We start from the raw sequence: 55,268 nt of genomic DNA on the forward strand, positions 1-55,268 counted from the left end.
TGCGCGCGCTGTCTCACCAGCCAGGTCATACCGCGACAACGATCACCACAGCAACCCGGCGATCTTCAAACCACCTCACGTGCGGAAAACGGGGCTAGCCGGGGCCGCGCGCGGGGGCGGTGGCTGCTCACGGGTGGCCGCCCCCCTGCCGCGGCTCTCAGTGGCGGGGGCTCCTCTTGCGGACGTCGTGCTCGGCGCGCCACTGACGCAGGTAACGGTCCGCGTCGTCGGCCGAGTAGTGCTTCCTGAGCGCCGCGCTCAGGCCGACGCCGATGGCGCGGCCGTCCGCCGCCTGGCCCAGCGGATCACCAAGGAGAAAGCGGAAGAACGCCTTCATCGTGCACCTCCGATCGGTACGGCTCCATCCTCTACCCGAGGCGTTTCGGAGCATGTGGCCTTCTGTGACAGTCACGTCAACCTGACCCGTCGGCCCAGCCGGCACGCGCAGGCTCGGTTCGATCGGCCCGGTGGCGGTCGTCCGGCGCGCCCGTTCGGGCGCGGTCGTCGGGCGCGGTCGTCGGGTGGTCGGCCCGATCCGGCGCGGCCGTCGGGCGGTCGGCCCGATCCGGCGCGGCCGGCGCGGGCCCGGCCGGTCGGCCCGGCCCGCGTGAAACGGTGGTCAGCCGAGGCGGCGCGGTCTGCGCCTGCGCACCGGGGCGGGAGCCGGTTCTGCCGGCTCGTTCTCCCGCTGCTCCATGTAGGAGGCGCGGGTGTGCTCGGTGTGCTCGCGCATGATCTTCGCCGCCCGGCGCTCGTCACCGGCCTCGATGGCGTCGATCAGCGAGGTGTGCTCGTCCCACGAGGCCATGCCGCGCTGGCGGGCCACCGGCGTGTGATACCAGCGCACCCGCCTGGCCACCTGGGCGGCCAGCTCGGCCAGGACCTTGTTGCCCGACAGGGCCGTCACCAGGGCGTGCAGCTCGGAGTTGGTCGCCACGGCGCCGTCGACGTCGTCGGACTGCACCGCGGCGATCCCGCGGGCGCACAGGTCGCGCAGCCGCCGCACGCCGTCCTCGCCGGCGTGCTTTGCGGCGAGCCTGGCGGACTCGGTCTCCAGCAGGGCGCGGACCGCCAGTAGCTGGTCGGCCTCCTCCACCGTCGGGACGTGCACGAACGCGCCCTGACCGGGGTGGAGGTCGACCCAGCCCTCGCCGCTGAGCTGCTGCAGCGCCTCGCGGACGGGCTGCCTGGAGACGCCGAGCAGCTCGGCCAGCTCGCTCTCGACGAGATGCTGGCCGGGCTTGAGCTGGCCGGAGACGATGAGCTCCTGGATCGCCTCGATCACGCTCTCCCTGAGCGTGGCGGGGCGGGGAATCTTGGGGGCCGCCGTCTGACCGGCCTGATCCGACAGCAACATGGTCACGTCTCCAGGGCTGCGTTATGGTTTTTGGTCGACTGCCTACAGCATACCGTTTGGGTGTTCCGCACGATCGTGAGTCTCATCACAGGAGACCACTCCTAGGGGGTGCGGGGGGCAAGGTAGGGGTTCAAGCGTCTCAAAGCCTGGCCCGGGCTCGCCAAGGGGCCTGCTCCCGAACGACTTCAGAGGGGCGAACGGCGATCTCGGAGGGGACGCCGCTCGGAGGGGACGCGGCTCGGAGGGGACGCGGCTCGGAGGGGACGCGGCTCGGAGGGGACGCGGCTCGGAGGGGACGCGGCTCGGAGGGGTGTTGCTCAGAGGGGGATGGTGGCGGGCAGGCCCGGGATGCGCAGGCGGGGCGTGGCGAGGGCGGGCAGCGCCGCGAGCGCGGCGGCCGTCACGAGGGCGGCGCCGGGGGCGGTGAACGCGGTGACCGCCAGGGCGACGGCCGCCACCCCGGCCACGGCCTTGGCGCTGTAGACGACCGCGTGGATCTCGGTGGCGCGCTCGCCGCCGAACAGCTCGCGTACGAGGCTGGCGAGCAGCGGGTAGAAGGCTCCGCCGCCCAGCCCGGCCGCCACGGCCCCCAGCCACAGCAGGGGACCGCCCACTGTCGCAGCCGGGGCCGCCGCCGGGGCCGCTGCCGGGGCCGCCGGGTTCTGGACGGCGACGGCCAGGAGGAGCTGGCCGAGGGCGAGCGAGCCGAAGACGGCGGCCAGGACGCGGCGGCGGCCGAACAGCTCGGCGGCGCGCATGGCGACCGACCTGCCCGCGCCGTTCAGCGCCACCAGCAGCGCCAGCGCGCCCCACGCGCCGGTGCCCGCCACCACGATCACGTCGAACACGGACACGGCCCCGGCGCAGACCAGCATCAGGGCCAGCGCGGGCAGCGTGCGGGTGCGCAGGGCCTGGGCGAGCCCGTACTGCTTGGCCGCCTCGGGGGAGGTGCGCAGCCGGTCGGCGTCGAGGGCGTGCCTGCGCGGGTCCACGTCGTCGGGCCACCACAGGGGCGGCGGCAGCCGCAGGCGCCGGGCGGCGGTGGCGATGACGGCCGTGGCCAGGACGGCGCAGATCAGGAAGCCGGCCTGCGTGGCGGCCGGGGCGATGCCGGCCCACAGCAGCAGGGGCACGGCTCCGTACCCGAAGGCGCCGGTGATGAGGCCGACGCGGGCGGCCGGGCGTTCGGGGTACCAGGAGGAGACGACCTCGCCGCAGACCCCGTAGACGAGCCCGGCCCCCAGCCCGCCCAGCACGGCGTAACCGGCGAAGACCAGCAGGCCGGTCGCGAGGGACGGCCCGGCGGCGCCGAGCGCCGACGCGGCCAGGGCGTCGGGGGAGAGAGCGGCGGCGGCCAGGCCGAGGCCGGTCAGGAGCGCGCCGATGGCCAGGCAGGCGCGCACGCTCAGCCGGCGCCGCCGCACGAGGTGGAGGGCGGGCAGCGCGCCCGCCGCCTGGCAGGCGATCCAGACCGCCAGCAGGGTCAGGCCGCCGGGCTCGCCGGCGTGCAGGGCGGCGTAGCCGTACTGGAGCGGGCCGATGACCGCCATCGAGGCCAGGGCCAGCCGGAACATGCGGGCGCGGTCGGGCGGGACGGGACCGGGCGCGTACGAGCGCCCCCGCCAATCCTTGATTGCATTCTCCATACTGTATGGAATATCCAGAACACAACCGCCTGTCGAGCTCTAGACGAAGGATACTCCATACGGTATACCGTCTACAAAGGAGGCTCGAATGGACCTGTACGAATACCAGGCGAAGGAGCTCTTCGGGCGTCACGGGATCCCGGTTCCCGCAGGCCGGATCGCGGCCACACCGGCCGAGGCCCGCGCGATCGCGGCCGAGCTGGACACGCCCGTTGTCATCAAGGCCCAGGTGAAGACCGGTGGACGGGGCAAGGCAGGCGGGATCAGACCGGCGGCGGGGCCGGTCGCGGCCGAGGCGGAGGCCGATCGCGTCTTAGGGATGGACATCAAGGGGCACATCGCGCGCCGCGTGCTGGTCGAGGCAGCGACGGTGCCGTTCGAGGAGTACTACGCGGCCTTCCTGGTGGACCGTGCCGAGGGCGGGTTCCTGGCGATGGTGTCGGGCCAGGGCGGCATGGAGATCGAGGAGCTGGCGGCCACCGACCCCGACGCCCTCGTGAAGCTGCCGATCGACCCCGTCACGGGCGTGGACGCCGACGTCGCCCGGCTGCTGGCGGAGAAGGCCGGGCTGCCCGGGCAGGCGGCCGAGGTGCTGGAGCGGCTGTGGCGGGTGCTGGTCGCGGAGGACGCCCTGCTGGTCGAGGTGAACCCGCTGATCTGCACCACCGACCAGCGGATCATGGCACTGGACGGCAAGGTCACCCTCGACGACAACGCGGCCTTCCGCCACGCGTGGGAGGGCTACGCCGAGCGCACGGACAGCCTGGAGGACCGCGCCAGGGCCAAGGGGCTCAACTACGTCAAGCTGGACGGCACGGTCGGCGTGATCGGCAACGGCGCCGGGCTGGTGATGAGCACGCTCGACGTGGTGGCGGGGGCCGGCGCCGACCCCGCGAACTTCCTCGACATCGGGGGCGGCGCCTCCGCGCAGGTCATGGCCGACGGGCTGGAGATCATCCTGGCCGACCCCGACGTGCGCTCGGTGCTGGTCAACGTCTTCGGCGGCATCACGGCCTGCGACGCGGTGGCCAACGGCATCGTCACCGCGCTCGGGCTGCTCGGCGAGCGCGGCCTCGGCAGGCCCATCGTCGTACGGCTGGACGGCAACAACGCCGAGGTGGGCCGGCGCATCCTGAGCGACGCCCGGCACCCGGCGGTCCGCCAGGTCTCCACCATGGACGGCGCCGCCGAGATGGCGGCCAGACTCGCGGCAGGTGCGTAAATGGCGATCTTTCTGACCAAGGACAGCCGGGTCCTCGTCCAGGGCATGACGGGCGCGGAGGGCACCAGGCACACGACGCGCATGCTGGCCGCCGGCACCGACGTGGTGGCCGGCGTGACGCCGGGCAAGGGCGGCCGCTCGGTGGACTTCGGCGAGCGCACGGTGCCCGTGTTCGGCTCGGTGACCGAGGCGGTGGCGGAGACCGGGGCCGACGTGTCGGTCGTCTTCGTGCCGCCGAGGTTCACCGCCGCGGCCGTGGAGGAGGCGGTGGCGGCGGAGGTGCCGCTCTGCGTGGTGATCACGGAGGGCGTGCCGGTGCACGACGCCGTGCGCCTGCGCGCCCTGGCCGGCGGCCGGACCAGGATCATCGGGCCCAACTGCCCCGGCCTGATCAGCCCCGGCCAGTCCTCGGCCGGGATCATCCCCGCCGACATCACCTCGGCCGGGCGCATCGGGCTGGTCTCCAAGTCGGGGACGCTGACGTACCAGCTCATGTACGAGCTGCGCGACCTCGGCTTCTCCACCGCCGTCGGCATCGGCGGCGACCCGGTCGTCGGCACCACGCACATCGACTGCCTGCGGGCCTTCCAGGACGACCCGGGCACCGACGCGATCGTGATGATCGGCGAGATCGGCGGCGACGCCGAGGAGCGGGCCGCCGCCTACATCGAGCGGCACGTCACCAAGCCCGTTGTCGCGTACGTGGCCGGGTTCACCGCCCCCGAGGGCAAGACGATGGGGCACGCGGGCGCGATCGTGTCCGGCTCGTCCGGCACCGCGCAGGCCAAGAAGGAGGCCCTGGAGGCGGCCGGCGTCCGGGTCGGCAGGACGCCCTCGGAGACCGCCCGCCTCATGCGGTCGGCGCTGTCATGAGATTCGACGTCATGAGACTCGACGCCATGAGATCCGGCGCCATGAGATTCGACGTCAACCTCTCCATCCTCTTCACCGGCCTGCCGCTGCTGGAGCGCCCGGCGGCGGCGGCCAAGCACGGGTTCGACGCCGTCGAGCTGTGGTGGCCGTTCGACGGCCCCGACCCGGGCGGCGCGGCGCTGGCGGAGCTGCGCCAGGCCGTCGAGGAGGCCGGGGTGCGCCTGGTGGGGCTCAACTTCGACGCCGGCGACATGGCGGCCGGCGAGCGCGGCCTGCTGGCCAGGCCGGACGGCTCGGCCCGCTTCCGGCGCAACATCGACGTCGCGGTCCAGCTCGCCGGCGAGCTGGGCTGCACGGTGCTGAACGCGTTGTACGGCAACGGCCCCGGCACCGACAGGGACCTGGCCGTGGCGAACCTGCGCAGGGCGGCCGACGCGGCGGCCGGCATCGGCGCGACCGTGGTGGTCGAGGCGCTCAACTCCCACGAGAACCCGATGTACCCGATCACCTCGGCCGGGGCCGCGTTCGAGCTGATCGACCAGGTGGACAGGGAGAACGTGGCCTTCCTGGCCGACCTGTACCACCTGCACCGGATGGGGGAGGACGTGCTCGCCCTCATCGACCGGCACACGGCCAGGTTCGGGCACGTGCAGATCGCCGACGATCCCGGCAGGGGGCGGCCGGGGAGCGGGCGGATGCCGTACCCGGAGATCTTCGCGCGGCTGGAGGCGGCGGGCTACCGCGGCCACGTCGGCCTGGAGTACCGGCACGAGGGGCCGGGCGCGTTCGACTGGAGGCAGTGAATGAACAGCGGGACGACCATCGGGTTCGTCGGCTTGGGGATCATGGGCAGCCCGATGGCGGCCAACCTCCTCAAGGCCGGATATGCCGTGACCGGGTATGACGTGTCCGCCGAGCGGGTCGCGCAGCTCGCCGCGCTCGGCGGCAAGCGCGCCACCGGCGTGGTGGACGCCGTCGCCGGCGCCGACGTGGTGATCACCATGCTCCCCGACTCGCCGCAGGTCGAGGAGGTCGCGCCGCTCGTCATCGAGTACGGCCGGCCGAACCTGCTCTACATCGACATGAGCACGATCAAGCCCGAGACCTCCCGCCGGGTCGCCAGGCAGGCGGCGGCGGCCGGCGTGCGCGCCCTGGACGCCCCCGTCAGCGGCGGCGAGCGCGGCGCGATCGACGGCACCCTGTCGATCATGGTGGGCGGCGCGCCCGAGGACGTCGAGGAGGCCAGGCCGGTCCTGGAGCGCCTGGGGGTCACCATCGTGCACGTCGGCCCCGCCGGGGCCGGCCAGACCGTCAAGGCGGCCAACCAGCTCGTGGTCGGCGGCATCTACGGGCTGGTCTCGGAGGCGATCGTGCTGCTGGAGGCGTCGGGCGTGAACCCCGCCGCCGGGCTCGACGTGCTGGCGGGCGGCCTGGCCGGCTCCCGCATCCTGGAGCTCAAGCGGCACACCATGGTCAAGCGGGAGTTCGTCCCCGGCTTCCGCATCGACCTGCACCACAAGGACATGGGCATCGCCCTGGCCGCCGCGCGCGAGGCCGGCGTCAGCCTGCCGCTCACCGGGCAGGTCGCCCAGCTCGTGGCCGCGGCCAGGGCGCAGGGCCACGGCTCGCTCGACCACTCCGCCCTGCTGAAGGTGATCGAAAGGCTGAACGCGTGAACAGAGTCCCCTGCATGGAGGCCGTGGTCAAGGTGCTGGAGTCGGAGGGCGTCGACACCGTCTTCGGCATCCCCGGCGCGGCCATCCTGCCGCTCTACGCCGCGCTCCGGAACAGCTCGATCCGGCACATCACCGTGCGGCACGAGGAGGGCGGCACCCACGCGGCCGACGGCTGGGCCAGGGTCACCGGCAACGTCGGCGTCTGCATCGGCACCTCGGGGCCGGCCGGCACCAACATGATCACCGGCCTCTACACCGCGCTGGCCGACTCGATCCCGATCATCTGCGTCACCGGCCAGGCCATGACCTCCAAGCTGCACCAGGAGGCCTTCCAGGCGGTGGACATCGTGGAGATCGCCCGCCCGGTGACCAAGTGGGCCGTGCAGCTCAAGGAGCCGGCCCAGGCGCCGTGGGTGTTCAGGGAGGCGTTCCGGATCGCCCGCTCGGGACGGCCGGGGCCGGTCCTCATCGACCTGCCGATCGACGTCCAGCGCGGATCGTGCCGCTACGACCCGGAGCTGGACGCGCCGCTGCCCGTCGAGGTGCCCAGCCCGCTGCCCAGGGCCGTGCGGGCGGCCATGGACCTGCTGGAGGAGGCCAGGCGGCCGATCATCCTGGCCGGCGGCGGCGTGATCATCGCCGACGCGTGCGACGAGCTGCGCGCGCTGGCCGAGCACCTCCAGGTGCCGGTGCAGGTGACGCTCATGGGCAAGGGCGCCTTCCCCGAGGACCACCCCCTCTTCGCCGGGATGGCCGGCATCCAGACGCAGACGCGGTGGGGCAACGCCGCGTTCCTGGCCAGCGACCTGGTCCTGGCCGTGGGCGCGCGCTTCGGCGACCGGCACACCGGCGACCTCGACGTCTACCGGCGCGGCCGCACGTTCGTGCACGTGGACATCGACCCCCTGCAGCTCGGCCGGGTCTTCGAGCCCGACCTCGGCGTCGTCGGCCACGCCCGCGCCGTGCTGGGCGACCTGCGCGACGAGGCGCGCCGCCGCGGCGGGCCGCGGCGGCCCGGCAAGTGGGTGGCCAAGGTGGGCGAGCTGCGCGGCACGATGGCGCGCCGCGACGACTTCGACGACGTGCCGATCAAGCCGCCCAGGGTGTTCAAGGAGATCAACGAGTACTTCCCCAGGGACACGACGTTCGTCACCGCGATCGGGCTCTACCAGATCTGGTCGGGGCAGTTCCAGACGACGTACCTGCCGCGCCGCTACCTGGTGTGCGGGCAGGCGGGACCGCTGGGCTGGGAGGTGCCGGCCGCCATGGGCGTCAAGCTCGCCCACCCCGAGCGGCAGGTCGTGGCCGTGGTCGGCGACTACTCCTTCCAGTTCCTGATGGAGGAGGTGGCGGTGGCGGCGCAGTACCGGGTGCCGTTCGTCATCGTCATGATCAACAACGAGTACCTGGGGCTCATCAGGCAGGCGGAGCTCCCGTACGACATGAACTACGCCGTGGACCTGCACTACGGGGAGGGCGGCATCGACCATGTCAAGGCCATGGAGGCGTTCGGCTGCCCGGCGCGCCGGGTGGAGCTGCCCGGAGACCTGCGCGACGCGCTGGCCTGGGCGAGCGCCGAGGCGGCGGCCAAGCGGCTGCCGGTGCTGGTGGAGGTGATGGTGGAGCGCGAGGCGAACGCCGCCATGGGGTCCTCGCTGGAGGCGATCACCGAGTACGAGCCGCTGCCCGAGCTGATCACCGCCGACTGGTCCGACTGACCCCCCGATGGAGGAGGAGCGTATGCAGCTCAAGCCGGGCACGTCCTGGCGGGACGCCTACCAGCGCTGCTGCGAGGCGGCCCCCGAGGCCTTCCACGACGACCGGGTGCTCAACCACTGGGGCGGCATCTGGCACCGCGACGGGCGACCGGTGCCCGGCTTCTCCCCGCTGGACGGCACCGCCATCGCGGGTCCGCCCCGGCTCGACCGGGCGGGGGCGGGCCGCGCCGTGGCCGGCGCGGTGGAGGAGCACCGGCGCTGGCGCCACACGCCGCTCGCCGAGCGCAAGGCCATGGTCTCGGCGGCCGTGGAGTCGATGGCCGCCCACCGCGACCTGCTGGCCCTGCTGCTGGTCTGGGAGATCGGCAAGCCGTGGAAGACGGCCCGCGCCGACGTGGACCGCTGCCTGGACGGCGTGCGCTGGTACGTGGCGGAGATCGACCGCATGGTCGAGGGCCGGGCGCCGCTGCCCGGCCCGGTCAGCAACATCGCGAGCTGGAACTATCCGATGAGCGTGCTCATGCACGCCATGCTCGTGCAGGCGCTGGCCGGCAACGCGGTGATCGCAAAGACGCCCACCGACGGCGGATTGTGCTGCCTGACCCTGGCCTGCGCCCTGGCGGTGCGGGAAGGGCTGCCGTTCACGCTGGTCAGCGGGGGAGGGGCGGAGCTGTCACCGGTGCTGGTCGGCTCGGGCTCGCTGGGCTGCGTGTCGTTCGTGGGCGGCAGGGACGCCGGCGCGAAGGTGGCCACCTCGCTGGCCGACCTCGGGCGGCGGCACGTGCTGGAACAGGAGGGCCTCAACTGCTGGGGCGTGTGGGAGTACGGCGACTGGGACCTGCTCGCCCGGCAGATCCGCGCCTCCTTCGACTACGGCAAGCAGCGCTGCACCGCCTACCCGCGCTTCGTCGTGCAGCGCTCGCGCTTCCACGACTTCCTGGCGGCCTACCTGGAGGCGGTGGGCTCGCTGCGCTTCGGGCATCCGCTGGCCGTGGCGCGGCCCGGCGATCCGCTGCCGGAGCTGGACTTCGGCCCGCTGATCAACGCCTCGAAGGCCAAGGAGCTGGCCGACCAGGTGGACGAGGCCGTGGCGCGGGGCGGCGTGCCGGTGCACCGGGCGTCCCTCGACTCCGGACACTTCCTGCCCGGTCAGGATATTTCCGCGTACTTTGCTCCGACGGCCCTGCTCAACCCGCCGCCCTCCTCACCCCTGCACCACGCCGAGCCGTTCGGCCCCGTGGACACCATCGTGCTGGTGGACACGGAGGCTGAGCTGCTGGCCGCCATGAACGCCAGCAACGGCGCCCTGGTGGCCACGCTGTCGTGCGAGGAGGAGGAGACCTTCCGCCGGCTGGCCCCGGAGGTGCGGGCGTTCAAGGTGGGCCACAACAGGCCGCGCTCGCGCGGGGACCGCGAGGAGTTGTTCGGCGGGCTCGGCGCGTCGTGGCGCGGCGCGTTCGTCGGCGGCGAGCTGCTGGTGCGCGCCGCCACCACCGGCCCGGACGGCGAACGCCTCCCGGGCAACTTCCCGAGCTACACGCTCCTGCCGTAGCCCCGCCGCGGCGCGCCCCGACCGGGCCGCGCCGCCCTCGCGCGCACCGGCCTTCCGGGCGGGTGCGCCCGGACGGCGTGGAGGCGGATGCGCCTAGAAGGCGCCGAAGCGGGTCGCCGCCAGCAGGACCAGAAAGGTCAGCATGGCGACCCGCAACACCTTGCCCGCCACGCCCAGCGACGGCCACGACAGGTAGGCCAGCCAGCCGACGAACGCCAGCACCGGCAGCACGGCCACGCCGCCCAGCGGGTTGGTCACGGCGAACCCCGCCAGCAGCAGGACCACCAGCACGGCCGGCGCCACCCACCGGGGCACCTGCGTGAACAGGAACGTCATCGGCACCGCGCTGCGCGCCTCGACCGCCTTGCGCAGGCCGGTCGCGCCCGGCGTGAAGAACTGCTCGCCCTGGGGCTGCGGGCGGCGCTTGTTGTCAGGGGCCACGCCCAGAGCCTACGGGAGTTCGGGCCACGCGTGGGGTGCGCGCCTTTAGGCTGGTCGGGTGCTCGCCGTGATCCGATACACCGTTCCAGAGTCCCAGTCCCAAGACTTCGTCAAGCAGGGCCACACCATCCTCGACACGTTCGCGACCCAGCCCGGCTACCTGCGGGGCAGGCTGGCCCGCTCGGTCGACGAGCCCAATCTGTGGGCGCTGGTCACGGAATGGGAGGGCGCCGGGTTCTACCGAAGAGCGTTGTCGGCCGCCCGGATGGTGATGTATCCCCTGATGATCCTGATGCTCAACGAGCCCAGCGCGTACGAGGACGTCTACACGCGGGACGGGGCGTAGCATTACTCGCGCGCGAGAGCGGGGGCCCGTCCCCTAAGCTGGGATCTCACAATTTCCCTCGCCGACCTCCAGCCGGAAAGAGAATCAACCAAAATGGCACGACGCACCGACGTCATGGACACCATCGTCAGCCTCGCCAAGCGCCGCGGGCTCGTTTACCCGTCGAGCGAGATCTACGGCGGACTGCGCGCGTCGTGGGACTACGGTCCACTGGGCGTCGAGCTGAAGAACAACGTCAAGCGGCAGTGGTGGCTGTCGATGGTCCAGTCGCGCGACGACGTGGTGGGCCTCGACTCCTGCGTCATCCTGGCGCCCGAGGTGTGGCGGGCCAGCGGCCACGTCGAGACCTTCACCGACCCGCTGACCGAATGCCTGTCCTGCCACAAGCGCTTCCGCGCCGACCACCTGATCGAGGCCTACGAGGAGAAGAACGGCCGGGCGCCCGAGGCCGGCCTGGCCGACATCACCTGCCCCAACTGCGGCAACAAGGGCACCTTCACCGAGCCGCGGCAGTTCAGCGGCCTGCTGAAGACCTACCTCGGCCCGGTCGAGGACGAGTCGGGCCTGGCCTACCTGCGGCCCGAGACCGCGCAGGGCATCTTCATCAACTACCTCAACGTGCAGCAGTCGGCCCGCAAGAAGATCCCGTTCGGCATCGGCCAGGTCGGCAAGTCGTTCCGCAACGAGATCACCCCGGGCAACTTCATCTTCCGCACCCGCGAGTTCGAGCAGATGGAGATGGAGTTCTTCGTCAAGCCGGGCACCGACGAGGAGTGGCACCAGTACTGGATCGACGAGCGCTTCCGCTGGTACTCCGACCTGGGCATCAACAAGGACAACCTGCGCCTTTACGAGCACCCCCAGGAGAAGCTGTCCCACTACTCCAAGCGCACCGTCGACATCGAATACCGCTTCAACTTCACCGGCTCGGAGTGGGGCGAGCTGGAGGGCATCGCCAACCGCACCGACTACGACCTGTCCTCCCACTCCAAGGCGTCGGGCGCCGACCTGAGCTTCTTCGAGCAGGAGAGCGGCGAGCGCTACATCCCCTACGTCATCGAGCCGGCGGCCGGCGTCGACCGCGCCACGCTGACGTTCCTGATCGACGCCTACACCGAGGACGAGGCGCCCAACGCCAAGGGCGTCATGGAGAAGCGCACGGTCATGCGGCTCGACCACCGGCTCGCGCCGGTCAAGGCCGCGGTGCTGCCGCTCTCGCGCAACGCCGACCTGTCGCCGAAGGCGCGTGACCTGGCCGCCCAGCTCCGCCGCCGCTGGAACGTCGAGTTCGACGACGCCGGGGCGATCGGCCGCCGCTACCGCCGCCAGGACGAGATCGGCACGCCGTTCTGCATCACGGTCGACTTCGACACGCTCGAAGACCAGGCGGTGACCATCCGCGAGCGCGACACGATGGCCCAGGAGCGCATCTCGATCGATGGCGTCGAGTCCTACCTGCGCCAGCACCTGAACGACTGACCGGTCCTGCCGAAGACCTGAACGACTGACCGGTCCTGCCGAAGACGGGCCGCCCCTTCGCGGGCGGCCCGTCTTCTCATGTGCGGGGAACCCGCCGCAGCGCTATCCCGCGCCGGTGGCGGACGCCTCGGGGCCGGCCGGCGCGCTGGGTGAGGCCGTGGCCGCGCTGCTCGACCCGGCATCCGGCGTGCTGCCCTTCGGGGTGCCCGAAGGGGTGCCCGTCGGGGCGCTCGGGCCGATCGACGGCGTCGTCGTGGGCTGGGCCGTGGCCGAGGGCGGCGTCGTCCCGGCGGCCGGCGTGGACGGCCGGCCGACCGACATGTACGCCAGCACCCCGATCGCGACGAACACCACCGACACCACCGCCGCGGCGCCGTAGCCGATCCTGCGTCTGAGACGCCTGCGCTGTTCCCGTCGCAGAGCCTCCTCGCGCCGCATGGCGGCGCGCCTGCGCTTCACCTTTCGCTGTGACATGGCTGCTCCCGAGTACGGTCTCGGGCGTCACCATAAAAGGCGCCGCATAATGTCGATCTAAGGGCATGGAGTCCCGGCGGCGGGCGGCATATCGTCATGGTCTGTATGCCCGGCACGCACCCCCGAAGCGCCTGAAACCCGAAGCGCCTGAAACCCGAAGCGCCTGAAACCCGAAGCGTCTGAGAAACCCGAAGCGCCTGAGAACCCGAAGCGCCTGAGAAAACGCGCCTGAGAAACACCCGGGGCACCCGCGAAGAACCCGGGGCGCCCGACGAAGGACCCGAAGCGCCTGAGAAGAAAGGGCGACCGCCCATGCGTACCCGCCTCCCGGTCGTTCTCGCCGCCGCGCTGTGCGCGATCCTGTCCGTGCCCGCCGCGGCGGCGAGCCCCGACGTGCCCGACGACCAGCCCTTACCGGGCTACACCATCGACAACCCGCCGCTGACCCCCGCCGTCGTGCGCGGCGAGCCGAGCCGGGTGCACCAGGGCGTGCACCGGCACGCCGCCTTCCAGATCGAGGTGCCGCCGCGCTGGAACGGCGACCTGGTCATGTGGGCGCACGGCTACCGCGGCGACAGCCGGGTGCTCACCGTGGACCCGCCCGGCTACGGCCTGCGCCGGCGCCTGCTGGAGCAGGGCTACGCCTGGGCCGCCTCCTCCTACTACGCCAACGGCTACGACGTGCGGGCGGGCGTGCTCAGCACCCACGCGCTCACCGAGCGCTTCGCCGACACCGTGGGCCGGCCGCGCCGGACGTACATCGCGGGCGTGTCCATGGGCGGTCACGTCACGGTCCGCTCGATCGAGCAGTACCCCGGCCGGTACGCCGCCGCGCTGCCGATGTGCGGGGCGATCGGCGACCACGAGCTGTTCGACTTCTTCCTGGACTATCAGCTCCTCGCGCAGGACCTGGCCGACGTGCCCGCCTACCCGATCCCGGCCGACTACGCGACCTCGGTCGTGCCCCGGATCAAGGAGCGGCTGGGGCTGACCGGCGGGCCCGAGCCCACCGGCGAGCCGGGCAGGCAGTTCCGCTCCCTCGTCGTCAACCTCAGCGGCGGCGAGCGCCCGGGGGCCGCGGCGGCGTTCGCGTACTGGCAGGACTTCCTGTTCGGGCTGGCCGAGGCGGACGGCGGCGGCAGCCTGGCGGAGGAGCCCGGCAGGGTGGCGACCAACCGCGGCACCGTCTACCGGCCCGCCACGCCGGTGGACGTCAACGCGAGCGTGCGGCGGGTGCCCCCCGCCGACCCCCGGGCCCGCCACACGCGGCGGCTGACCGAGGTGGCCTCCGTGTCCGGCAGGATCGAGGTGCCCGTCCTGACCCTGCACGACCTGGGCGACAACTTCGTGCCGTTCTCGATGGAGCAGCACTACCGGGCCGACGTGGCCCGGCACGGCCGCTCCCACCTGCTGGTGCAGCGGGTGATCCGGGCGGTCGGGCACTGCGAGTTCAGCCCCGCCGAGGCCGGCGCGGCGTGGGACGACCTCGTCCGCTGGCAGCGCACCGGGAAGCGGCCCGCCGGCGACGACGTGACGCGCCCCTCCGTGCTGGCCGACCCGGCCTACGGCTGCCGCTTCACCGACCCGTCGGCGTACGCGACCGGCACCCGCCCGCTGTTCGCGCGCTGCCCATGAACCGAAAAATCGTGTAAAGGCGACGGTTACGCAGGTTTTCGCGCTCCCTTGATGTCATTCGTGTACGCCAACACGAGGGACGAGGAATCTATGCGTGCATCACGTTTCGCACTAGTACTGCTCGCCGCCGGCGCGCTGCTCATGACCGGGAGCGCGGCGTTCGCCGACCCCGAGCCGAGCGCTCTTGAGCTGCGCGTGGTCGTGGACGACTGCCCGCACGGCAGCGTGCAGCCATGACCGACCCGGCCCTGCTCGAAAGGGCCCTGTTCGAGGTCAAGCGGGTGATCGTCGGGCAGGACCACATGGTCGAGCGGCTGCTCGTGGCGGTGCTCGCCAAGGGGCACTGCCTGCTCGAAGGCGTCCCCGGCATCGCCAAGACGCTGGCCGCCGAGACCATGGCCACGGTCGTCGGGGGCACGTTCTCCCGCATCCAGTTCACGCCGGACCTGGTGCCGTCCGACATCGTCGGCACCAGGATCTACCGGCCCTCCACCGAGTCGTTCGACGTCGAGCTCGGTCCCGTCATGGTCAACCTGCTGCTCGCCGACGAGATCAACAGGGCGCCCGCGAAGGTGCAGTCCGCCCTGCTGGAGATCATGGCCGAGGGCCAGGTCAGCATCGGCGGCGTCACGTACGAGGTGCCGCGGCCCTTCCTGGTGCTGGCCACCCAGAACCCGATCGAGTCGGAGGGCGTCTACCACCTGCCCGAGGCGCAGCGTGACCGCTTCCTGATGAAGATCGACGTGGACTATCCCAGCGAATCGGAGGAGCTGGCGATCGTCTACCGCATGAGCGTGGACCCGCCCGCCCCCCAGAACGTCCTCGGCCCGGAGCAGGTCGTCGCGTTGCAGCGCCGGGCCGAGGAGGTCTTCGTGCACCACGCGGTCGCCGAGTACGCCGTCCGCATCGTCTACGCCACCCGCGACCCCGAGCGGTACGGGGTGCCGGACGTGGGCCGGCTGCTGGCGTTCGGGGCCAGCCCCCGGGCCACGCTCGGCCTGCTGGCGGCCGGCCGGGCGCTGGCGCTCATGCGGGGGCGCGACTACGTGCTGCCGGAGGACGTACGGGACCTGGCGCACGACGTCATGGCCCACCGGCTCGTGCTCTCCTTCGACGCGCTGGCCGACGGGGTGGCGCCCCGGCAGATCGTGGACCGGGTGCTGGCGGCCGTGCCGCTGCCCGTCATCGCCCCCCAGCAGCAGGAAGCGGTGGCATGAAGCCGTACCTGATGGCCGAGCCCGCGCTGCGCAGGCTCGAACTGACGATCACCAGGAGGCTGGATGGGCTGCTCCAGGGTGAACACCTCGGCCTGGTGCCAGGTCCGGGCAGCGAACCGGCGGAGTCGCGGCCGTACCAGGCGGGGGACGACGTGCGGCGGATGGACTGGAACGTCACCGCGCGCACGAACGAGCCCCACGTCCGTGACCTGGTCGCGGACCGGGAGCTGGAGATCTGGGCGCTGCTCGACGCCACCGCCAGCATGGACTTCGGCACCGCGGCGATGGAGAAGCGGGAGCTGGCCGTGGCCGCCCTGGCCGCGGTCGGCTTCCTCACCCAGCGCACCGGCAACCGCATCGGCACCCACCTGCTGCACGGCGGCGGCGTCAGGACGCTGCCCGCCAGGACGGGCCGGCCGCACCTGATGGCGCTGCTGCAGGCGGCCTTCGCGCTGCCGCGCACCCCGCCGGGGGTGGCCGAGCCGCTGCTCGGCGTGGCGGCCGAACAGCTCGGCCGGGTGGTGCGCCGCCGCGGCCTGGTCGTCGTCGTGTCGGACTTCCTCGACACGCCGGAGACCTGGGAGCTGCCGCTGCGCCGGCTCACCGCCCGCCACCAGCTGCTGGCCGTGGAGGTGGTGGACCCGCGCGAGCTGACGCTGCCGGACGTGGGCATCCTCACGCTGATCGACCCGGAGACGGGCCGGCGGCGCGAGGTGGCCACCGGCAACGCGCGGCTGCGGCGCAGGTACGCCGAGGCCGCGGCCGGGCAGCGCGCGGCCATCGAGCAGGCGCTGCGCCGGGCCGGGGCCACCCACCTGCGGCTGCGCACGGACCGCGACTGGGTGCGCGACCTGGTCAAGCACGTCATGCGCCAGCGCCGCCTGGCCACGCTGGCGGCGAGCCCGGCCCTGCGGCGAGGAGGGGCGCCCGCGGGGAACGGCGAAGCCGCGCCGATCCAGGCAGCAGGCCAGGAAGGCCCGGGAGAGCCCGGAAGGCCGCGGGCGGAGGGCCGGACAGGTCCCGGAAAGCCGGGGCCGCCGGCGGGGGGCTGGGGAGGCCCCCCGGGAGGAGGTGGGGCCGCATGACGCTTCTCGCGCCCGTCTGGTTGCTGCTGCTCGTCCCGGTGGCCCTGCTCGCCCTGGCGTACGTGCTCATGGCCCTGCGCAGCAGGACCGCCTACGCCGTCCGCTTCACCAACCTCGACCTGCTCGACAAGGTGGCGCCGCGGCGGCCCGGCTGGCGCAGACACGTGCCGGCGGCGGCGCTGCTGCTCATGTTCGCCCTGCTCGTGGTGGGCTTCGCGCGGCCGACGGCCGAGGTGCGGGTGCCGCGGGAACGGGCGACGATCATGGTGGCGTTCGACGTGTCGGCCTCCATGGGGGCGACCGACGTCTCGCCCAACCGGTTCGAGGCGGCCAAGCAGGCGGCCAGGGAGTTCGTCCGAGGGCTGCCCGAGCGGTTCAACCTGGGCCTGGTGTCGTTCTCGTCGGCGGCGTCCGTCGCCGTGCCGCCCACCACGGACCGGCAGACGGTGCTGGGCGCGATCGACCGGCTCAGCCTCGACTCGGGCACCGCCATCGGCGAGGCCGTCTACTCCTCGCTGGAGGCCATCGCCGCGCTGGACTCGGAGGAGGAGGCGCCGCCCGCGCACATCGTGCTGCTGTCGGACGGCTCCAACACCACCGGCCGCACGGTGAGCGACGCGGCGGGCGAGGCGACCTCGCGGGGCGTCCCGGTCACCACGATCGCGTACGGCACCGCCGACGGCACCATCAGCCTGTCGGGCCGCGAGGTCCCGGTGCCGGTGGACGGGCCCGCGCTGCGCGGCCTGGCCGAGTCGGCGGGCGGCGGCTTCTACGAGGCGGCCAGCGGCAGCGAGCTGCAGGCGGTCTACGAGGACATCGGCACGTCGGTGGGCTACCGCACCGAGCGGCAGGAGGTCTGGCAGTGGTTCGTGGGGGCGGGGCTGATCTTCGCGATGATCGCGGCGCTGACGTCCATGGTGTGGTTCTCGAGGCTCCCATGAGAGGTCTGGGCAGGCCGCGCGGCCCGGAGTTCCGTACGGTGCCGGTGGGCGCGGGGGAGCGGCCCCCGCCCCAGGGCGCGCCCGCGCCGGCCCTGCCGCCGCTGATCGGGCCGCCGCTGATCGGACCGGCGGCCGGGTCGCCGCCGGTCGTGCCGCCGCCGGTCGTGCCGCCGCGTCCGGTGGCGGAGACCGTGCAGAAGGCGCCCAGGACGTCGCCGCCCCGGGGACGCCTCCTGGTGGCCGCCGCGCTCGTCGCGGCGCTCACCGGGGCGGCGGCGGGCGCGGCGGGGGCCCGGCTCTTCGAAGGGTCCGAGCCGGCCCCCGCCGCGGCCCTGCCGAGGGCGGCCCCCGCGCCGCCGGCGAGCCTGACCGGGCTGAGCGCGACGGCGGCCCGCGTGCTGCCCAGCGTGGTCTCCGTGGAGACGCGCCGCTCGGGCGGCTCCGGCTTCGTGGTGGACGACCGCGGCCACATCGTCACCAACGCCCACGTGGTCAGCGGCAGCAGCTCGGTCACCGTCGTGCTCAGCGACGGCCGCCGGCTCTCCGCCGACGTGATCGGCGCGGACGACGACGAGGACCTGGCCGTGCTGGAGGTGGCCTACCCGGCGGAGCTGACGCCGGCCACGCTCGGCAGGTCCGCGGACCTGTCCGTCGGCGACCAGGTGCTGGCCATCGGCTCGCCGCTGGGCCTGTCCGGCACGGTCACCGGCGGCATCGTCAGCGCCCTGGACAGGGAGGTGCGGCTGGGCGGCTCCCGGCGCACGGCCGTGCAGACCGACGCCTCCATCAACCCCGGCAACTCCGGCGGCCCGCTGGTGAACGCCCGGGGCGAGGTCGTCGGGGTGAACACCGCGATCGCGGCGAGCCGGGGAGGCGGCAACATCGGCATCGGTTTCGCCATCCCCATCGACCGGGCGGCGCCCATCGCAGAACGAATCATCCGAAACTAGGGTGCTGCACATGCGACTGCTAGTGGTGGAGGACGAGGAGGACCTGGTCGACGCGCTGCGCGTCGGCCTCGTCCGCGCGGGGTACGCGGTGGACGTCGCCTACGACGCGCCCTCCGCGCACGAGAAACTGCAGGTCAACACGTACGACCTGGTCCTGCTCGACCTGAACCTGCCCGGCGGCGACGGGTTCCAGCTCTGCCGGGGCGTGCGCGCGGCCGGCAAGGGGGTGCGGATCATCATGGTGACCGCCCGCGACCGGCTCGACGACCGGGTCCGCGGCCTCGACGAGGGGGCCGACGACTATCTGGTCAAGCCGTTCGCCTTCCCCGAGCTGCTGGCCCGGGTGCGGGCGCTGCTGCGCCGGGACACCGGCGGCGGCACCTCCGTGCTGGAGGTGGGCGGCCTGCGCATCGACACGGCCCGCCTGGAGGTCTCGCTCGACGGCAGGTCCCTGGCGCTCACCCCCAAGGAGTACGGCGTGCTGCACTACCTGATGACCCGGCCCGGGCACGTCGTGTCCACCGAGGAGCTGCTCGAACACGTCTGGGACGAGCACGCCGACCCGTTCACCAGCACCGTCCGGGTCACGGTCGGCAACCTGCGCCGCAAGCTGCAGGAGGACGGCCTGATCGAGACCGTGATCAGCCGGGGCTACCGGCTGAAGGAGCCCACGTGATCCACACCATCCGCTTCCGGATCACGGTCCTGTACTCGGGGCTGCTGTTCGTGCTGGCCGCGCTCGTGCTCGGCGGCATCTACTTCACCGTGTCCAACACCACCGACCAGCGCCCGGTCACCACCGAGATCGCCAAGACCTACAGCAGGACCAACCAGTATCTCGGCAAGCGCGAGGTGGTCTTCATGGAGGAGGTCGAGAACGCGGTCAACGTCGAGACGATGGCCACCCTGCGCAACTACTCGCTCCTCACCCTGGCCGGACTGTACGTCGCCAGTCTGGGCATCGGCTGGGTGCTGGCCGGCCGGGTGCTGCGCCCGGTCCGGTCGATCACCCACACGGCCGAGGAGATCCAGGCCACCGACCTGAACCGGCGCATCAAGCTGCACGGCCCGCGCGACGAGCTGAAGGACCTGGCCGACACCATCGACACGATGCTCGACCGCCTGGAGGAGGCGTTCAGCGCGCAGCGCCAGCTCATCGATGACGCCTCGCACGAGCTGCGCAGCCCGCTGACCATCATCAGGGCCAACGTGGACGCCGTGCTGGCCGATCCCGGCGCCAGCGAGGAGGAGCGGGCCAGGGCCGTGGCCATCATCGACCGCGCCACGACCCGCATGACCCGGCTCGTGGAGGACCTGCTGGCCACCGCGCGCCGGCAGGGCGCCGCGTTCGCCGACGCCGACCTCGACCTGGCCAGGGTGGTGGGGGAGGCGTGCGAGGAGTACACCGCGCCCGCCGCCGCCCGCGACATCACGATCGGCCGGCGGCTGGGCGCCGGGCTGGAGACGACCGGCGACGCCGACGCGCTGCGCCGCGCCGTGTCCAACCTGCTGTCCAACGCCGTGCGGCTGTCGCCGTCCGGCGGCACGATCCGGGTCGGGGCGGGCCGGGCGGACGGCTGGTTGTGGGCGGCGGTCCGCGACGACGGCCCCGGGCTGCGCGAGGCCGACCAGGCGCGGGTGTTCGACCGCTTCTGGCGCGGCGAGGCCAGCCGCAGGGACCGCCACACGGGCCTGGGCCTGGCGATCGTGCGGCAGATCGTGGAGTCGCACGGCGGGCGCGTGGAGGTGTTCTCGCGGCTGGGCGAGGGCGCGACGTTCGTGCTCTGGCTGCCCCCGCGCGACGGCGCGCCCGGCACGCCACCGCACGGCAACCCCCTGGCCTGACGGGCGCTCAGGGCTCCCGGCCGGCCTGACGGCCGGGAGGCCGCGCCGAGGGCGGATGCCCCTGCGGCCGGTACGCGCCGTGCTCCCGCGCCGGGTTGACCCGGACGAGTGGGCGTGCAGGGCCCGTGGCCGGTAGCGCGATGAACCCCAGCGTGTGGGGCCGCAGCCAGCGCGCGAACGGCAGCCGTTCGTCGAGGTAGATCGCGGAGTCCACGGCCGCCTTGGCGGAACCGGCCACGAAACGAGGGCGGCGCTTGGGCTTGGTAGGAGTGGCCATGGGGGCCTCCTGATGGGGGTGTGATCTGATTCTGCACCCGCTGCCCGGCTTTCTCAAGAATTGGTGTAAACCAATTGGTCTAATCCAATTTTCGGTTGTCTGGTCGTATAATTGGATTAGACCTGTGATGCTGCGTTTAGCAGCGCAAACACTGACTTAACGGAGGAGTGCAGTTTCATCATCAATTTCACCGGTAGAGTCCGGGACAGAAGCGCAGGATTGGAGCTGTGGTGGCCAAGTACGTTTACGACTTCACCGAGGGCAACAGGAATCTCAAGGATCTTCTCGGCGGTAAAGGCGCGAACCTCGCCGAAATGACCAACCTCGGGCTGCCCGTGCCCCATGGATTCACGATCACCACCGACGCGTGCCGCCACTACCTGGCGGAAGGCTCCGTACCGGAAGGGCTGGAGCGGGAGGTCGACGAGCACCTGCGGGCGCTGGAGTCGCGGATGGGCAGGAAGCTCGGCCAGGCCGACGACCCGCTGCTGGTGAGCGTGCGCTCGGGGGCGAAGTTCTCCATGCCGGGCATGATGGAGACGGTGCTCAACATCGGGCTCAACGACGAGTCCGTCCACGGCCTGGCCAAGCAGTCGGGCGGCAACGAACGCTTCGCCTGGGACTCCTATCGCCGGCTGATCCAGATGTTCGGCAAGACCGTGCTCGGCATCGACGGCGACCTGTTCGAGCGGGCGCTCGACGACCTCAAGGGCCGCCGCCAGGACACCGACCTCGACGCCGGCGAGCTGCAGCAGCTCGTGGAGACGTACAAGGGGATCGTGCGCGAGCAGACCGGCAAGGACTTCCCCGCCGACCCGCGCGAGCAGATGCGCCTGGCCGTCATGGCCGTCTTCGACTCCTGGAACGCCCCGCGCGCCATCCTCTACCGCCGCCAGGAACGCATCCCCGCCGACCTCGGCACCGCGGTCAACATCATGGCCATGGTCTTCGGCAACTACGGCGACGACTCCGGCACCGGCGTCGCCTTCACCCGCGACCCCGGCTCCGGGCAGCAGGGCATCTACGGCGACTACCTGCAGAACGCCCAGGGCGAGGACGTGGTGGCCGGCATCCGCAACACCATCCCCCTGCAGGACCTCGAACACCTCGACAAGCCCTCGTACGACCAGCTCGTCGGCATCATGGAGACCCTGGAGAACCACTACCGGGACCTGTGCGACATCGAGTTCACGATCGAGCGCGGCAAGTTGTGGATGTTGCAGACGCGCGTCGGCAAGCGCACGGCGGCGGCCGCGTTCTGCATCGCCACCCAGCTCGTCGACCAGGGCCTGATCACCATGGACGAGGCCGTCACCCGCGTCACCGGCGACCAGCTCGCCCAGCTCATGTTCCCCCGCTTCGACGGCGGCGCCGAGAAGAAGAAGATCGCCAAGGGCATGAACGCCTCCCCGGGCGCCGCCGTCGGCAAGGCCGTCTTCTCCTCCGGGCGCGCCGTCGAGCTGGCGGAGCAGGGCGAGGACGTCATCCTCGTCCGCCGCGAGACCAACCCCGACGACCTGGCCGGCATGATCGCCGCCAGGGGCATCCTGACCAGCCGCGGCGGCAAGACCTCCCACGCCGCCGTGGTCGCCCGCGGCATGGGCAAGACGTGCGTGTGCGGGGCCGAGGAGCTGGAGGTCCTGACGGCCGAGCGCCGCTTCGTCGCCCCCGGCGGCGTGGAGGTCCGCGAAGGCGACGTCATCTCCATCGACGGCACCACCGGCGAGGTCTTCCTCGGCGAGGTCCCGGTCGTGGACTCGGCCGTGGTCGAGTACTTCGAAGGCGCCCAGGAGCCGGCGGACGACCTGGTCAAGGCCGTGGACCGGCTCATGCGCCACGCCGACGCGGCCCGCCGGCTCGGCGTGCGCGCCAACGCCGACACCCCCGAGGACGCGGCCCGCGCCCGCCGCTTCGGCGCCGAGGGCATCGGGCTGTGCCGTACGGAGCACATGTTCCTGGGCGAGCGCCGCCGGCTCGTCGAGGACCTCGTCCTGGCCGCCACGGACGAGGAGCGCCAGGCCGCCCTGGACGCCCTGGAGCCCCTGCAGAAGACCGACTTCATCGGCATCTTCCGGGCCATGGACGGCGCGCCCGTCACCATCCGCCTCATCGACCCGCCCCTGCACGAGTTCCTGCCCGACATCGTGGAGCTGTCGGTCAAGGTCGCCACGGAGGAGGCCACCGACAAGGACCGCAGGCTCCTGGCGGCGGTCAAGCGCCTGCACGAGCAGAACCCCATGCTCGGCCTGCGCGGCGTCCGCCTCGGCCTGGTCATCCCCGGCCTGTTCGCCATGCAGGTCAGGGCCATCGCCCAGGCCGCCGCCGAGGTGCCGGGCGCCCGCCCGGAGATCATGATCCCGCTGGTGGCGGCCGTGCAGGAGCTGGAGTCCGTACGCGAGGAGGCCGTCAAGATCCTCGCGGACGCCGGCGCGGAAGCCCTCATCGGCACCATGATCGAGACCCCCAGGGCGGCCCTCACCGCCGGCCAGATCGCCGAGGCCGCCGAGTTCTTCTCCTTCGGCACCAACGACCTCACCCAGATGGCCTGGGGCTTCTCCCGCGACGACGTCGAGTCCGCCTTCTTCTCCCGCTACCTCGACCTCGGCATCTTCGGCGTCTCCCCCTTCGAGACCGTGGACAGGGAGGGCGTGGGCCGCCTGATGGAGATCGCCGTGAGGGAGGGCAGGGCCGCCCGGCCCGACCTGCACCTGGGCATCTGCGGCGAGCACGGCGGCGACCCGGACTCGGTGCACTTCTGCCACGAGGTGGGCCTGGACTACGTGTCCTGCTCGCCGTTCCGGATCCCGGTGGCGCGGCTGGAAGCAGGCAGAGCCGCCCTCGCCGAAACCGACTCCGACACCCGCTGACCTTTCGGCCGCCCCGGCGAAGGGGCCCCGCCTTCGGCCCGGTGGGCGTCCTGTCCCAGGACGCCCACCCCGATCCCGGGTACCGGCCGGCCGTTCAGGGAGTCGTGGCGGCTCGTTCGGACTCGCTGCGCAGGACGCAGAACTCGTTGCCCTCGGGGTCGGCGAGCACGGCCCAGCCCGTGCCGTCGGCCCGGCGGCGGTCGGCGACGAGGGTGGCGCCCAGGGCCAGCAGGCGCTCCACCTCCTCCTCCCTGGAGCTCCGCGGGCGCAGGCAGAGGTGGAGCCGGTTCTTGGCCGTCTTGGGCTCCGGCACCTGGTTGAAGTGCAGCACCGGCCCCTCGGGCAGCAGGACCTGCGTCTCCTCGTCCCCGGGCCGGTCCTCCGGATGCAGCGGGCCGCCGGTCGCCTCGCTCCAGAAGCGGGCGAGCTCGTAGGCGTTCGCGCAGTCGATCGCCACGTTCTGCACTATGGACACCATGCCTCCGATCATGCCCCACCATGGGAGGCCCGGTACCATCCCGAGATCATGGATGTGCCGCACGACGTGCCCCGAGACCTCGACGTCGCCTTCCGCGCGGTCGGCCTGCCCTGGCCGGACGTCCGGCCGGGCCGCTTCGACGGGGTGCTGGCCGAGCTGGGCGACCGTACCGAGGCGCGGGTGCTGCGGGACCGGGTGCGCGGGCTGCGTACGACCCAGGGGGAGTTCTTCGCGCGGCTGCGGGAGCTGGCCGACCGGCACGGCGGCGACCCCATGCGCCTGCTCAGGCACAAGGACCGCTCCTGCGTGCACGAGGTGCGCGAGGAGTGGGCGGAGGCGGCGGCGCGGGCGGCGCAGCAGCACGCGGCGGCCGAGCGGCTCGCCCGGGCGGCCGTCTCGGGGCTGCGGGCGCGCGGTGAGCTGCCCGTGGTGCCCGACTATCTCGGTGACGACCTGCCCGCCTGGGTGGAGCGGCGGCCCGATCACGGCATCCGGCGCGAGGTCACGGCCGGTCGCGCGCCCGCCGCCGAGGCTCTGCTGCGCTGGTACGAAGATCCCCACGGGCCGCGCCTCTGCGTCGTCACCGGCTCACCCGGCTCGGGTAAGACTCACCTGCTGGCCTGGTTCAGCCACTCCGGCGTGCGGGGATGGGCGGGGTACGAAAGGCAGAGGGAGGCCGCCGTCTGCCTGCGCGGCCTGAGCGTCGAGGAGGCCGCACGCGAGCCGGCCGGCTTCGACCTGAACGGCCCCGGCTCGGGGGAGAGCGGCCGGCCCGCGCTCATCACGATCGCGGACCCGCACCGGGCCGCCGACCCGGAGGGCGTGCTCGCCGCGCTGATCCGGCCCCTGGCCGCCGACAGGCGGGTGCGCCTGCTCGTGGAGTGCCCGGACCCCGCCATCCCGGCGGAGCCGGGGGAGCCGGTCTTCGTGCTGGATCTGGACGATCCGCGCTGCACCGACCGGAGCGCGTTCACCCGCTGGTACGCGGCCGAGCTGACCAGGACCACCCCCGGCGCCGGCGGGCCACACCCGGCCGGGCATCCGGCCTTCGAGGCGGACCAGCTCTACCCCTCCCCGGGGCTCGCCGCCATCGCCGCCCGTGCCAGGGGCGCCGACCCGGGGCCGGCTCTGCCCATCGCCGAGCGCGTGGCCCGGGCGTGGCTGGACGGCGTGTCCCCGCAGGCCCGCGCCGCCGTCGGCACGCTGTCCCTCGTGTTCGCCCCGATCGGCCCGTACACGTGGCGGCTGCTGCACTGTGGCCGCGACCGGGACGACCCGGACGCGGCCGCCCGGGGCGTGGCGGAGGCCGCCGCCCTGCTGCCCCTCGCCGAGCCCGGCCTGCCCGCGTACGACGTGGGCCTGCCCGCCCTGGCCGCGGCCGTGGCCCCGCCTCCCGGCGCGCACCGCGAGCTGGTGGCCGTCGTACGCGGCTGGCCGGTCGCGGCGGAGCTGCCCCCGCCCTCGTACGTGGACAGGCACCTGCCCGCGCACGAGCGGCTGAGCGGCGCAGACCTGGAGGCCGTCGAGCCGCTCCCGCTCCGCCGGCCCCGGGTCGCCGTCACGCGCGAGCTGCTGGAGAGCGTGTACGGCGAGAACGGCGTCATCAGGCCGGCCCCCGGCGACCTGCACCCCGCCATCACCCACGAGCCGACCCGCCGCTTCCTGACCGAGGTCGGCCTGCCGGCGAAGGGCGTGCACGGCGGGCCGAGGGACGTCCGGAACTTCGCCGTGTCCGTCGGCGAGTCGGAGGACCCGGAGGGGGACGCCGTGGAGGAGCTGCGCGCGACCCTGCCCTGCGACCTCGGCGCGGTGTTCGCGCTCGACGACCTGCACACCTGGTACCTCTTCCTGGACGGCGCCACCGGCCTGGTCCACGAGGTGCACGAAGGGCTGGACTCCGCCCGGGTCGCCCATCGGAGCGTCGAGTCGTACGCCTACTTCGCCTACGTGATCCAGCGGGACCGGGAGCTGTGGTGCGGGCACGGCGCGCCGTACGAGGCGGCGGGCTGGTGCGCCGAGGACCTCTCGCTCGAACTGCACACCTACGACCCCGCGGCCATGGCGGACGAGGAGGCCCTGTGGCCGCCGACCCTGCTCGACTACACGCTCATGTGACTGCGGGATCGGGTGATCAGAGGCCGTCGAGGAACTCCTCCAGCACCCGGTTGTAGACCTCCGGCCGCTCCACGTTGGGATAGCCGGCAGCGCCCGCGATCGAGACCGACCGCCCGTCGGCGACGGCCCGGACGAGCCGTTCGGGCGAGCGGAGGTGGTCGGGCGAGGACTCGGCCCCGTGCACGGCCAGCACCGGCACGCCGATCGAGGCGATCCGCTCCCCGGGGTCGGGCGCCGGCACGAGATGGTCGGGCTCTCCGAGGGAGTGCTTGGACATGGTGCTCCTGGCCATCCGCATCAGCCGGCTCACGACCAGGGGGTCGAGATCGTCGAGCGTGCGGTGCGGCCCCGGGAGGAGCCTGGCGTACGTCTCCACCGACGCGTCCAGGTCGCCGGCGGCCATCGCCGCGTGCCAGGCCCCCATGACCTCGATGAGCCACGGGTCCTCGAAACGCGGCGCGCTCGACCCGGCGCCGGTGACCACCAGGGCGCTGACGAGCTCAGGATGCTCCAGCGCGGTGTCGACCGCGGTGCCCGCCCCCATGGACACCCCGGCCAGGACGGCGGGGCCCGTGTCCAGGTGACGCAGCAGGGCGGCGACGTCGTCGGCGAGGCGGTAGGGCGCGGTGGCGTTGGCGGAGCGGCCGTGCCCGCGGGCGTCCGGGGCGATCACGCGGTAGCGGGAGGAGAAGTGCCGGATCTGGTCCTCCCACATCCCGTGGTCGAGAAAGCCGCCGTGCAGCAGGACAAGAGGACGGCCGGTGCCGCGATCAATCCAGAACAGCTCTTTCATGACAACCAAGGTGTCATATTGGCCCGAGAATGACAACCAAGGTGTCATGATGGAGAGGTGAGAGAGACAGATCCCGGCCCGGCCGCCGGGGCGCCGGCCGACCGGCTGGCCGAGGTGTTCGACCTGGTGGGCCCGCTCTACCGCCGCGCCCAGCGCAAGGTGGAGCAGGACGTGCCCCGCGAAGGGCTGTCGGTCGGGGTGCGGGCGGTGCTCAACCTGCTGCGCGAGCAGGGCCCGATGACCGTCCCGCAGATGGGCCGCGCCCAGGCGCTGAGCCGCCAGTTCGTGCAGCGCATGGTCAACGACGCGGCCGAGCGCGGCCTGGTGGAGCTCGCCGCGAACCCGGCGCACAAGAGGTCCTCGCTCATCCGGCTCACTCCGGAGGGGCGGGCGGCGATCGACGCGGTGGTCGAGCGCGAGCGCCGGCTGCTGCGCCAGGCCGGCGGCGACCTGACCGAGGCCGAGATCGACTCCTGCCTCCGCGTCCTCTCGCGCCTCCTCCACTTCCTCGACGACGTCGACATGGACTGACCCCGGCACGCCCCCCGGCCTTCCCTCGCTCGCCGGCCGGGGAGCGCTCGTTCAGGGCAGCGCGGGCTCGTCGTCCCACTCGGGGAGGGTCACGGTGCCGGACTGCCAGTCGCGGCGCAGGATGGCGTACGCGACCGCGTCGTGCACCGTGCCGTCCGGGGCGGGCCAGGCCTCGCGGTAGTGCGCCTCCTTCACGTATCCCGACTTGCGGAACACCGCCCGCATCGCGCGGTTGTCCTGCCGGGTGTGACCCTCGATCCTGCGTACTTCGGGGAACTCGTCGAACAGGTAGTGGGTCAGCCAGGTGACGGCCGTCGTGCCCAGGCCCTGGCCGCGACGGGCGGCGCGGATGCGCAGGTCGAACATGGGGGTGTCGTCGGCGAGGTCCTGCAGCCGGATCAGGCCGGCCCGCTCGCCGTCCGCCAGCACCCAGAACGTCCTGTTCTCCTCGTCGTCATAGACGCCGTCGGCGACGCGCTGCCGGATGGCCCGCGCCTCCTGGACACCGGCGTGGTAGGGCCATTCCTCGCCGGTCAGGAAACCGACCAGCGCGTCCGCCTCGTCGGGCGAGAATCTCGGGAACTCGATCTGCACGACTCCCGATCCTGGCAGACGGCGCCGAACCGCCGCCAACCTATTTAGGGCCGGTCGTTTTCCCGGAAAGGGTCCGGGGCCTTCACCTGAGGTGCCCGTCCATGTGGCCCGCCGTCACCACCAGCCGCACCGCCCGGTCGACCCCCGCCACGATCACCGCCCCCGGCCCCGTCTGATCGACCCAGTAGTCGGGCACCGTGGACGGCGCGAGCACCCGGTCGTACGGCGCCCGCTCGGGGCAGCCGAGCGAGCTGCCCCCGACGACCAGGTGCGGGCGGACCCCGGCGGCGGCCAGGTTTCTGCGGGCCGTCTCCGCCACCACCGGGTCCTCTTCGATCGACGTCACGCGCCCCGACTCGCCGGTCAGCCGGCACAGCAGCGCGGTGATCCACCCGCTGCCCGTGCCGACTTCGAGCACCCGGTTGCCGGGATGCGGGTCGAGGAGTTCGAGCAGGTCGACGACGGCGCTGGGGGCGGGGTTGACGCAGGTGTAGGCGGTGCCGCCGGGGCCGAGCGGCGTGGCGATCGGCTTGCCGGAGTAGACGGCGTCCCACCAGCCGGGCGGATCGACCTCCCGGTCGATCGGCACCGCGCCGCCGTCGTCGTCGAGCGCGAGCCCCAGGGAGGGCACGAACCAGTGGCGTGGCACCTTCCGCAGCGCCTGCATGATGGCACCCGTGGCCGGCGCGCGGCGCTCGGTGATGGTCGCGATCATCGCCTCAAGTCGCCACGCCACATGGGGAAGGGTCGGTGAGCTTCGCCGGGTTCCGCCGTCATGCCTGCTCACAGCGCCTCCTTCGGCCGGGCGAATGCTAAGGGTGACCGTACGGCCACGCATCGCGGCCTGGCAAGGCCGTTGCGGAAAACCGCAGCCGATCGCTCACATTTGCCGGGGCCCGCGCGGCCGGTGGCGCTTGGCCGCGCGCTCGTGGGCCCCTCTCAGCAGGCCACGGACCCGCTCGACGGTCTCCTCGTCGCCCGCCGGGTTCAGGATGGCGATCCACCCCTGGGTGGCGTAGTTCGGGTTGGGGATGATCCGGTTGATCACGGTGTAGTCGTGCTCGGCGCGGTGCTCCCGGTGCGCGGCCGGCGGGTAGCCGACGAGCCGCTCGAACTCCGCCCGCCCGACCGCCACGTTCAGCCGGAACACCCCGGGCCGGTTGAGGTCGGACTCGGTGTCGAACCCCTCGTAGTCCTTGGTCACGATCGTCGCGTACGGCAGGCGGCCGTCGGTCGGCACCCGGCCCTCGGGCGCGTAGAAGATGAACGTGTCCCCCCACGCCAGCTCGGGAGAGCCGTCACCCGGCCCGGCCGTCTGCACGAACGTCTCCGGCAGGCCGCTCACGAACTCGATGATGTCCTTCTCGTTCACCACGACTCCTTCTCACAGGTTTCCTGCCTTCAATCGTCTCATTGAAGTGCTATTTGAGGGTTTGCGGCGACAGTGCCGAGGAAAGCGGGTCGGAACCCTCAAGCCGGGGAGGACGCCCCGGGCCGGCGGGCGCGCCTCCGCGCGCCGCACAGGCGCGCCCGGCCTCCGCGCGCCGGCGGGGACGCCGCCCGTGATCGGCCTCGGGCATGCTGGATCACATGTCCGAGACACCTCTGCCCGGCGGCTTCGTGACCGCCGTGGTCCGCGTCGGCGACACCGTCCGCCGTGCCCCGGGGCCGCGGGCCGCGTACGTGCACGAGCTGCTGCGCCTGTTCGAGCGGCACGGCTGGCCGGGCGCGCCGCGCTTCCTCGGCCTCGACGAGCGCGGGCGCGAGATCCTGGAGTACGTGGACGGCCACGTGGCGTGGGAGGAGGCCCAGCCGGACGGCGTCACCTCCGACGAGAGCCTGGCGCGCGTCGCCGAGCTGGTGCGCCGATTCCACGACCTGACCGCGGGCACCCCGCTGGCCGGGAAGTCGGAGGTGGCCTGCCACAACGACCTCTCCCCGAAGAACACCGTCTACCGGGACGGCGGCGCGGGGCTGCGGCCGGTGGCGTTCATCGACTGGGACCTCGCCGCGCCGGGGCGGCGGCTCCACGACGTGGCGCACGTCTGCTGGCAGTACGCCGCCCTGGGCCCCGGCGCCGAGCCCGGGGCGGCCGCGGGCCGGCTCCGGATGATCTGCGACGCCTACGGCCTGGCCGACCGCGGCGAGGTGGTGGACGGCGTCCTGTGGTGGCAGGACCGGTGCCGGCGCGGCATCGAGGCGGACGGGGCGGCCGGGATGCCGCACGCGGTCAGGCTGCGCGCGGACGGCGTCGTCGAGCAGGTCCGCGCCGCCCGCGACTGGGTCGCCGCACACCGCGCCGACCTGGCCCGCGCCCTCCGCTGACCGGCCCGCACGCGGCCCGGGCCGGCTGAAGGCCGAGCCGGTCGAAGGCCGGGGCCGAAGATCGGGCCGGCCGAAGGTCAGGCTGGGCGAAGGCTGGGGTCGAAGGCCGGGCCGGGCGCGGGCGGGTCAGTCAGGGCGGGCCGGCCGGGCGCGTCCAGCGGCACGTAGTCGTGGCGCATGCCGTGATCGCCGAGCCACCGCCGCAGCCCCGCCACGGCCGCCGGATCGGCCGCCACCTGGGCCGCGTACTCCGACAGCGCCACCTCCTCGCCGTCGTCGAACAGCAGCCGCGCGGGCCCCGACCACGACAGCGTCCACCTGGCCTGGCCGAGCTGGATCAGCACCGCCTCCAGCGCCTGCCCCAGCACCCCCGCCAGCAGCGTCGGGGACGGGTTCCAGCCCTGCTCCAGCAGCCTGGCCTCCAGCTCCGCCTGCCGCCCCCGCGCGATCGCCTCGAACGCCGCGTCCAGGTACGGCCGCGCGGCCCCCATCACCTGCTGCCCGGCCGTCGCCAGGTCGTGGAGGGCGTCGGCGTTGCGCGCGGCGTACATGCCGTGCGCGACCAGCTCCTCCCACGGCACCGGACGCAGCTCGCGCAGCGCGTCGGGCGACCACATCGTCCGCTCCACGGCCTGCACCGCCACGTTGGCGTCCATCAGCAGCGTCAGGGCCGAGCGCGGGTCGGGCACGTGCTGCGGCTCCGGCAGGTGCTCGATGGCGGCCAGGCGCTCGGCCAGGCTCGGGTGGGAGTCGTACGGGGAGACCTCCTCGGGCCGCTCGGCCAGCCTGGCCAGCTCGGCCTGGCGCTCGGGGTCGCTCATCAGCTCGTGGAACCCGCCGAACACCGTCGCCGGCCGGGAGCCGCCCGCGCCCGCCAGGACCAGGTAGTTGTCGACGTACAGGTCCCAGCCGGCCGCGGTGGAGTGGATCTTGCGCAGGGCGCCCGCCATGGCCTGCCGGCCGCCGATCGCCACGGCGAACTGGTCGGCCTCCAGCTCCTGCTTGCGGGAGACGGCCTGCGAGACGCGCAGGTAGAGCTTGGCGTACCAGGTGAACAGGCGCTGCACGAACGGATGGTTGCGCAGGCCCTGGACGGTGGCGATGAGCGAGACCCGGCCGCGGTAGACCGGCGCGCCCAGCCGCGTGTGCGCGCCGCTGTAATGGCCGAGCTCGTGCCCGAGCACCGCGCGCATCTCGTCCACGGTGAGCGTCTGCAGCAGCGGCAGCCCGATGAACATGCGCCGCCGGGTGGCCCGCAGGCCCAGCCACCGCGTGTCCTCCGACACGGCCGCGTTCACCTCCGCGACCAGGCGGATCTCGTCGGGCGGCGCGGTGCGCACCCGCTGGGCGAGCTCCTCGACCGTCTGCCACAGGACCGGCTCGTGCTCGCGCCCGACGGCCACGCCGGGCTCCTCGCCGCCGCGCCGGCGGCTGACCATGATCAGGGCCCGGACGAGGGCGATCGCGGCCAGCGTGAGCACGACCGCGAACTTGACGGTGTTGGCGTGGAAGTCGACGACGAGCATGACGTCGATGAAGATGGCGGCCACCAGGATGAGGCCGACCAGCACGTAGAAGCCGGCGAGCAGGGTAAAGGCCAGCACTGCTCGGAACGCTGTCGTCATGGGGGAGGGCTCCCGGGGAAGGGGTTCTCGCGAGGCTTGACACTAGCGGAGACGGGAAACTGGATAAAATCACTTCACTGATGCCGTATTACGACGAGCATGACCAGGAGCGTTGGGTTCCGGAACTTCCCGGCAATCCGGAACGCTCCGCGTTCGAACGCGACAGAGCGCGGGTGCTGCACAGCGCCGCGCTGCGCAGGCTGGCCGCCAAGACGCAGGTGGTGGGCCCGGGAGAGACGTTCGGCGGCGGGCAGCACATCCCGCGCACCCGGCTGACCCACTCGCTCGAATGCGCCCAGGTGGGCCGGGAGATGGGCGCCACGCTGGGCGTGGACCCCGACCTGGTGGAGACCGCCTGCCTGGCGCACGACCTGGGGCATCCGCCGTTCGGGCACAACGGCGAGGTGGCGCTCAACGCGCTGTCGGAGTCGTGCGGCGGCTTCGAGGGCAACGCGCAGAGCCTGCGCCTGCTCACCCGCCTGGAGGCCAAGGTGCTCACCGAGGACGGCCGCAGCGCCGGGCTCAACCTGACCCGCGCCGCCCTGGACGCCGCCATCAAGTATCCGTGGACGTGCGACAGATCACCCAAGTTCGGCGTGTACGACGACGACCTGCCGGTGTTCGAGTGGATCAGGAAGGGCGCGCCCGAGGGCCGGGTGAGCTTCGAGGCGCAGATCATGGACTGGGCCGACGACGTGGCCTACTCCGTCCACGACCTGGAGGACGCCTTCAACCTCGGTCACGTCACCCCCGAGGCGCTCCAGTCGCCCGTGGAGCGCGCCCAGGTGTGCGAGATCACCCGCACCTGGTACGCCCCCGGCGCCGACCTGAACGAGCTGGAGGAGGTCTTCGCCAAGCTGATCGACGACCCGCTCTGGCCGCGCCGCTTCGAGGCCACGCTCGCCGACCTGGCCGGGCTCAAGGCGCTCACCAGCGGGCTCATCGGCCGCTTCTGCCGCTCGGCGCAGGCCGCCACCAAGGAGGAGGCGGCGTACGGCTCGCGCCACCGCGCCGACCTCGTGGTGCCGCACGCCACCAGGCTGGAGTGCGCGCTGCTCAAGGGCGTCACGGCGCACTACGTCATGACCACCGAGGACCACCACGCCACCCAGGCCAGGCAGCGCGAGCTCATCACCGAGCTGGCCTCCATGATCATGCTGGGCGCGCCCGGCACGCTGGAGCCCGCCTTCCGGCCCGCGTTCCTGGAGGCGGGCGACGACGCCGCCCGCGTGCGGGTGGTGATCGACCAGATCGCCTCGCTCACCGACACCTCGGCGGTCGCCTGGCACCGCCGCCTCTCCCGCTGACCGCCCCTCCCGCCGACAAGGGCGTCGCCGGACCCGCCCGGCGGGCGGCGCTTCGCCGAGACCGGCGTGCGTTCATCGCCTACTGGCTGCGCGGCGGCCGGGTCGTGGCCGGCATGAACGTCAACGTCTGGGACGTCGTGGCCGAGATCCAGGAGCTGATCAGGTCGGGCGTCACCGTTGACCCAAAGGAGCTGTCGTCGGGTTGAGGATGATGACGTCGTCGTCGTCCTTCTTCTTGGTCGTCTTCCGAGGCCGCGGGGTCTGGCTCTGCTGCGGCTCCGGCTGGGACTGGAGCTGCCTGGAGGAGCACTGCACCGTGCAGCCCGGCGTCTCGCCCAGCTCGCCGCGCAGCTTCAGCGTCTCGTCCCTGGGCGAGAGCGTGCGGTTGCCCTTCTGCCAGGCGTCGAGGTAGTCCCACGGCTTGACCATGCCCCTGCGCACCCACCAGAACGCGGGCCCGGTCTTCCACGAGATCGCGAAGTAGAGGTTGGACCCGGTGTCGCGGGCGTTGCCCGACCTGCCCACCTTGCCCAGCGCCTGGCCGGCCTTGACGCGCACGCCCGGCTTGATCCCGTCGGCCACCGAGTCGAGGTGGCCGCCGAGGTAGCGCACGCCGTCCTCGCCGATGATCGTGACGAACCTGCCCTCGCGGTGCTCCCCGGCGTCGGTGGCCGGCGACCACCGGTCCTGGAGGTTCACCTCGTCCACGACGCCGTCGACGGGCGCCACGAACGTGCAGCCCCGCTTGGCCCAGATCGTCGTCTTGGGCAGCACGAGCAGCTTGCGCTGGTAGCTGCTCTTGCAGCCCTTCACCGGGAAGGCGTAGGTGTACTTCGACAGCTTCGGCGGCGGCACCTGCACCGGGTCGTCGCCCTTGGGCGGCCGGCCGGCCGACTGGTGCACCGGGGTCGGGGCGGGGCTGGTGGCCGTCGCCGGGGGAGTGCCCGTGATCGGGGCGGTGGAGGGCGGCTTGGCGCCGACTCCCGCCAGCCCGTTGGCCTGGGTGCAGGCACCGGTCAACAGCACAGCGCCCACGACGGCCGCCCATCGTCCGAAATGCCCCGATCGCATGATCTCCACCCGTGTCACCGTTTCCACCGACAACCTTTACCTTTGTAGCCGACCCGGAGCCCCCGCATAGCCGCTTTCCCCCTTTCGCCGCCGCGAGGTGACCCTCGCCTTCCTCCCCGCTCCCGCCGCCGGGGACACGCGGGGCGCCGAACCGTCGGTGGGGCGGAATAGACTTCCCGGCGTGGCTGGCCGGATCCGTGACGTCGACATCGCGCTCGTACGCGAGCGTTCACCCATCGCCGATGTGATCGGCGAGCACATCCAGTTGCGCAACGCCGGAGGCGGCAACCTCAAGGGGTTGTGCCCGTTCCACGACGAGAAGAGCCCGTCGTTCAACGTCACCCCCGAGCGCGGCATGTTCTTCTGCTTCGGCTGCTCCGAGGGCGGCGACGTGATCACGTTCGTCGAGAAGATCGAGCACCTGTCGTTCGCCGAGGCGGTCGAGCGGCTCGCCCAGCGGGCCGGCATCCAGCTCCAGTACGAACAGGGCGGCTACGTCCCCCGGCGCGACCACGGCGAGCGGGCCCGGCTGATCGAGGCGCACCGGGCGGCGGCCGAGTTCTACGCCGACAAGCTGATGAGCCCCGACGCGGCCCCCGGGCGGCGGTTCCTGTCGGAGCGGGGTTTCGAGCGGGCCGACGCCGAGGCGTTCGGGGTCGGCTACGCGCCGGCCGAGTGGGAGGCGCTGAGCCGCCACCTGATGGGGCGCGGGTTCACCGCCGACGAGCTGGTGAAGGGCGGCCTGGCGAAGGAGGGGCGGCGCGGGCCCATCGACCGCTTCCGCGGGCGGCTCATCTGGCCGATCAGGGACGCCACGGGCGACGTGATCGGCTTCGGCGCGCGAAAGCTGCTCGATTCCGACGAAGGCCCGAAATATCTGAATACTCCTGACTCGCCGCTTTACAAGAAGAGCCAGGTGCTTTATGGCATCGACCTCGCCAAGCGCGAGATCTCCAAGCGCGCGCAGGCCGTGATCGTCGAGGGTTACACCGACGTGATGGCCTGCCACCTCGCCGGCGTGCCCACCGCGGTCGCCACGTGCGGCACCTCGTTCGGCGAGGAGCACATCAAGATCCTGCGCCGTTTCCTGCTCGACCAGGCCGAGTTCCGGGGCGAGGTCATCTTCACCTTCGACGGCGACGCGGCCGGGCAGAAGGCGGCGCTGCGGGCCTTCGCCGACGAGCAGAAGTTCGTCACGCAGACCTACGTCGCGGTGCAGAGCGACGGCCTCGACCCGTGCGACCTGCGCATCAAGCAGGGCGACGCCGCCGTGCGCGACCTGATCGCGAGCAGGGAGCCGCTGTTCCAGTTCGCGATCAGGAGCACGATCTCCCGCTACGACCTGCGCAGCAACGAAGGCAAGATCGCCGCGCTCGACGCCGCCGCGCCGATCGTGGCCGGCATCAAGGACGTCGGCCTGCGCAAGCGCTACGCCATCGACCTGGACCGGTGGCTGGGCTTCATGGACGAGCGCTTCGTCATGCAGCGCATCGCCGAGGTCTCCGGCGCCCAGCAGGGCCGCAGCCGGCGCGCCCCCAAGGCGGCGCCGCTCGACCCCGGCGTGCGCGTGGAGGGCGAGCTGCTCAAGCTGGCCGTGCAGCGCCCGGCCCTGCTCGGCCCCCGCTTCGACGCGCTCGACGCGCAGGCGTTCACCGCCCCCGACCACGTCATGCTGCACAAGATCATCGTCGCGGCCGGCGGGCTCGCGGCGGCCGGGCACGGCGGGCGCGAGTGGGTGGACCTGCTCCTGGAGCACGCCCACGAGGAGGGCGCGCGGGGGCTGGTGACCCGCTTCGCGGTGGAGCCGATCCAGGCCGACGCCCACGCCGAGGAGCGCTACGCCGGGGCGATGCTGGCGGCCATCGAGGCCATCGCCGTCGACCGGGCCATCGCCCAGGTCAAGTCGCGCATCCAGCGGCTCAACCCGGTGGAGGAGCAGCAGGAGTACAACAAGCTGTTCGGGGAGTTGGTGGCGCTGGAGCAGCAGCGCCGCGTGCTCAGAGACCGCGCCGCCGGAAGCTGACGACGCCCTCCCGGCCTCGTCGTGGGAAGCGGAATGCGGGTTGCGGGGGCCGCCGAAACCGGGTGAGGTGACGCCCGCTCCCGCCCGCCGGCCCGAGGACGCCCGGGTCCCGGCGCCCCTCGAATCCCGGGCCCGCCGCCGCCCGGGGAACCGTTCCTGAATTCACGTCCGTCTAAACCGCATACGCCCGCCCGTACGACTTCCGTCGAACAGGAAGAAACGCACGGACACCGGCCGCCCCATAAGTTCGCGATAAAGATCGAAATGAGTGGTCACCCCACCGCGCATCACGATCGAACGCCCCGCCACCCGGGAGGAACGGACGCCCGGCAGGTGTCATCGGTGTTCGGCGATCATCTCCGGCCCCCGAGCCGGGCCCCGGGACCCCGTCCGGCTGACGGGATCGCACACCCGGAGATAACGGTTCGGCGGCGATCCCAAGCGGCAAACCAGGGTGGTTGACCAGGAAACCTGGCGCGGTCCAAGGGGCGACAAAGTGGCAGGATAACGGCATGCGGGCAGCCAAACAGTTGCGTCCGACCAGTCGGTGTCGCCGGGCGCGTGAATCAAGAGCGCGTAATTGACTTTACTATCCTGATCAAACTCCGCCCAAACCTTAATGTGATCTCAATTCGGCAAAGACGATCGTCTTACCTTCGGTGACAAAAATGGGTCTGCCATTTGCTGGAACCAATACTGCAGACTGTCTCCCGTGGGTGCATCGGTGCTGCCAAGTGGTCCGCCATCCGTAGATCAGGTGGCGGACCTCGTCGCGAAGGGAAGGGAGCGCGGGAGCGTAACCGTCGATGACGTCGCAGCCGCGCTTGACCGATCCGAGTTGCCGTCCGACGCGCTGGAACGCGTCGTGCGGATGCTCGCCGAGAACGGCGTGGAGGTCCTCGAGCCCCAGGGCGACGAGGAGTCCACCCGCGCCGATGAGGAAGACGTAGGCAAGCGGGCGCCGACCAGCGATCTGGTCCGTATCTACCTTCGGGAGATCGGCCGCGTGCCGCTGCTGACCGCTGAGGAGGAGGTGGAGCTCGCCAAGTCGATCGAGGCCGGCCTGTTCGCCGAGGACAAGCTGGCCAACGGGGTCTCGCGTCTGGCCTTCCCGGAGTTCAGGGAGCTCGTCTGGCAGGGCACCCGGGCCAAACAGCGGCTGATCGAGGCCAACCTCAGGCTCGTGGTGTCCATCGCCAAGCGGTACGTGGGCCGCGGCATGTTGTTCCTGGACCTCATCCAGGAGGGCAACCTCGGGCTCATCCGGGCGGTCGAGAAGTTCGACTACACAAAGGGCTACAAGTTCTCCACCTACGCCACCTGGTGGATCAGGCAGGCGATCACTCGGGCCATCGCCGACCAGGCGCGGACGATCCGCATCCCCGTGCACATGGTGGAGACCATCAACAAGCTCGTCAGAGTGCAGCGCCAGCTCCACCAGGACCTCGGCCGCGAGCCGATTCCCGAGGAGATCGCCAAGGAGATGGACCTCCCTGTCGATCGCGTGGTGGAGATCCAGCGCATCGCCCAGGAGCCCGTGTCGCTGCAGTCGCCGATCGGCGAGGAGGACTCCGACCTCGGAGACTTCATCGAGGACGCCGACGCCGTCGTGCCCATGGAGGCCGCGGCCTTCATCATGCTGCAGGACCAGCTCGACGACATCCTGGCCACGCTGTCCGACCGCGAGCAGCGCATCATCCAGCTCCGCTTCGGCCTGGCCGACGGGCATCCGCGGACGCTGGAGGAGGTGGGCAGGGAGTTCGGCGTCACCCGGGAGCGCATTCGCCAGATCGAGTCGAAGACGCTGGCCAAGCTCCGTCACCCGACGCGGGCGCAGATGTTGCGCGACTACCTGGACTGACCGCTGCGAAAGGGGGCGTCCCGGGCCTGAGCGCCCGGGCCGCCCCCTTTCCGGCGCATCGCCAGAAACCCCCGCCTCCTCCAGTCGCGCGGCTCGGGAGCGCGGCCCTGAGGGCCGGGAGCAGGCCCCTTCCGGGGCGGGCCTAGGAGCAGCCCTCGAACTGCGGCACCGCGACGACGCCGCGGTTCAGCCACTCCGCCCCGAACCACTTGCGCAGCAGCTTCTCCATGGTCTCGTCCTGGTACATCGAGGTGATGGCCCGGTTGACCGCCTCGCACCCGGGCACGTCGCCCTTGGCCAGGCCGACGCCCGTGCGCTGCTCGTTGAACTGCACCCCGGCCAGCCGCAGCCCCGACCCGTCCTGCCCGGCCAGGCCCGCCAGGATGACGTCGTTGGTGGTGACCGCGTCCACCTGCCTGCTCTTCAGCGCCGCCAGGCACCGCTTGTAGTCGGGGAACGGCACGACCCGCGCCGCCACGCCGCGCTCCTCCACCACCCGCTTGGCCGCGTTCGCGCCCTGGACCTCGCAGATCCTCCGCCCGGCCAGGTCGCGCACGTTCGTGATCGTGTCGTCCGGCCGGGTCAGGATGTCCTGGTAGGAGATGTGGTACGGCCCCGCGAACAGCACCCTGCGCTTGCGCTCCTGGTCGATCGTGAACGTGGCCACCACCAGGTCGGCCCGCCCGTCGCGGAGCACCTTCTCCCGGTCGGCGGCCAGCACGCCCAGGAGCGTGTGCTCCTTGCCCAGCCGGTCGGCGAGGGAGCGGGCCACGTCCACGTCGAAGCCCTCGAACCTGCCGTCGGAGCGGCGGAATCCGACCGAGGGCAGGTCCGTGCGCACCCCGATGACGAGCTTCTCCTTGTCCAGGATCGACTCCTGGGCACTCACCCCGCAGCCCGCGGCCGCCATCGCGGCCAGGACCAGCACCACCGCCAGCACCCGCTTCACCGGTACTCCTTGAGTCGAGGCCACACCCCGGCGATCACCAGCAGCCCGATCGCGCCGATCGCGAAGGGCAGCAGCCGCCACAGGTTGTCCAGCGCGCGCTCGCCGCGCTCGACGGCGCTCTCGAACACCTTCCAGTGCGAGTCCGAGAGCCGCACCAGCGCCTGGTCGTAGCCGGCGAACGCCGTCGTGGCCGTCTCCAGCCGCGCCGCCACGGCCTTGCCGGTCTGCCCGCCGGCCGCCAGCCGCCGCAGGTCCGCGTCGGCGGCCTGGAACGCCTGGTAGGTCTGGAAGACCTCCTTGCCCTGCCTGCCGACGAGCTCCGGCCCCAGCATGCCGAGCGCGGTGCTCGACCCGGCGGCCACCGCGGCGTGATACTTGGCCAGGTTGCCGGCGTTGTAGTACAGGACCGACAACGACTTGTCCAGGAACGTGTGCTCGTAGGTGTCGGCCCGCTCCCGGTCCAGCAGATAGCGGCTCTGGTCGCCCTGCATGCTGTTGCTGATCGCCCGCGTCTTGGCCAGCGTCAGCACCGAGTCGAACCCGGCCGCCTTCGCCGTGCGCAGGGCCCGCTCGTCCTGGTCCAGCACGGCGAGCCCGGAGAACAGCGCCACCGCCGTCGTCACGGTCGCCACCACCAGCGCGGGCCCGAACACCCGGCGGAAGCGCCGCGCCAGGAACACCTGCAGCCAGATCAGGCAGGCCAGCGCCACCAGCCCGGCCACCAGCACCGCGGCCCGCAGGAGCGGCACCGTGAACTTCTTGTCGTCGTAGGTGGCGCGCACGATCGTGCCGCTCTCCAGGGTCAGGTTGTACGCCTGCGGCAGCAGCACCATCCGCATCAGGTCGGTGGCCTCGCGATAGGTCCGCACCACCTCGCCCGGCGGCGGTCCGGGAGCGTGCGCCGCCCGCTCGTCCAGCAGCAGCGCCTGCCCGGCCAGCCGCTCGTAGCGGCCGAGCCCGTCGAGCACCGACTGCACGGTCATGCGCTCCACCGGGTTGTCGCCCGACAGCTCGAACGCCTCCAGCAGCGACCGGTTGGCCTCGGCCCGCCGCGCGTCGTAGCGGGCCAGGGCCTCCCTGCGCTGCTCGGGATAGCCGTTGCCCATCACCAGCACGTTCGCCACCTGGGCGTCCATGTCGCTCAGCGCCAGGTAGAGCCCGGCGGTCGCGACGACCTGCGGCCCGGCGTCGCGGCCGATGACCCGCAGCCCCTCGCGGGCGCTGGAGCTGCCGACCGCCAGCGCCGCGAACAGCAGCGCCAGCGAGGCGACCGTGACGCCGGAGATGACCCGGATCCTGCCGGGCACGCTCCTGCGCCGGGCCGGCGCCGCGGGCCCGGCCTGCGCCGGCTGCGGGGGCTGCCCGCCGGCCTGCGCCGCCGGGGCGGGGGCGGCGCCGGGGGTCTGCACCACGGTCACGGCGTGCCCTCCCTGATCGTGATCACGGTCCACGCGCCGAGGTGGATGCGGTCGCCCGGCCCGACCGGGACCGGCACGTTGACCTTGAGCTGCCGGCCGTTCACCTGCGTGCCGTTGGCCGAGCCCGGGTCGACCAGCAGCCATGAGCCGTCGGGCTGGGACAGCAGTACCGCGTGCAGGTGCGACACCCCCGGGTCCTCGGGCGGACCGGTCAGGTCGATCTCCGGCCGCACGCCTCTGGCCCGGCTGCGCCGCCCGATGCGCACCTGCTCGCCGTGCAGCGCGAACGACCGCTCCGGGCAGTACGGCGGGAACGCCATCGCGGCGGCGTCGGGCCCGCCCTCGGCGATGACCTTCTCGTAGTAGGCGCGGTCGGCGCCCGTGACGGCCTCCCACCGGGCTCCCGTCACGGGCGGCCGGAGCGGCGCGCCGCTGCCGCTGTAGTCGTGGCCGCACACCTCGCAGAACTGCCCGGCGCGCGGCGTCCGGCAGATCGGGCAGCTCTCGGCGGCCGGCGCCTGGGACGGCGCGGGGTCCTGCGCCGAAGGCCGGGGTGGGGGCGGGGCCGCCATCTGGGTGCCGCAGACGTCGCAGTAGTCGTCGGCGCCCGACGGGTGCCCCTGCGGGCAGGTCGCCATCAGCTTCCTTCCTTGCGCAGCCGGCTCGTCCGCACCGAGCCGGTGTCGAGCTCCAGCTCGTCGGCCTTGTCCACGTGCCTGCGCAGCCGGGCCGTGCCCGTGGCCGGATCGACCTCCACCACCTTCTCCAGCAGCCTGGCCGTGTCCTCCCGGCCCGACTCGGTGGCGATCTGCCGCGCCTTGGCCAGCCGGGCCGTGGCGGTGTCGACGTCGCCCATGGCGCGGGCGCTGAGCCCGTCCTGGATCAGCTCGTGCAGCTCGGCCTGGCCGGTGTAGTGGGCGACCTTCCTGTTGATGCGGGTGGACTGGGCCAGGTCGTCGGTCCACTGGGCCAGCACGTTGCCGCTGGCCAGGACCTCCTGGGTGTCGGGGCGTACGAGCTTGACCCAGCCCGCCCTGATCTCCTGCCCGATCTGCCCCGGCGGCACCTCGACGCAGACGTGGTACTCGCGATCCTCCGTCCCCCACGACCCGGTCGGGTAGTCGCCGGTCAGCGGATTGACGTCGGTGCGCTTGCCGGTCAGGTCGAGCAGCGTGGGGGAGACCTGCTTGACGAACTTCAGCCGCGCGGTCTGCGGCACCCACACCCGCAGCGACAGCTCGGCCACGGTCTTGCTCATCGACGCCTGCGTGAGCCTGCGGAAGTACTCCGGCAGGTCCCCCTGGTCGCGGACGTAGTCGAACGTCCCCAGCATCGCCTCGGCCACCTTGCGCAGCTCGGCCGGCACCCAGTCGTCGCCGACGCCCAGGCTGTCGCACACGAACGTGCCGCTCCAGCCCGCCAGCACGGAGGCGAACACCTCGGCGCGCTCGTTGTTCTGCCCGTCGGTCATCAGCAGCGCGTGCCTGATCGCCGACGGGTGCGAGGTCAGCAGGTGGCCGGCCAGCTTGATCCACTCGCCGATCGCGGTGCCGCCGTGCGCGCTCAGCCGGCCGATGGCCCGCTCCGCCTCGGCCCGGGTGGCGGGGTCGGCCCTGACCAGGCCGGCGTTGCGGCCCGGATAGACGACCTTGGCCTGGTCGGTTCCGGAGATCACGGCGAAGTGGACGCCGTCGCGCAGCGTCTGCACGGCGGTCGCGGCCGCCTGCCTGGCCTCACGGATCTTGCTCCCGCTCATCGAGCCCGACGTGTCGATGATGATCACCTCGGCCGCCTCCGCGGGCCCGGAGCGGACGGGCGCGCCGCCCGCCGAGCCGACCGTCAGGATGGCGTGCACCTCGCGGCCGTCAAGGGGGAGGTACTTGTTCTGGTCGATGTTCAGCGTGAAAGCGGGCTGGTCAGCCATGCGACTCTCCTAAGGGGATCAAGGCGATCGTCACGTTGTCCTGGCCGCCGCGGGCCAGCGCGTGGCGCAGCATGCGGCGCGCCATCTCAAGGGGCGTCCCGGAGGCGGGGAAGGCGTAGCCGTCCAGATAGCGCCACAGGCCGTCGCTGCACACCAGCAGCAGCCCGGGCTCCTCGGGGACGAAGGTCCGCACATGCGGGGAGACGTCCTCGGCGTCCGCGCCCAGCCACGCGGTGATCTCGCCGGTCTCCACGGCGTCGTCCTCGGTCAGCAGGGTGCCGGCGGGCAGCAGGTACGCCCGCGTGTCACCGGCCCAGCCGACCGTCACCCGCCCGTCGGGCGCGACCACGGCCGAGACGTACGTGCACGCGGGCGCGTCGTGCACCGAGGTGGCCAGCTTGCTCACGGCCCGGCCCGCCAGCGCGAACGCCTCCTTCTGCGGCAGCCCTCTGGCCAGCGCCGCCGCCGCGGTCTCCACGGCCACCGCCGAGGCCTCGTCGGCCCTGGGCGAGCTGCCCACGCCGTCGCACACCACGGCCACGACCGACCCGTCCGCCTCCAGCAGCGCCACCGCGTCCTCGTTCCTGGCGCGCCGCAGGCCCTTGTCGGTGACCGCCGCCGCGCCGCTCCCGAGCACCACCTCGGCGTGGTCCCTGCCGGTCGGCTGCCGCATGCCGCACCGCTCGCAGTAGCCCTCCGCGTCCACGGCGGCCGTGCGGCAGGACACACAAGCCGGCCCGCCCAGCGCGTGCCCGCACGCCTCGCAGTAGGCGTCACCCGCCACGACGGGCGCCTCGCACACGGGACAAGCCCGCCCCCGCACCTCGCCGCCCGCCCCGGGAAGCGTCCCGGGGACCATCTCGGGGCCCGGCTCGCCGCCCGTCCCGGGGGGCGTCGCGGGGCCCATCAGATCCACGTCCTCGGCCGCACGGCGTTGGCCTGGTCGATCAGCGCGTGGCGTTCCTGGCGGGACTCCGCCGCCACCGCCAGCCTGCGGTAGATGCCCTCCAGCCGCCTGCGCAGCCCCTGCTCGGTGAACGGCGCGCCGGCCAGCCGCACGTCCCTGGGCGGCGGCGGGCTGCTCTCCAGCCAGGTCAGCGCCCCGTCCAGCACCTCGGCGACGATCAGGTCGCGGCGGCGCGGGTCGAGATCGGCCTGGCTCGTCACCCGCTCGGCCGCGCCCACCAGGTCGGCCGGCGCGAGCGCGCTCAGGTCCGCCCGGCGCACCACCGAGGCCGCCAGCGCCACCTGCGCCGCCACCCGGTAGACCGACGTGGCCGGCACCTCGTCCAGCACGCTCATCCGGCCCGACCTGGCCAGCCCGAAGGCGGCGCTGACGTAGGCGTGGTCGGTGCGCCAGACGACGTCGTACCAGGAGGTCGCGGGCTTGCCCGCGCATTCCAGGGCGAAGGCCAGCGCCAGCTTGGGCGCCGTCTCGCCGGGCAGCGCCGACAGGCACGCGTCGAACATCGGCACCGCCTCGCCGGCCCGCCCGGCCGCCAGCGCGTGCACCCCGCGGTACCAGGTGACCCGCCAGTCGCCGGCCAGCTCGCGGTCCAGCTCGTCCAGCGCGACGGGCGCGTCGGGCGCGCCGGACTCGGCCAGCAGCCTGACCCGCATCAGCCTGGTCTCGGGGGTCTGGGGCAGCGCGGCGAGCTGGTCGATCAGCTCCTTGCCGTCCCTCCCGACCAGCCCGGCCAGCGCGCCCGCCGCCTGGTCGGAGGGGTCCACCAGCGGCGTCGGCAGCGCTCGCGCCACCGCGGCCGGGTCGAGCGGCGGGAACACCTCGCCGCCGTCCTCCGACAGCGAGGTGCCGACCGCCGCGCGCTCGGGCCCGAACAACGTCGACAGCGCCGGGTACGGCACCCCTTCCTCCAGTGCGCTGACCTCGCGCAGCACGCCGACGAGCTGCTCCTCCATCTCCCACGCGCTCTGGAACCTGGCGGCCGGGTCGGGCGCGGTCGCCTTGCGCAGCAGCCGGGTGAACGAGGGGTGCCCGCAGTCGTCCGGCAGCGGGTTGGCCACGCCGCCCGTCGCCGGGCTCCACCCCGGGATCGCCAGCGCGGCCAGCGTCCTGGCGACCGTGTAGAGGTCGGAGGGCACCGACGACGGCCGGCGGTCCAGCTCGGGGGCGTGGTAGCCGGGCGTGACCCACGACGAGCCCACCGGCGAGCCGAACGGCTGCACCGCGCCCAGGTCGATGAGCTTGAGCCGCCTGCCGACCCTGATCACGTTCGCCGGCTTGAGGTCGCAGTAGGCCAGGTTGTTCTCGTGCAGGTAGCCGAACGCGTGCAGGATCTCCCGGCCGTACATCAGCGCCTCGCGCAGCGGCAGCGGGCCCTGGCGGCGCAGCTCGTGCAGCGACTGGCCGCCGACGTACTCCATGACGATGTAGCCGAGCCCGGCCGAGCGCTGGAAGTTGAAGATCTTGACGATGTTGGGGTGGTCGACCGCGGTCAGGAACCTCCGCTCGGCCTCCGCCGCCGCCAGCGCCTCCGGATCCATGGTGTTGAGCAGGCCCTTGAGCACCACCCACCGGCCGTCGAGGTTCTCGTCGGAGGCCAGGTAGATCCAGCCGAGCCCGCCGTGCGCCAGGCACCCCAGCACCCGGTACTGCCCCGCGACCAGGTCGTCCTTGCCCAGCTTCGGGGTGAAGGAGAACTGGGTACGGCAGTGCGGGCAGAACCCGTCCGTCAGCCCCGGCCGCCCCTCGCGGGAGCGGCCCACCGGCTTCTCGCAGTCGGGGTTGGCGCAGAACCGCTTCCTCTCCGGCACCTGCGGATCGGCCAGCACGGCGGTCGCCGGGTCGCGGTAGGGCACGGAGGGCAGGTCGGCGATGGTGGCCAGCACGCCGGCCCGCGACCGGCCGCTGCTCGAAGGGCCGCTCATCGACCTGCTCACGGGCTGGGTCCGCAACGGCACCGACGACGCTGACGCCGACGCCGGCCGTGACGCCGGGGCCGACTGGGATGCGGACTGGGACGCCGATGGCGTGACGGCCGAGGGCAGGGGAGGAGAGCTCTCGGCGTGGCCGCAGAGGTCGCAGTAGCCGTCCTCGATCGTTCCCGTGCAGCCGGGCTGCGCGCAGCGGGTCATGCCTTACCTCCGGAGATCGCGCGCTGGTAGGTCTCGACGGCCGCCGCCGCCCTCGTCAGGTCGCAGGGGGCGCTCCACAGCAGCGTGCGCGCCCGTTCGTACAGCTCGCCGGTGGCCGGGTCCTCGGCCAGGCCCTTGCGCACCGCCATCGCCTGGCAGGCGCCGAGCCGGCCGCGCAGCTCGTCCCGCCTGCCGACCAGGCCGTACAGCGCCTTGGCCGTGGCGCGCGCCTGCTCGGCCGCCCGGCGGGTCTCCTCCTCCAGGGCCGCCAGCCGCCTGGCGCGCACCACCCAGGGGTCGGCGGAGGCGTCCAGGCCGGCGAGGCCGGCGCTCAGCTCCTCGACCCTGCCGCGCGGCTGCGCCTGCGGCGGCAGGGCGATCTTGACGACGACCGCGCCGTGCGCCAGCCGGGCCTCGCTCTCGGCCGCCCGCACCAGATCCAGCGCGGCCACCAGGTTCTCGCGGCGCCTGGCGTACTCGCCTTTGACCACGACCGCCAGCTCGGCCTCCGCGCGCAGGCCGGACAGCAGGCGGGCCAGGCGGTCGAGGTCCTGCTCGGCGGAGGGGCCCAGCGGGTCCTCCACGACCGCCGCGCGCAGGCGTCTCAGCTCCGACTCCGGCCCGGCCAGATCGGCGGCCTCGCCCAGCTCGCGCTCCAGCTCCCTGACCCGGCGCAGGTCGGCGTCGGCCTCGTCGAGGCGGGGCAGCACGGTGTTCCAGACGGCGTCGATGTCGTTGAGCGCCGCCGTGACCTCGCGGAAGGCGGCGTCCATCCGCGCCACCGTCGCGTCGAGCGTCAGCCGTTCGTCGGAGCGCGGCAGCAGCGAGCGCTGCTCGACCGGTGCGACGGCGGCCGGTAACACCACCGACGGGCCCATGAGCAACTCCGTGATCCGGGCGAGCTGCTCCGCGCCGAGCCTGCCGCGCGCCGCCCTGACCTGCTCGGCGTCACGCAGCACGGCCCGGTAGGCGTCGTTCAGCGCCCACAGCGCCGCCAGCGACTCCTGCGCCGCCGCCCACCGCAGCCGGGTCGCCCCGCGTAAGGAGGCGCCCTTCAGCAGCCGGTAGGTGGTGTGGGATTCGAGGTCGAGCAGGTCGCCGGAGATGCGGTCGCGCTCGTCCGCGCGCGAGCGTAACGCGTGCTCCGCGCCCTCCCTGCTCATTGGTGGTCCCAGGCTCATCACGCTCCCCGTGAGGAGGCCCCCCGACACCCCGGTTATACCTCCCGAACGGAGGGTCTCCGGGGTTTGGTTCCTTTGGCTCGGGGTGGCCCCTGACTTGTCCCTGATTCAACCCCGGATCGCCTGCAATCCGCTTAACGATCTCTTAGCGTTTCAGGACATGGGACGAATTCTTCTGATCGTCGCGGCCGTCGTCGCCGCGCTCCTGCTGCTCGGCCCCCTCGTGGGCTTCGCCCTCTCGCTGCTCAAGTGGGCTCTCGTCATCGGCGCCGTGGTGCTGGGCGTCGCCTTCCTGTCGAAGTGGCTCAAGAGGACATAGCTTCTTGATACTTCCCCAGTCATAGTTGAGTGATGGAGGCGCGGCCCGCGGTCGACGACGTCGCGCTCGGGCGCGAGGCACTCGCCGTGCTCGAGGCGAACTGGACGGGCACTGGCACCGTGCCCGCGCCAGGGCTGTACCCACACCAATGGAGCTGGGACTCCGCGTTCGTCGTCATCGGCCTGGCCAGGCACCGGCCGGACCGGGCCCGCGACGAGCTGCTCAGCCTGCTGCGGGGGCAGTGGGCGACCGGCATGGTGCCGCACATCGTCTTCCACACCCGCGAGGCGTACTTCCCCGGACCGTCCGTGTGGCGGTCGCAGGAGCACGACGCCGCGCCGCGGGTGCTCACCTCGGGGCTCACCGCGCCGCCGCTGCACGCGCTGGCGCTGTGGTGGCTCTACCGGCACACCGGGGACGCCGCGTTCGTCAGGAAGGCGTACCCGGCGCTGGCGGCCCAGCACGACTACCTCGCCACGGCGCGCGACCTCGGGGGCGCCGGGCTGGCGGCGATCGTGCACCCGTGGGAGTCGGGCATGGACGACAGCCCGGCCTGGGACGCGGCCCTCGACGCGCTGCCGACGATCAGGTACGGCTACCGCAACGTCGAGCTGGACGAGCGCCACCCCGGCAGCGACCACGACCGCTACGTCTGGCTGGCCATGCGCTACCGCGACGCCGGATACAGCGCCGGCTACCTGCGCGACGAGCATCCGTTCGCGATCGAGGACCCCATGTTCAACGGGATCTGGCTGGCCTCCTGCCAGGCCATGGCCGAGCTGGCCCCGCTGGCGGGCGCCGACCCCGTGCCCCATGCCGAGCAGGCCGAACGGCTCAGGCAGGCCATGATCGACCGGCTGTGGGACGGCTGCTACTACGCCAGGGACCTGCGTACCGACCGGCTGATCAAGGTCTGCACGGTCGGCGCGTTCGGGCCACTGCTCGACCCCGGCCTGCCCGCCGACCGGCTCCAGGCCGCCGTGGAGATGCTGGAGTCGGCCAGGTTCATGGGGGCCACCGGCTACCCGGTGCCGAGCTGCGAGATCCGCGCCAGCCAGTTCGACCGCACGCGTTACTGGCGCGGCCCCTCCTGGGTGAACACCAACTGGCTGCTGCGCAGGGCCGCCGCCGTGCACTCGCTCGACCATCTCGGCCGGCAGCTCACCAACGGCACCCTGCGGCTGGTGCGGCAGGCCGGCTTCCGGGAGTGCTTCGACCCCTTCGACGGCAGCGGGCGCGGCTGCCGGGACTTCTCATGGAGCGCGGCGCTCACCCTGGATCTGCTCGCCGATACCGTGGAGGAATGAGCCTCTTCCGCCGCCTGCCCGCCGACGTACGCAAGTCCTTGAAGACCGAGGAGGGCGAGCGGGTGCTGACCTTCGCCCGCACCGACGCCGGTCACGTGGTGGCGACGAACCTCGCCCTCTACCTGACGGACGGCACGCGGGTGCCGTACGAAGAGGTCGACAAGGCGTCATGGGACGAGGAGGGAGTGCGCCTGCTCACCATGGACGGCGTGCGCCACTTCGAGCGGATCGCCGAGCCGCGCCTGCTGCCCGAGACCCTGCGCGAGCGCGTCAACTCCACCATCGTGGTGAACAAGCACGTCAACCTGCCGGGCAGGGGCGGCGTGCGGCTGGTGGCCCGGCGGCGGCCCGGCGGCGAGGTGCTCGGGTGGACGTTCGTCTTCGACGACGGGCTCGACCCGACCGACCCCGGCCTCCGCGCCCAGGCCGAACAGGCCCTGGAAGGGGTGCGCCGGAGCATGGGCGTCTGACCACGCCCGTGAGGGGTGCGGCCGGCGCGTGACCGCCCTGCGGGGGCCTGCGTGGGCACGTGACCTGCCCGTGAGGCACGCGACTGCCCGTGGGGGGTGGGGGGTGCGGCATGGGCGTGGAACGAGGCCCTGGGGGGTGCGGTACGGGCGTGTGAAGTGCCCCACACTCAGGCCCATCGCCGGGCTGATTCCTGGCGTGGGTCAGTAGGGAATGCCGCTTTCGCGGGCCTTCTGGTCCACGTCCTCCTTACCGGGCCAGCCGGTGCCGGTCTCGGGCTTGTGGCCGTCGTCGCTGAGGAACGGGATGCGCTGCTGCAGCGTGCCCCCCACCTTCGACCTGGCCATCCCCGCGACCTTCGACGCCTGCGCCCCGACGATCCCGGCCACTTCCTGCACCCGTGGATTGTCGGCGACGCGTTGCGCCGTCCGCTTGATCTGTTCGTACCGTTCCCGTCCGGCCCGGCTGCCCAGCACGTAACCGACGGCCAGACCAACGGCGAATGTCATCCGATAACGCATTTTGCACCTCCGCTGTCTCCGGGCCTACCCCGCTTGCGATGCGACACGCACTCCCGGAGTGCGCTAATCTATTCCTGCGCACGACGGAGGGGCCCAACGGCCCCGACGAAGTGGGCAAACAGTTCGATCCCGCGTAGCTCAACGGCAGAGCAGCCGGCTGTTAACCGGCAGGTTATAGGTTCGAGTCCTATCGCGGGAGCTGCTCTCAAGCAAGAGGTTGGCAGCTCAGGCCCTCTCACCGGTAACAGGTGGGAGGGCCTGAGTCGTTCCAGGAGCCAATAGGGGAGCCACCATCCAGTTGGCTTGTCGGTCCCGAACACCGCATCCATGGCTCGCACCGTGGACGATGACGGCCATGCGGATCGCGCGTGCCTACTGGTCAGCGGCCAGGTTCGGTGGTCAGGTTCGGTGGTCAGGGACGCACCTGCTGCGGGTGTACGGCAAGCTGGGCGTCTCCGACCGCACCTCCGCCGTGCCGGCCGCGCTGGACCTGGGGCTGGTGCGGCGGCGTACGTGAGGATCGGCCCGGTGGCGCGTCCTTGTTTGCCGTCATATCGCGGAATCGGCAGGACAAGGCGGGCCGGGCGCGGAAGGATGGGAGGGCCGGTCCGCGGGGCCGGCGCCGCGGGAAGTCGTGGGGCGTGGCGAGGAGAGGGCGCCACCGCCAGGAGACGCCGCCGACCCGGAATCGGCGGGGTGCTCCGATGACGCAGAAGTGCTGGTCGCCGCGTGCCTACCTGGATCAGGTCCCTTCGTCCCTTCGACGCGCCCGCCACCCGGGCGGTGCCCGGGCGCACCACCGACCTCCGCGAGGCGGAGCGTTTCATCAGGCTCTTCCACGCCGAGAACCCCTCCGCGGGCGGCATGGCCGCCCGCCTGCGCGACGTCGCCCGTGACGTGGCCCGCTACGGGGCCTACACCCACACGTACGAGGAGCTGCAGTTCGGCGCCAGGGTGGCGTGGCGCAACAGCAGCCGGTGCATCGGCCGGTTGTACTGGCGCTCGCTCAGGGTCCGCGACCGCAGGGAGGTGGGCACGGCCGAGGGGGTGGCGCTGGAGTGCGTGGCCCACCTGCGCGAGGCCACGGGCGACGGGAAGATCAGGCCCACCGTCACCGTCCTCCCCCCTGACACCCCCGCCCTGCGCGGCCCCCGGATTCTGAACGACCAGCTCATCCGCTATGCCGGATACCGCACCGAGCACGGCGTCGTGGGCGATCCGCGCAACGTCGCGCTCACCGAGACCGCGCGGGCGCTGGGCTGGCGCGGCCGGGGCGGCCGGTTCGACGTGCTGCCCGTCGTCATCCAGCCGGGCCTCGGCCGCCCGCTCCTCGCCAACCTGCCGGGGGACGCCGTGCTGGAGGTGCCGCTGAGGCATCCGGATTACCCGTGGTTCGAGGAGCTGGGGCTGCGCTGGCACGCCGTACCGGCTATTTCCGACATGTGCCTGGAGATCGGCGGGATCTGCTATCCGTGCGCGCCCTTCAACGGCTGGTACATGGGCACCGAGATCGGCGCCCGCAACCTGGCGGACGGCGACCGCTACGACCAGCTTCCGATCGTCGCCGAGCGGCTCGGGCTCGACGTCTCCACCGAGCGGTCCCTGTGGCGCGACCACGCGCTGGTGGAGCTGAACGTGGCGGTGCTGCACTCGTTCGAGGAGGCGGGGGTCACCATGACCGACCACCACACGGAGTCGCGCCGCTTCCTGACCCACCTGGCCAAGGAGGAGAAGGCGGGACGGGTCTGCCCGGCGGACTGGTCGTGGATCGTGCCGCCGCTCTCGGGCGGCGCCACCCCCGTCTTCCACCGCTACTACGACACCTCCGTCCTGACCCCCAACTTCGTCCCCCGCCACTGACCCGTCCCCTCGCGGTCGGCCGGCCAGCTCGCCACCGGCCGGCCAACTCGCCGCCGGCGCGCCGTCCGGGGCGGGCGCGTCCTCCGCTGATCCTTGCCTTTCCCCGCTAGAACATGGTTCTGTTGGGGGCATGGTGGACCTCGTGCTCTCGAACCTCGACGACCAGGGCGTGCTCACTCTGACCTTCAACCGGCCGGACACGCTCAACGCCTGGACCGACGCCATGGGGCGGCGCTACTTCGACCTGCTGGCGGAGGCCGAGCGGGACCCGGCCGTGCGGGCCGTGGTGGTCACCGGCGCGGGCAAGGGCTTCTGCGCGGGGGCCGACTTCAAGACGCTGAACGCCATCCAGAGCGGCTCCTACGACCAGGTGCCCGACCCGCGGCCCAACACCTTCCCCACGACCATCCGCAAGCCGATCATCGCCGCCGTCAACGGGGCCTGCGCGGGGCTGGGCATGGTGCACGCGCTCGTCTGCGACCTCGTCTTCACCGCCGAGGAGGCCAAGTGGACCACGGCCTTCGTGCGGCGGGGGCTGATCGCGGAGTACGGGCTCGGCTGGGTGCTGCCGAAGATCATGGGGCAGCAGCGGGCGATGGACGTCCTGCTGTCGGGGCGGGTGTTCACCGGGCGGGAGGCGTACGAGCTGGGGCTGGCCAACCGGGTGGTGCCGGGGGAGGAGCTGCTGGCGCGGGCGCGGGAGTACGCCGGCGACCTGGCGGCCAACTGCTCGCCGGCGTCGATGGCGGTGATCAAGCGGCAGGTGTGGCACGACTGGGACGTCACGCTGGAGCAGTCGGCCAAGTCGGCCACCCAGGAGATGATCGCCTCGTTCGGGCGGCCGGACTTCGCGGAGGGCGTCGCGAGCTTCCTGGAGCGCCGCCCGCCGAACTTCCCGCCCCTGTGATCCTGTGACCCGCCCCCGCCCCCGCCCGCGACCGGGGGCCCTGTGACCCGCCCCCGCGACCCGGGGCCCCGTGATGCGCCCCGTGATGCGCCGCTGTGACCCGCCGGGCCGTGCCCCGGCGGAGGCGCGGCCCGGCGGGAACGAGGGTCAGGACACGCGGTGGGCGCCGCGGGCCGGGGTGGCGGGCAGGAAGCGGGGGGCCTTGAAGCCGCGCTCGGCGTAGGCGGCCGAGACCGAATCCCGCACGCTGTCCAGCCGCTCCACCGGCACCAGCGCGATCGCGGAGCCGCCGAAGCCGCCGCCGGTCATGCGCGCGCCGCGGGCCCCGCCCCTGATGGCGGCCTCCACGGCCACGTCGAGCTCCGGCGAGGAGACTTCGTACAGGTCCCTGAGCGACAGGTGGGAGGCGTTGAGCAGGGCGCCGATCTCCGTGACGGCGCCCGCGCGCAGCAGCCCGACGAGGGCCTCGACGCGGTGGTTCTCGGCGACGACGTGCTCGGTGCGCTTGCGCTCGTCGCCCTGCAGCCGGCCCAGGGCCGCGGCCAGGTCGGTGACGTCGCGCAGGGCCGGGACGCCCAGCTTGCGGGCGGCGGACTCGCACTCCGCGCGGCGCTTGGCGTATTCGCCGCCCGCGTGCTCGTGGTGCGCCTGCGTGTCGATGATCAGCACGCTCAGGCCGTGGGCGGCCAGGTCGAGCGGGATGTTGCGGGAGCCGAGCGAGCGGCAGTCGAGGAAGAGCGCGTGGCCCTCCTCGCACAGCGCCGAGGCGGCCTGGTCCATGATGCCGCAGGGCATGCCGACGAAGTCGTTCTCCGCCTTCTGGCTGAGCAGGGCCAGCTCCATGGGCGTCATGCCGAGGTCGTACACCTCGTTGAGCGCCGAGGCGATGGAGACCTCGAGGGCGGCGCTGGAGCTGAGGCCGGCGCCGGCCGGGATGTCGCCGTCGATCGCGATGTCCGCGCCGCGGACCCGGTCGCCGAGCATGGCCAGGACGCCGACGACGTAGCGGGTCCAGCCGCGGGACTCCTCGCGGGAGGCCATGGTGACGGGCTCGCCGGAGTCGGACTGGAGCGAAAGGAGGCGGATGGTGTCGTCGTCGCGCGGCGTGAGGGCCGCCGTCACGCCCCACGGCACCGCGAACGGGAGGACGAAGCCGTCGTTGTAGTCGGTGTGCTCGCCGATCAGGTTGACCCTGCCGGGAGCATGCCAGACGGTCCGGGGGGACGCGCCGTAAGCGGCACGGAAAGCTTCAACAACGCGCATAACCCAACACTCCTGAACATAGGCCCGACCGTAGACTAGCGCCATGGAGGAACTCCTGGATCCGGGGCTGGGCGAGACCCGGGTGTTCCTGATGCCCGACGACAACAAACCACGCAAGCTCAAGTACAACCTGGGCCCCGACCTGAGGGGTCGCCGGGTGCTGACGTTCGGTGGCGCCTACTCCCATCACATCAGGGCGGTGGCGGAGTCCGGCGCCCGGCATGGCGTCGAGACGGTCGGGGTCATCAGGGGCGAGGAGCACCTGCCGCTGAACCCGGTGCTGGCCCGCGCGGCGGCCTGCGGCATGACCCTCACCTACCTCGACCGGGCCGCCTACCGCCGCAAGCACACCGAGGAGGTGCTGGCGGAGCTGCGGGCGCGCTGGGGCGCCGGGACGGTGATCCTGCCGGAGGGCGGGAGCAACGCGGCGGCCGTGCGGGGGTGCGCGGAGCTGCCGGGGGAGATCGGGGAGGACTACGACGTCGTCTGCTGCCCCGTCGGCACCGGAGGCACTTTGGCCGGCATCGCGGCGGGGCTGCCGGAGGGGAAGCGGGCGCTCGGGTTCGCGGTGCTGAAGGGGGCCGGGTTCCTGGCGGGCGAGGTGGCCAGGCTGCAGCGGGAGGCCGGCGTGCGCGCCCGGCCGAACTGGGAGGTCAACCTCGACTACCACTTCGGCGGCTACGCGAGGTCGACGCCCGTCCTGGACGAGTTCGCCGCCCGGCACGGGGTCGAGCGGGTCTACGTGGCCAAGATGCTCTACGGGATCGTCGACCTGGCCCGGCGCGGCGCCTTCGCGCCGGGCACCCGCGTCGTCGCCGTCGTCACCGGTCAGCCCTCGACCCCGGTGGAGGTGTGCGCCGCCCCGACCGGCTTCGACTCCGGTGAGCCGCGCTGGCGCAGGTAGATCGAGAGCACCACCATCGACAGCACGGCCAGCAGCTCCGACTGCCAGTTCTGCAGGCTGCGGTTCCAGAACTCGGGCGAGGTGACGTACGCGCCCCAGGAGACCGGGTCGCGCAGGTCTCCGAGCCGCTCCGAGTTGTACGCCGCCTGCCCCGCCACCGACTGCGCCAGCCACGACAGCAGGAAGATGGTCCCCATCACCAGCCCGAGCGAGTTGCTGAACAACCAGAGCCTGATCCCCCTGACCCTGGCCCAGGCCGGCGAGTCGGCGTCGGCGTAGCGGCCGATCTGCTGGTCCTCGTCCGACTCCGCCCCGGCCTTGTGCGGCTCCTTGGACTCGGGGGAGCCCTTCTGCACGAGCCAGACGGTGAGCATGATGAACAGGAAGAACTGCAGGTACTCCGACTGCCAGTTCTCCGCCACGTCCACCGCGAACGTGGACGACGCCACGTACTTCAGCAGCGAGACCGGCTCCGTCCCCTGGGCGAGCTGCTGGTCGTTGTACTGCAGCATCCCGGCCACCGCCTGCCCGCCCACCGCCAGCAGGAACATCACCAGGAACGCCAGGGCCAGGGAGTTCTCCTTCAGCCATCTCATAGGTGCGACCACCCGATGGCGAAGAACCACACCAGCCCGGCCACGATCACCAGCGCGGTCAGGGTGAACATCGTGCGCATCAGTCCTCCACCTCGCACTTGTACGGCAGGTCGCGCACCGGCTCGCACCCCGCGGCCCTGATCCGCCAGCCGTCGCTGAAGCGGTGCAGGAAGAGCGTGTCGCCGGCCAGCCGCACCTGGGCGTCCTCCCCCCACACCGACACCGACGTGG

At 72.6% G+C, this 55,268-nt stretch carries 55 protein-coding genes and 1 tRNA gene (1 of these 56 running past the window's edge); 33 read left to right on the plus strand and 23 right to left on the minus strand.

The features are described from left to right. Positions 1 to 157: 157 nt before the first annotated feature. From IO39_RS24070 to IO39_RS24080, 3 genes are all read right to left on the minus strand, one after another. On the minus strand, positions 158 to 337 hold the full coding sequence (locus IO39_RS24070; RefSeq protein ID WP_043627466.1) for a hypothetical protein: 180 nt from the start codon (positions 335 to 337) through the stop codon (positions 158 to 160). 282 nt (positions 338 to 619) lie between these two features. Next, the gene (locus tag IO39_RS24075; RefSeq protein WP_043627467.1) at positions 620 to 1,357 is read right to left on the minus strand and encodes a GntR family transcriptional regulator; all 738 of its coding nucleotides are present in this window, start codon (positions 1,355 to 1,357) and stop codon (positions 620 to 622) included. 317 nt (positions 1,358 to 1,674) lie between these two features. After that, on the minus strand, positions 1,675 to 3,003 hold the full coding sequence (locus IO39_RS24080; protein ID WP_157548818.1) for an MFS transporter: 1,329 nt from the start codon (positions 3,001 to 3,003) through the stop codon (positions 1,675 to 1,677). A gap of 88 nt (positions 3,004 to 3,091) precedes the next feature. Between IO39_RS24080 and sucC the strand changes: the two genes are divergently transcribed. Genes sucC through IO39_RS24110 form a run of 6 tightly spaced genes read left to right on the plus strand, consistent with a single transcriptional unit; the run spans position 3,092 to position 10,044 of the window. Continuing rightward, on the plus strand, positions 3,092 to 4,225 hold the full coding sequence (gene sucC, locus IO39_RS24085) for an ADP-forming succinate--CoA ligase subunit beta (RefSeq protein WP_043627470.1): 1,134 nt from the start codon (positions 3,092 to 3,094) through the stop codon (positions 4,223 to 4,225). Continuing rightward, complete coding sequence (gene sucD, locus IO39_RS24090; protein WP_043627472.1) at positions 4,226 to 5,098, plus strand: succinate--CoA ligase subunit alpha; 873 nt, start codon at positions 4,226 to 4,228, stop codon at positions 5,096 to 5,098. It abuts the gene before it with no gap. Between the two features lie 11 nt (positions 5,099 to 5,109). Next, on the plus strand, positions 5,110 to 5,901 hold the full coding sequence (locus IO39_RS24095; protein WP_245642179.1) for a hydroxypyruvate isomerase family protein: 792 nt from the start codon (positions 5,110 to 5,112) through the stop codon (positions 5,899 to 5,901). Continuing rightward, entirely contained in the window at positions 5,902 to 6,774 is an 873-nt protein-coding gene (locus IO39_RS24100) for a 2-hydroxy-3-oxopropionate reductase (RefSeq protein ID WP_043627475.1), read from the plus strand. Then, on the plus strand, positions 6,771 to 8,492 hold the full coding sequence (gcl, locus tag IO39_RS24105; RefSeq protein WP_157548820.1) for a glyoxylate carboligase: 1,722 nt from the start codon (positions 6,771 to 6,773) through the stop codon (positions 8,490 to 8,492). The genes IO39_RS24100 and gcl overlap by 4 nt, the downstream gene beginning before the upstream one ends. Positions 8,493 to 8,514: 22 nt before the next feature. After that, entirely contained in the window at positions 8,515 to 10,044 is a 1,530-nt protein-coding gene (locus IO39_RS24110) for an aldehyde dehydrogenase family protein (RefSeq protein ID WP_211267145.1), read from the plus strand. A gap of 93 nt (positions 10,045 to 10,137) precedes the next feature. On the opposite strand, the gene IO39_RS24115 is transcribed toward IO39_RS24110, so the two are convergent. After that, positions 10,138 to 10,485, minus strand: coding sequence for a DUF6703 family protein (locus IO39_RS24115; protein ID WP_052423303.1), 348 nt, complete (start codon positions 10,483 to 10,485; stop codon positions 10,138 to 10,140). Between the two features lie 58 nt (positions 10,486 to 10,543). Between IO39_RS24115 and IO39_RS24120 the strand changes: the two genes are divergently transcribed. The 11 genes from IO39_RS24120 to IO39_RS24165 all read left to right on the plus strand — a co-directional run bounded on the left by IO39_RS24120 (position 10,544) and on the right by IO39_RS24165 (position 20,457). Continuing rightward, positions 10,544 to 10,831, plus strand: a complete 288-nt coding sequence (locus tag IO39_RS24120; RefSeq protein ID WP_043627484.1) for an antibiotic biosynthesis monooxygenase family protein — start codon at positions 10,544 to 10,546, stop codon at positions 10,829 to 10,831. A 93-nt stretch (positions 10,832 to 10,924) separates the two neighbouring features. Then, the gene (locus IO39_RS24125; RefSeq protein WP_084773400.1) at positions 10,925 to 12,310 is read left to right on the plus strand and encodes a glycine--tRNA ligase; all 1,386 of its coding nucleotides are present in this window, start codon (positions 10,925 to 10,927) and stop codon (positions 12,308 to 12,310) included. A gap of 115 nt (positions 12,311 to 12,425) precedes the next feature. Continuing rightward, positions 12,426 to 12,689 (plus strand): hypothetical protein, encoded by a 264-nt coding sequence (locus tag IO39_RS24130; RefSeq protein ID WP_043627488.1) that lies wholly within the window; start codon positions 12,426 to 12,428, stop codon positions 12,687 to 12,689. Positions 12,690 to 13,096: 407 nt separating this feature from the next. Beyond that, complete coding sequence (locus IO39_RS24135) at positions 13,097 to 14,419, plus strand: DUF6351 family protein (protein ID WP_043627491.1); 1,323 nt, start codon at positions 13,097 to 13,099, stop codon at positions 14,417 to 14,419. Positions 14,420 to 14,509: 90 nt separating this feature from the next. Next, positions 14,510 to 14,656: a hypothetical protein gene (locus IO39_RS54700; RefSeq protein ID WP_157548822.1), complete on the plus strand. Its 147-nt coding sequence runs from the start codon at positions 14,510 to 14,512 to the stop codon at positions 14,654 to 14,656. Then, the gene (locus tag IO39_RS24140; RefSeq protein WP_043627493.1) at positions 14,653 to 15,636 is read left to right on the plus strand and encodes an AAA family ATPase; all 984 of its coding nucleotides are present in this window, start codon (positions 14,653 to 14,655) and stop codon (positions 15,634 to 15,636) included. Before IO39_RS54700 ends, IO39_RS24140 begins: the two co-directional genes overlap by 4 nt. After that, on the plus strand, positions 15,633 to 16,721 hold the full coding sequence (locus tag IO39_RS24145) for a DUF58 domain-containing protein (RefSeq protein ID WP_063765333.1): 1,089 nt from the start codon (positions 15,633 to 15,635) through the stop codon (positions 16,719 to 16,721). The genes IO39_RS24140 and IO39_RS24145 overlap by 4 nt, the downstream gene beginning before the upstream one ends. Further along, positions 16,718 to 17,662, plus strand: coding sequence for a VWA domain-containing protein (locus tag IO39_RS24150; RefSeq protein ID WP_043627495.1), 945 nt, complete (start codon positions 16,718 to 16,720; stop codon positions 17,660 to 17,662). Before IO39_RS24145 ends, IO39_RS24150 begins: the two co-directional genes overlap by 4 nt. Next, a complete protein-coding gene (locus tag IO39_RS24155) occupies positions 17,659 to 18,612 on the plus strand; it encodes a S1C family serine protease (RefSeq protein WP_043627497.1) in 954 nt (317 codons plus the stop codon). The genes IO39_RS24150 and IO39_RS24155 overlap by 4 nt, the downstream gene beginning before the upstream one ends. A 10-nt stretch (positions 18,613 to 18,622) precedes the next feature. Continuing rightward, a complete protein-coding gene (locus IO39_RS24160) occupies positions 18,623 to 19,288 on the plus strand; it encodes a response regulator transcription factor (protein WP_043627711.1) in 666 nt (221 codons plus the stop codon). Continuing rightward, entirely contained in the window at positions 19,285 to 20,457 is a 1,173-nt protein-coding gene (locus tag IO39_RS24165) for a HAMP domain-containing sensor histidine kinase (protein ID WP_043627499.1), read from the plus strand. Before IO39_RS24160 ends, IO39_RS24165 begins: the two co-directional genes overlap by 4 nt. Before the next feature lie 7 nt (positions 20,458 to 20,464). Here IO39_RS24165 and IO39_RS24170 read toward each other — a convergent pair whose 3' ends face one another. After that, entirely contained in the window at positions 20,465 to 20,734 is a 270-nt protein-coding gene (locus tag IO39_RS24170) for a hypothetical protein (RefSeq protein WP_043627502.1), read from the minus strand. A gap of 230 nt (positions 20,735 to 20,964) precedes the next feature. On the opposite strand from IO39_RS24170, the gene ppdK reads away from it, so the two are divergent. Then, positions 20,965 to 23,601 (plus strand): pyruvate, phosphate dikinase, encoded by a 2,637-nt coding sequence (gene ppdK / locus IO39_RS24175; protein ID WP_043627713.1) that lies wholly within the window; start codon positions 20,965 to 20,967, stop codon positions 23,599 to 23,601. A gap of 94 nt (positions 23,602 to 23,695) precedes the next feature. On the opposite strand, the gene IO39_RS24180 is transcribed toward ppdK, so the two are convergent. Next, entirely contained in the window at positions 23,696 to 24,079 is a 384-nt protein-coding gene (locus IO39_RS24180) for a VOC family protein (RefSeq protein ID WP_043627715.1), read from the minus strand. Between the two features lie 48 nt (positions 24,080 to 24,127). On the opposite strand from IO39_RS24180, the gene IO39_RS24185 reads away from it, so the two are divergent. Beyond that, positions 24,128 to 26,194: an SUKH-4 family immunity protein gene (locus tag IO39_RS24185; RefSeq protein WP_157548824.1), complete on the plus strand. Its 2,067-nt coding sequence runs from the start codon at positions 24,128 to 24,130 to the stop codon at positions 26,192 to 26,194. 16 nt (positions 26,195 to 26,210) lie between these two features. Here the strand turns inward: IO39_RS24185 and IO39_RS24190 are convergent, their stop codons facing one another. Further along, on the minus strand, positions 26,211 to 26,987 hold the full coding sequence (locus IO39_RS24190; protein ID WP_084773405.1) for an alpha/beta fold hydrolase: 777 nt from the start codon (positions 26,985 to 26,987) through the stop codon (positions 26,211 to 26,213). A 57-nt stretch (positions 26,988 to 27,044) separates the two neighbouring features. On the opposite strand from IO39_RS24190, the gene IO39_RS24195 reads away from it, so the two are divergent. Further along, positions 27,045 to 27,518 (plus strand): MarR family winged helix-turn-helix transcriptional regulator, encoded by a 474-nt coding sequence (locus IO39_RS24195; RefSeq protein ID WP_043627510.1) that lies wholly within the window; start codon positions 27,045 to 27,047, stop codon positions 27,516 to 27,518. 51 nt (positions 27,519 to 27,569) lie between these two features. On the opposite strand, the gene IO39_RS24200 is transcribed toward IO39_RS24195, so the two are convergent. The 3 genes from IO39_RS24200 to IO39_RS24210 all read right to left on the minus strand — a co-directional run bounded on the left by IO39_RS24200 (position 27,570) and on the right by IO39_RS24210 (position 29,484). Further along, complete coding sequence (locus IO39_RS24200; protein ID WP_052423305.1) at positions 27,570 to 28,112, minus strand: GNAT family N-acetyltransferase; 543 nt, start codon at positions 28,110 to 28,112, stop codon at positions 27,570 to 27,572. A gap of 82 nt (positions 28,113 to 28,194) precedes the next feature. Further along, positions 28,195 to 28,848 (minus strand): protein-L-isoaspartate O-methyltransferase family protein, encoded by a 654-nt coding sequence (locus IO39_RS24205; protein ID WP_169789108.1) that lies wholly within the window; start codon positions 28,846 to 28,848, stop codon positions 28,195 to 28,197. A gap of 144 nt (positions 28,849 to 28,992) precedes the next feature. Continuing rightward, a complete protein-coding gene (locus tag IO39_RS24210) occupies positions 28,993 to 29,484 on the minus strand; it encodes a DUF6194 family protein (protein WP_043627720.1) in 492 nt (163 codons plus the stop codon). Positions 29,485 to 29,702: 218 nt separating this feature from the next. Between IO39_RS24210 and IO39_RS24215 the strand changes: the two genes are divergently transcribed. Next, positions 29,703 to 30,437, plus strand: coding sequence for a phosphotransferase (locus IO39_RS24215; RefSeq protein ID WP_043627722.1), 735 nt, complete (start codon positions 29,703 to 29,705; stop codon positions 30,435 to 30,437). Positions 30,438 to 30,514: 77 nt separating this feature from the next. Here the strand turns inward: IO39_RS24215 and IO39_RS50905 are convergent, their stop codons facing one another. Continuing rightward, positions 30,515 to 32,062: a M48 family metallopeptidase gene (locus IO39_RS50905; protein ID WP_084773409.1), complete on the minus strand. Its 1,548-nt coding sequence runs from the start codon at positions 32,060 to 32,062 to the stop codon at positions 30,515 to 30,517. Between the two features lie 80 nt (positions 32,063 to 32,142). Between IO39_RS50905 and IO39_RS24225 the strand changes: the two genes are divergently transcribed. Next, positions 32,143 to 33,369, plus strand: a complete 1,227-nt coding sequence (locus tag IO39_RS24225; RefSeq protein WP_043627517.1) for a deoxyguanosinetriphosphate triphosphohydrolase — start codon at positions 32,143 to 32,145, stop codon at positions 33,367 to 33,369. Positions 33,370 to 33,540: 171 nt separating this feature from the next. On the opposite strand, the gene IO39_RS24230 is transcribed toward IO39_RS24225, so the two are convergent. Further along, the gene (locus IO39_RS24230) at positions 33,541 to 34,395 is read right to left on the minus strand and encodes a M23 family metallopeptidase (RefSeq protein ID WP_245642181.1); all 855 of its coding nucleotides are present in this window, start codon (positions 34,393 to 34,395) and stop codon (positions 33,541 to 33,543) included. Positions 34,396 to 34,621: 226 nt separating this feature from the next. On the opposite strand from IO39_RS24230, the gene dnaG reads away from it, so the two are divergent. Continuing rightward, on the plus strand, positions 34,622 to 36,463 hold the full coding sequence (gene dnaG / locus IO39_RS24235) for a DNA primase (protein ID WP_043627520.1): 1,842 nt from the start codon (positions 34,622 to 34,624) through the stop codon (positions 36,461 to 36,463). 757 nt (positions 36,464 to 37,220) lie between these two features. Further along, positions 37,221 to 38,324, plus strand: coding sequence for an RNA polymerase sigma factor RpoD (gene rpoD, locus IO39_RS24240; RefSeq protein WP_241563834.1), 1,104 nt, complete (start codon positions 37,221 to 37,223; stop codon positions 38,322 to 38,324). Between the two features lie 142 nt (positions 38,325 to 38,466). Here rpoD and IO39_RS24245 read toward each other — a convergent pair whose 3' ends face one another. From IO39_RS24245 to IO39_RS24270, 6 genes are read right to left on the minus strand one after another with little or no spacing between them, the layout of a single operon-like run. Further along, positions 38,467 to 39,273, minus strand: coding sequence for a transporter substrate-binding domain-containing protein (locus IO39_RS24245; RefSeq protein ID WP_043627524.1), 807 nt, complete (start codon positions 39,271 to 39,273; stop codon positions 38,467 to 38,469). Next, positions 39,270 to 40,691 (minus strand): GlnX family signal transduction membrane protein, encoded by a 1,422-nt coding sequence (locus IO39_RS24250; RefSeq protein WP_211267146.1) that lies wholly within the window; start codon positions 40,689 to 40,691, stop codon positions 39,270 to 39,272. The genes IO39_RS24245 and IO39_RS24250 overlap by 4 nt, the downstream gene beginning before the upstream one ends. Beyond that, the gene (locus IO39_RS24255) at positions 40,688 to 41,329 is read right to left on the minus strand and encodes an FHA domain-containing protein (protein WP_043627526.1); all 642 of its coding nucleotides are present in this window, start codon (positions 41,327 to 41,329) and stop codon (positions 40,688 to 40,690) included. The genes IO39_RS24250 and IO39_RS24255 overlap by 4 nt, the downstream gene beginning before the upstream one ends. Then, positions 41,329 to 42,615 carry a vWA domain-containing protein gene (locus IO39_RS24260; protein ID WP_043627528.1) on the minus strand — a complete coding sequence of 429 codons (1,287 nt, stop codon included), beginning with the start codon at positions 42,613 to 42,615 and terminating at the stop codon, positions 41,329 to 41,331. The genes IO39_RS24255 and IO39_RS24260 overlap by 1 nt, the downstream gene beginning before the upstream one ends. Then, positions 42,608 to 43,522: a PP2C family protein-serine/threonine phosphatase gene (locus tag IO39_RS24265; RefSeq protein WP_157548826.1), complete on the minus strand. Its 915-nt coding sequence runs from the start codon at positions 43,520 to 43,522 to the stop codon at positions 42,608 to 42,610. The genes IO39_RS24260 and IO39_RS24265 overlap by 8 nt, the downstream gene beginning before the upstream one ends. Further along, positions 43,522 to 45,465 (minus strand): serine/threonine-protein kinase, encoded by a 1,944-nt coding sequence (locus IO39_RS24270; protein ID WP_439331482.1) that lies wholly within the window; start codon positions 45,463 to 45,465, stop codon positions 43,522 to 43,524. The genes IO39_RS24265 and IO39_RS24270 overlap by 1 nt, the downstream gene beginning before the upstream one ends. On the opposite strand from IO39_RS24270, the gene IO39_RS59895 reads away from it, so the two are divergent. Beyond that, positions 45,452 to 45,664 (plus strand): hypothetical protein, encoded by a 213-nt coding sequence (locus IO39_RS59895; protein WP_043627532.1) that lies wholly within the window; start codon positions 45,452 to 45,454, stop codon positions 45,662 to 45,664. The two genes, IO39_RS24270 and IO39_RS59895, sit on opposite strands and share 14 nt — an antisense overlap. Before the next feature lie 43 nt (positions 45,665 to 45,707). Here the strand turns inward: IO39_RS59895 and IO39_RS24280 are convergent, their stop codons facing one another. Then, on the minus strand, positions 45,708 to 46,874 hold the full coding sequence (locus IO39_RS24280) for a hypothetical protein (protein WP_052423309.1): 1,167 nt from the start codon (positions 46,872 to 46,874) through the stop codon (positions 45,708 to 45,710). Positions 46,875 to 47,052: 178 nt separating this feature from the next. Here IO39_RS24280 and IO39_RS54710 point away from each other — a divergent pair, with 178 nt between their 5' ends. The 3 genes from IO39_RS54710 to IO39_RS24290 are packed head-to-tail and all read left to right on the plus strand — an operon-like array spanning position 47,053 to position 48,988. Beyond that, positions 47,053 to 47,211 (plus strand): hypothetical protein, encoded by a 159-nt coding sequence (locus IO39_RS54710; protein ID WP_157548828.1) that lies wholly within the window; start codon positions 47,053 to 47,055, stop codon positions 47,209 to 47,211. Between the two features lie 32 nt (positions 47,212 to 47,243). Further along, a complete protein-coding gene (locus tag IO39_RS24285; protein WP_043627535.1) occupies positions 47,244 to 48,518 on the plus strand; it encodes an amylo-alpha-1,6-glucosidase in 1,275 nt (424 codons plus the stop codon). After that, positions 48,515 to 48,988, plus strand: coding sequence for a hypothetical protein (locus tag IO39_RS24290; RefSeq protein ID WP_043627536.1), 474 nt, complete (start codon positions 48,515 to 48,517; stop codon positions 48,986 to 48,988). Before IO39_RS24285 ends, IO39_RS24290 begins: the two co-directional genes overlap by 4 nt. 201 nt (positions 48,989 to 49,189) lie before the next feature. Here IO39_RS24290 and IO39_RS24295 read toward each other — a convergent pair whose 3' ends face one another. Next, on the minus strand, positions 49,190 to 49,507 hold the full coding sequence (locus IO39_RS24295; RefSeq protein ID WP_043627538.1) for a hypothetical protein: 318 nt from the start codon (positions 49,505 to 49,507) through the stop codon (positions 49,190 to 49,192). A 127-nt stretch (positions 49,508 to 49,634) separates the two neighbouring features. On the opposite strand from IO39_RS24295, the gene IO39_RS24300 reads away from it, so the two are divergent. The 4 genes from IO39_RS24300 (at position 49,635) to IO39_RS24310 (ending at position 52,274) form a co-directional block, all read left to right on the plus strand. Then, positions 49,635 to 49,706 (plus strand) — tRNA-Asn (locus IO39_RS24300). Positions 49,707 to 49,862: 156 nt separating this feature from the next. Next, positions 49,863 to 50,024 (plus strand): helix-turn-helix domain-containing protein, encoded by a 162-nt coding sequence (locus IO39_RS57960; RefSeq protein WP_245642182.1) that lies wholly within the window; start codon positions 49,863 to 49,865, stop codon positions 50,022 to 50,024. 212 nt (positions 50,025 to 50,236) lie between these two features. Next, a complete protein-coding gene (locus IO39_RS24305; protein ID WP_084773416.1) occupies positions 50,237 to 51,367 on the plus strand; it encodes a nitric oxide synthase oxygenase in 1,131 nt (376 codons plus the stop codon). A 130-nt stretch (positions 51,368 to 51,497) separates the two neighbouring features. Continuing rightward, a complete protein-coding gene (locus IO39_RS24310; RefSeq protein WP_043627539.1) occupies positions 51,498 to 52,274 on the plus strand; it encodes an enoyl-CoA hydratase-related protein in 777 nt (258 codons plus the stop codon). A gap of 147 nt (positions 52,275 to 52,421) precedes the next feature. Here IO39_RS24310 and galK read toward each other — a convergent pair whose 3' ends face one another. Beyond that, positions 52,422 to 53,537 (minus strand): galactokinase, encoded by a 1,116-nt coding sequence (gene galK / locus IO39_RS24315; RefSeq protein WP_043627541.1) that lies wholly within the window; start codon positions 53,535 to 53,537, stop codon positions 52,422 to 52,424. Positions 53,538 to 53,580: 43 nt separating this feature from the next. Between galK and IO39_RS24320 the strand changes: the two genes are divergently transcribed. Beyond that, positions 53,581 to 54,441: a 1-aminocyclopropane-1-carboxylate deaminase/D-cysteine desulfhydrase gene (locus IO39_RS24320; RefSeq protein WP_043627542.1), complete on the plus strand. Its 861-nt coding sequence runs from the start codon at positions 53,581 to 53,583 to the stop codon at positions 54,439 to 54,441. On the opposite strand, the gene IO39_RS24325 is transcribed toward IO39_RS24320, so the two are convergent. After that, positions 54,366 to 55,037, minus strand: coding sequence for a DUF6766 family protein (locus tag IO39_RS24325; protein ID WP_043627544.1), 672 nt, complete (start codon positions 55,035 to 55,037; stop codon positions 54,366 to 54,368). The genes IO39_RS24320 and IO39_RS24325 overlap by 76 nt on opposite strands. 79 nt (positions 55,038 to 55,116) lie before the next feature. Then, positions 55,117 to 55,268, minus strand: the end of a protein-coding gene (locus IO39_RS24330; RefSeq protein ID WP_043627546.1) for a hypothetical protein. 238 nt of this gene lie beyond the right edge of the window; 152 of the gene's 390 nt are visible here — the last part of the coding sequence; its start codon lies beyond the right edge, outside the window; the stop codon is at positions 55,117 to 55,119.

It is taken from the genome of Nonomuraea candida (assembly GCF_000725485.1).
GTDB classification, from domain to species: Bacteria; Actinomycetota; Actinomycetes; order Streptosporangiales; family Streptosporangiaceae; genus Nonomuraea; species Nonomuraea candida.

Bases quoted from the DNA above. Each gene is read 5' to 3' on its own strand.
- IO39_RS24180 (WP_043627715.1), bottom strand. From the start codon at position 24,079: ATGGTGTCCATAGTGCAGAACGTGGCGATCGACTGCGCGAACGCCTAC.
- IO39_RS24255 (WP_043627526.1), bottom strand. From the start codon at position 41,329: ATGGCGACCTGCCCGCAGGGGCACCCGTCGGGCGCCGACGACTACTGC.
- IO39_RS24160 (WP_043627711.1), top strand. From the start codon at position 18,623: ATGCGACTGCTAGTGGTGGAGGACGAGGAGGACCTGGTCGACGCGCTG.
- IO39_RS24075 (WP_043627467.1), bottom strand. From the start codon at position 1,357: ATGTTGCTGTCGGATCAGGCCGGTCAGACGGCGGCCCCCAAGATTCCC.
- IO39_RS24100 (WP_043627475.1), top strand. From the start codon at position 5,902: ATGAACAGCGGGACGACCATCGGGTTCGTCGGCTTGGGGATCATGGGC.
- IO39_RS24185 (WP_157548824.1), top strand. From the start codon at position 24,128: ATGGATGTGCCGCACGACGTGCCCCGAGACCTCGACGTCGCCTTCCGC.
- sucD (WP_043627472.1), top strand. From the start codon at position 4,226: ATGGCGATCTTTCTGACCAAGGACAGCCGGGTCCTCGTCCAGGGCATG.
- IO39_RS24135 (WP_043627491.1), top strand. From the start codon at position 13,097: ATGCGTACCCGCCTCCCGGTCGTTCTCGCCGCCGCGCTGTGCGCGATC.
- IO39_RS24260 (WP_043627528.1), bottom strand. From the start codon at position 42,615: ATGGCTGACCAGCCCGCTTTCACGCTGAACATCGACCAGAACAAGTAC.
- IO39_RS24265 (WP_157548826.1), bottom strand. From the start codon at position 43,522: ATGGGCCCCGCGACGCCCCCCGGGACGGGCGGCGAGCCGGGCCCCGAG.
- IO39_RS24320 (WP_043627542.1), top strand. From the start codon at position 53,581: ATGGAGGAACTCCTGGATCCGGGGCTGGGCGAGACCCGGGTGTTCCTG.
- IO39_RS24125 (WP_084773400.1), top strand. From the start codon at position 10,925: ATGGCACGACGCACCGACGTCATGGACACCATCGTCAGCCTCGCCAAG.
- IO39_RS24070 (WP_043627466.1), bottom strand. From the start codon at position 337: ATGAAGGCGTTCTTCCGCTTTCTCCTTGGTGATCCGCTGGGCCAGGCG.
- IO39_RS59895 (WP_043627532.1), top strand. From the start codon at position 45,452: ATGGTGGCCAGCACGCCGGCCCGCGACCGGCCGCTGCTCGAAGGGCCG.
- IO39_RS24080 (WP_157548818.1), bottom strand. From the start codon at position 3,003: ATGGAGAATGCAATCAAGGATTGGCGGGGGCGCTCGTACGCGCCCGGT.
- galK (WP_043627541.1), bottom strand. From the start codon at position 53,537: ATGCGCGTTGTTGAAGCTTTCCGTGCCGCTTACGGCGCGTCCCCCCGG.
- IO39_RS24140 (WP_043627493.1), top strand. From the start codon at position 14,653: ATGACCGACCCGGCCCTGCTCGAAAGGGCCCTGTTCGAGGTCAAGCGG.
- IO39_RS57960 (WP_245642182.1), top strand. From the start codon at position 49,863: ATGCGGATCGCGCGTGCCTACTGGTCAGCGGCCAGGTTCGGTGGTCAG.
- IO39_RS24150 (WP_043627495.1), top strand. From the start codon at position 16,718: ATGACGCTTCTCGCGCCCGTCTGGTTGCTGCTGCTCGTCCCGGTGGCC.
- sucC (WP_043627470.1), top strand. From the start codon at position 3,092: ATGGACCTGTACGAATACCAGGCGAAGGAGCTCTTCGGGCGTCACGGG.
- IO39_RS24095 (WP_245642179.1), top strand. From the start codon at position 5,110: ATGAGACTCGACGCCATGAGATCCGGCGCCATGAGATTCGACGTCAAC.
- IO39_RS50905 (WP_084773409.1), bottom strand. From the start codon at position 32,062: ATGACGACAGCGTTCCGAGCAGTGCTGGCCTTTACCCTGCTCGCCGGC.
- IO39_RS24110 (WP_211267145.1), top strand. From the start codon at position 8,515: ATGCAGCTCAAGCCGGGCACGTCCTGGCGGGACGCCTACCAGCGCTGC.
- IO39_RS24215 (WP_043627722.1), top strand. From the start codon at position 29,703: ATGTCCGAGACACCTCTGCCCGGCGGCTTCGTGACCGCCGTGGTCCGC.
- IO39_RS24325 (WP_043627544.1), bottom strand. From the start codon at position 55,037: ATGAGATGGCTGAAGGAGAACTCCCTGGCCCTGGCGTTCCTGGTGATG.
- IO39_RS24190 (WP_084773405.1), bottom strand. From the start codon at position 26,987: ATGAAAGAGCTGTTCTGGATTGATCGCGGCACCGGCCGTCCTCTTGTC.
- IO39_RS24295 (WP_043627538.1), bottom strand. From the start codon at position 49,507: ATGCGTTATCGGATGACATTCGCCGTTGGTCTGGCCGTCGGTTACGTG.
- IO39_RS54700 (WP_157548822.1), top strand. From the start codon at position 14,510: ATGCGTGCATCACGTTTCGCACTAGTACTGCTCGCCGCCGGCGCGCTG.
- IO39_RS24280 (WP_052423309.1), bottom strand. From the start codon at position 46,874: ATGAGCAGGGAGGGCGCGGAGCACGCGTTACGCTCGCGCGCGGACGAG.
- IO39_RS24290 (WP_043627536.1), top strand. From the start codon at position 48,515: ATGAGCCTCTTCCGCCGCCTGCCCGCCGACGTACGCAAGTCCTTGAAG.
- IO39_RS24145 (WP_063765333.1), top strand. From the start codon at position 15,633: ATGAAGCCGTACCTGATGGCCGAGCCCGCGCTGCGCAGGCTCGAACTG.
- IO39_RS24225 (WP_043627517.1), top strand. From the start codon at position 32,143: ATGCCGTATTACGACGAGCATGACCAGGAGCGTTGGGTTCCGGAACTT.
- IO39_RS24310 (WP_043627539.1), top strand. From the start codon at position 51,498: ATGGTGGACCTCGTGCTCTCGAACCTCGACGACCAGGGCGTGCTCACT.
- IO39_RS24155 (WP_043627497.1), top strand. From the start codon at position 17,659: ATGAGAGGTCTGGGCAGGCCGCGCGGCCCGGAGTTCCGTACGGTGCCG.
- IO39_RS54710 (WP_157548828.1), top strand. From the start codon at position 47,053: ATGGGACGAATTCTTCTGATCGTCGCGGCCGTCGTCGCCGCGCTCCTG.
- IO39_RS24170 (WP_043627502.1), bottom strand. From the start codon at position 20,734: ATGGCCACTCCTACCAAGCCCAAGCGCCGCCCTCGTTTCGTGGCCGGT.
- IO39_RS24285 (WP_043627535.1), top strand. From the start codon at position 47,244: ATGGAGGCGCGGCCCGCGGTCGACGACGTCGCGCTCGGGCGCGAGGCA.